General features: G+C 41.6%; 56 protein-coding genes, 1 tRNA gene and 1 riboswitch (1 of these 58 running past the window's edge). Of the genes, 21 read left to right on the forward strand and 36 right to left on the reverse strand.

The features are described from left to right. The first annotated feature begins 160 nt into the window (after positions 1-160). Entirely contained in the window at positions 161-745 is a 585-nt protein-coding gene (locus tag LI162_RS11180) for a pseudouridine synthase (protein WP_227156628.1), read from the forward strand. A 34-nt stretch (positions 746-779) separates the two neighbouring features. Here LI162_RS11180 and LI162_RS11185 read toward each other — a convergent pair whose 3' ends face one another. Then, complete coding sequence (locus LI162_RS11185) at positions 780-1,049, reverse strand: hypothetical protein (protein ID WP_015529369.1); 270 nt, start codon at positions 1,047-1,049, stop codon at positions 780-782. Between the two features lie 197 nt (positions 1,050-1,246). Continuing rightward, positions 1,247-1,332: riboswitch (NiCo riboswitch) on the forward strand. A 117-nt stretch (positions 1,333-1,449) separates the two neighbouring features. On the opposite strand from LI162_RS11185, the gene LI162_RS11190 reads away from it, so the two are divergent. Then, positions 1,450-2,370 (forward strand): cation diffusion facilitator family transporter, encoded by a 921-nt coding sequence (locus LI162_RS11190; RefSeq protein ID WP_117499334.1) that lies wholly within the window; start codon positions 1,450-1,452, stop codon positions 2,368-2,370. Between the two features lie 85 nt (positions 2,371-2,455). Here the strand turns inward: LI162_RS11190 and LI162_RS11195 are convergent, their stop codons facing one another. Then, complete coding sequence (locus LI162_RS11195) at positions 2,456-2,689, reverse strand: hypothetical protein (protein WP_227156642.1); 234 nt, start codon at positions 2,687-2,689, stop codon at positions 2,456-2,458. A gap of 91 nt (positions 2,690-2,780) precedes the next feature. On the opposite strand from LI162_RS11195, the gene LI162_RS11200 reads away from it, so the two are divergent. Both LI162_RS11200 and LI162_RS11205 read left to right on the forward strand, forming a co-directional pair. After that, positions 2,781-3,338, forward strand: coding sequence for an RNA polymerase sigma factor (locus tag LI162_RS11200; protein WP_227156645.1), 558 nt, complete (start codon positions 2,781-2,783; stop codon positions 3,336-3,338). A 53-nt stretch (positions 3,339-3,391) separates the two neighbouring features. Next, the gene (locus LI162_RS11205; protein ID WP_227156647.1) at positions 3,392-4,477 is read left to right on the forward strand and encodes a DUF4179 domain-containing protein; all 1,086 of its coding nucleotides are present in this window, start codon (positions 3,392-3,394) and stop codon (positions 4,475-4,477) included. A gap of 199 nt (positions 4,478-4,676) precedes the next feature. Here the strand turns inward: LI162_RS11205 and LI162_RS11210 are convergent. Further along, positions 4,677-4,749 (reverse strand) — tRNA-Lys (locus LI162_RS11210). A 495-nt stretch (positions 4,750-5,244) separates the two neighbouring features. Further along, positions 5,245-5,895, reverse strand: coding sequence for a tRNA (guanosine(46)-N7)-methyltransferase TrmB (trmB, locus tag LI162_RS11215; RefSeq protein WP_227156649.1), 651 nt, complete (start codon positions 5,893-5,895; stop codon positions 5,245-5,247). A 309-nt stretch (positions 5,896-6,204) separates the two neighbouring features. On the opposite strand from trmB, the gene LI162_RS11220 reads away from it, so the two are divergent. From LI162_RS11220 to LI162_RS11260, 9 genes are read left to right on the forward strand one after another with little or no spacing between them, the layout of a single operon-like run. Then, on the forward strand, positions 6,205-6,516 hold the full coding sequence (locus LI162_RS11220; protein ID WP_015529372.1) for a hypothetical protein: 312 nt from the start codon (positions 6,205-6,207) through the stop codon (positions 6,514-6,516). A gap of 3 nt (positions 6,517-6,519) precedes the next feature. Next, complete coding sequence (locus LI162_RS11225; RefSeq protein ID WP_015529373.1) at positions 6,520-7,566, forward strand: V0D/AC39 family V-type ATPase subunit; 1,047 nt, start codon at positions 6,520-6,522, stop codon at positions 7,564-7,566. Next, complete coding sequence (locus tag LI162_RS11230) at positions 7,563-9,497, forward strand: V-type ATP synthase subunit I (RefSeq protein ID WP_227156651.1); 1,935 nt, start codon at positions 7,563-7,565, stop codon at positions 9,495-9,497. The genes LI162_RS11225 and LI162_RS11230 overlap by 4 nt, the downstream gene beginning before the upstream one ends. A gap of 58 nt (positions 9,498-9,555) precedes the next feature. Next, positions 9,556-9,996 carry an ATP synthase subunit C gene (locus LI162_RS11235; RefSeq protein ID WP_015529375.1) on the forward strand — a complete coding sequence of 147 codons (441 nt, stop codon included), beginning with the start codon at positions 9,556-9,558 and terminating at the stop codon, positions 9,994-9,996. Between the two features lie 30 nt (positions 9,997-10,026). After that, complete coding sequence (locus tag LI162_RS11240) at positions 10,027-10,335, forward strand: V-type ATP synthase subunit F (protein WP_020436810.1); 309 nt, start codon at positions 10,027-10,029, stop codon at positions 10,333-10,335. A gap of 36 nt (positions 10,336-10,371) precedes the next feature. Then, positions 10,372-10,959, forward strand: a complete 588-nt coding sequence (locus LI162_RS11245; protein ID WP_243284778.1) for a V-type ATP synthase subunit E — start codon at positions 10,372-10,374, stop codon at positions 10,957-10,959. Further along, complete coding sequence (locus LI162_RS11250; RefSeq protein WP_196021655.1) at positions 10,952-12,721, forward strand: V-type ATP synthase subunit A; 1,770 nt, start codon at positions 10,952-10,954, stop codon at positions 12,719-12,721. Before LI162_RS11245 ends, LI162_RS11250 begins: the two co-directional genes overlap by 8 nt. A 15-nt stretch (positions 12,722-12,736) precedes the next feature. Further along, positions 12,737-14,122, forward strand: coding sequence for a V-type ATP synthase subunit B (locus tag LI162_RS11255; RefSeq protein WP_117499326.1), 1,386 nt, complete (start codon positions 12,737-12,739; stop codon positions 14,120-14,122). Between the two features lie 17 nt (positions 14,123-14,139). Beyond that, entirely contained in the window at positions 14,140-14,769 is a 630-nt protein-coding gene (locus tag LI162_RS11260) for a V-type ATP synthase subunit D (protein WP_055166441.1), read from the forward strand. A 49-nt stretch (positions 14,770-14,818) separates the two neighbouring features. Here the strand turns inward: LI162_RS11260 and LI162_RS11265 are convergent, their stop codons facing one another. Genes LI162_RS11265 through cls form a run of 3 tightly spaced genes read right to left on the reverse strand, consistent with a single transcriptional unit; the run spans position 14,819 to position 18,326 of the window. Next, positions 14,819-15,691 (reverse strand): aldose 1-epimerase family protein, encoded by an 873-nt coding sequence (locus LI162_RS11265; protein ID WP_208913472.1) that lies wholly within the window; start codon positions 15,689-15,691, stop codon positions 14,819-14,821. A gap of 29 nt (positions 15,692-15,720) precedes the next feature. Next, on the reverse strand, positions 15,721-16,791 hold the full coding sequence (tig, locus tag LI162_RS11270) for a trigger factor (RefSeq protein WP_227156660.1): 1,071 nt from the start codon (positions 16,789-16,791) through the stop codon (positions 15,721-15,723). Positions 16,792-16,850: 59 nt separating this feature from the next. Beyond that, entirely contained in the window at positions 16,851-18,326 is a 1,476-nt protein-coding gene (gene cls, locus LI162_RS11275) for a cardiolipin synthase (protein WP_227156662.1), read from the reverse strand. A 289-nt stretch (positions 18,327-18,615) separates the two neighbouring features. On the opposite strand from cls, the gene LI162_RS11280 reads away from it, so the two are divergent. Then, on the forward strand, positions 18,616-19,059 hold the full coding sequence (locus LI162_RS11280; RefSeq protein WP_117825962.1) for a hypothetical protein: 444 nt from the start codon (positions 18,616-18,618) through the stop codon (positions 19,057-19,059). A 50-nt stretch (positions 19,060-19,109) separates the two neighbouring features. Here LI162_RS11280 and LI162_RS11285 read toward each other — a convergent pair whose 3' ends face one another. The 7 genes from LI162_RS11285 to LI162_RS11315 form a co-directional block, all read right to left on the reverse strand. Further along, positions 19,110-20,513 carry an alanine/glycine:cation symporter family protein gene (locus LI162_RS11285; RefSeq protein WP_227156666.1) on the reverse strand — a complete coding sequence of 468 codons (1,404 nt, stop codon included), beginning with the start codon at positions 20,511-20,513 and terminating at the stop codon, positions 19,110-19,112. A gap of 74 nt (positions 20,514-20,587) precedes the next feature. Then, complete coding sequence (locus LI162_RS11290; protein WP_015529383.1) at positions 20,588-21,061, reverse strand: DUF1934 domain-containing protein; 474 nt, start codon at positions 21,059-21,061, stop codon at positions 20,588-20,590. A gap of 103 nt (positions 21,062-21,164) precedes the next feature. Beyond that, complete coding sequence (gene murI / locus LI162_RS11295; RefSeq protein ID WP_015529384.1) at positions 21,165-21,986, reverse strand: glutamate racemase; 822 nt, start codon at positions 21,984-21,986, stop codon at positions 21,165-21,167. A 192-nt stretch (positions 21,987-22,178) separates the two neighbouring features. Beyond that, positions 22,179-23,198, reverse strand: a complete 1,020-nt coding sequence (gene pfkA / locus LI162_RS11300) for a 6-phosphofructokinase (RefSeq protein ID WP_015529385.1) — start codon at positions 23,196-23,198, stop codon at positions 22,179-22,181. 91 nt (positions 23,199-23,289) lie between these two features. After that, the gene (locus LI162_RS11305) at positions 23,290-26,763 is read right to left on the reverse strand and encodes a DNA polymerase III subunit alpha (RefSeq protein WP_015529386.1); all 3,474 of its coding nucleotides are present in this window, start codon (positions 26,761-26,763) and stop codon (positions 23,290-23,292) included. Positions 26,764-26,880: 117 nt separating this feature from the next. Continuing rightward, a complete protein-coding gene (locus LI162_RS11310; RefSeq protein WP_015529387.1) occupies positions 26,881-27,123 on the reverse strand; it encodes a hypothetical protein in 243 nt (80 codons plus the stop codon). Between the two features lie 252 nt (positions 27,124-27,375). After that, a complete protein-coding gene (locus LI162_RS11315; protein WP_020436798.1) occupies positions 27,376-28,197 on the reverse strand; it encodes a CvfB family protein in 822 nt (273 codons plus the stop codon). 248 nt (positions 28,198-28,445) lie between these two features. Between LI162_RS11315 and LI162_RS11320 the strand changes: the two genes are divergently transcribed. Beyond that, positions 28,446-29,897 carry a nicotinate phosphoribosyltransferase gene (locus LI162_RS11320; protein WP_020436797.1) on the forward strand — a complete coding sequence of 484 codons (1,452 nt, stop codon included), beginning with the start codon at positions 28,446-28,448 and terminating at the stop codon, positions 29,895-29,897. A 38-nt stretch (positions 29,898-29,935) separates the two neighbouring features. Further along, positions 29,936-30,748: a Cof-type HAD-IIB family hydrolase gene (locus LI162_RS11325; RefSeq protein ID WP_226866313.1), complete on the forward strand. Its 813-nt coding sequence runs from the start codon at positions 29,936-29,938 to the stop codon at positions 30,746-30,748. Here LI162_RS11325 and LI162_RS11330 read toward each other — a convergent pair. The 3 genes from LI162_RS11330 to LI162_RS11340 all read right to left on the reverse strand — a co-directional run bounded on the left by LI162_RS11330 (position 30,687) and on the right by LI162_RS11340 (position 34,165). Further along, positions 30,687-31,637 (reverse strand): DMT family transporter, encoded by a 951-nt coding sequence (locus LI162_RS11330; RefSeq protein WP_117499313.1) that lies wholly within the window; start codon positions 31,635-31,637, stop codon positions 30,687-30,689. The two genes, LI162_RS11325 and LI162_RS11330, sit on opposite strands and share 62 nt — an antisense overlap. Before the next feature lie 94 nt (positions 31,638-31,731). Further along, positions 31,732-33,144, reverse strand: a complete 1,413-nt coding sequence (locus LI162_RS11335) for a L,D-transpeptidase family protein (RefSeq protein WP_226866312.1) — start codon at positions 33,142-33,144, stop codon at positions 31,732-31,734. Positions 33,145-33,175: 31 nt separating this feature from the next. Beyond that, a complete protein-coding gene (locus tag LI162_RS11340) occupies positions 33,176-34,165 on the reverse strand; it encodes a guanosine polyphosphate pyrophosphohydrolase (protein ID WP_226866311.1) in 990 nt (329 codons plus the stop codon). 261 nt (positions 34,166-34,426) lie between these two features. Between LI162_RS11340 and LI162_RS11345 the strand changes: the two genes are divergently transcribed. Continuing rightward, positions 34,427-35,872, forward strand: a complete 1,446-nt coding sequence (locus tag LI162_RS11345; protein ID WP_155204968.1) for a carbon starvation CstA family protein — start codon at positions 34,427-34,429, stop codon at positions 35,870-35,872. A gap of 77 nt (positions 35,873-35,949) precedes the next feature. Next, positions 35,950-36,957 (forward strand): ATPase P, encoded by a 1,008-nt coding sequence (locus LI162_RS11350; RefSeq protein ID WP_226866310.1) that lies wholly within the window; start codon positions 35,950-35,952, stop codon positions 36,955-36,957. 118 nt (positions 36,958-37,075) lie between these two features. Here the strand turns inward: LI162_RS11350 and LI162_RS11355 are convergent, their stop codons facing one another. The 6 genes from LI162_RS11355 to udp all read right to left on the reverse strand — a co-directional run bounded on the left by LI162_RS11355 (position 37,076) and on the right by udp (position 42,192). Then, positions 37,076-37,663 (reverse strand): HD domain-containing protein, encoded by a 588-nt coding sequence (locus tag LI162_RS11355; RefSeq protein WP_015529411.1) that lies wholly within the window; start codon positions 37,661-37,663, stop codon positions 37,076-37,078. A 174-nt stretch (positions 37,664-37,837) separates the two neighbouring features. Beyond that, positions 37,838-39,028 (reverse strand): phosphopentomutase, encoded by a 1,191-nt coding sequence (locus tag LI162_RS11360; RefSeq protein WP_020436789.1) that lies wholly within the window; start codon positions 39,026-39,028, stop codon positions 37,838-37,840. A 15-nt stretch (positions 39,029-39,043) separates the two neighbouring features. Next, the gene (locus tag LI162_RS11365; protein WP_020436788.1) at positions 39,044-39,856 is read right to left on the reverse strand and encodes a purine-nucleoside phosphorylase; all 813 of its coding nucleotides are present in this window, start codon (positions 39,854-39,856) and stop codon (positions 39,044-39,046) included. Between the two features lie 63 nt (positions 39,857-39,919). After that, on the reverse strand, positions 39,920-40,906 hold the full coding sequence (gene add, locus LI162_RS11370; protein WP_226866309.1) for an adenosine deaminase: 987 nt from the start codon (positions 40,904-40,906) through the stop codon (positions 39,920-39,922). A 42-nt stretch (positions 40,907-40,948) separates the two neighbouring features. Next, positions 40,949-41,413 carry a cytidine deaminase gene (locus LI162_RS11375; RefSeq protein WP_226862442.1) on the reverse strand — a complete coding sequence of 155 codons (465 nt, stop codon included), beginning with the start codon at positions 41,411-41,413 and terminating at the stop codon, positions 40,949-40,951. Further along, positions 41,410-42,192: a uridine phosphorylase gene (gene udp / locus LI162_RS11380; protein ID WP_020436785.1), complete on the reverse strand. Its 783-nt coding sequence runs from the start codon at positions 42,190-42,192 to the stop codon at positions 41,410-41,412. The genes LI162_RS11375 and udp overlap by 4 nt, the downstream gene beginning before the upstream one ends. A gap of 266 nt (positions 42,193-42,458) precedes the next feature. Here udp and upp point away from each other — a divergent pair, with 266 nt between their 5' ends. Further along, entirely contained in the window at positions 42,459-43,088 is a 630-nt protein-coding gene (gene upp / locus LI162_RS11385; protein ID WP_020436784.1) for a uracil phosphoribosyltransferase, read from the forward strand. 226 nt (positions 43,089-43,314) lie between these two features. Here the strand turns inward: upp and ttdB are convergent, their stop codons facing one another. From ttdB to LI162_RS11400, 3 genes are all read right to left on the reverse strand, one after another. Further along, on the reverse strand, positions 43,315-43,941 hold the full coding sequence (ttdB, locus tag LI162_RS11390) for a L(+)-tartrate dehydratase subunit beta (protein WP_015529418.1): 627 nt from the start codon (positions 43,939-43,941) through the stop codon (positions 43,315-43,317). Continuing rightward, positions 43,941-44,840, reverse strand: coding sequence for a L(+)-tartrate dehydratase subunit alpha (gene ttdA / locus LI162_RS11395; protein WP_020436783.1), 900 nt, complete (start codon positions 44,838-44,840; stop codon positions 43,941-43,943). The genes ttdB and ttdA overlap by 1 nt, the downstream gene beginning before the upstream one ends. A 106-nt stretch (positions 44,841-44,946) precedes the next feature. Further along, positions 44,947-46,212 (reverse strand): SLC13 family permease, encoded by a 1,266-nt coding sequence (locus LI162_RS11400; protein WP_020436782.1) that lies wholly within the window; start codon positions 46,210-46,212, stop codon positions 44,947-44,949. 317 nt (positions 46,213-46,529) lie between these two features. Here LI162_RS11400 and LI162_RS11405 point away from each other — a divergent pair, with 317 nt between their 5' ends. Beyond that, positions 46,530-47,396, forward strand: coding sequence for a LysR family transcriptional regulator (locus LI162_RS11405; RefSeq protein WP_020436781.1), 867 nt, complete (start codon positions 46,530-46,532; stop codon positions 47,394-47,396). A 169-nt stretch (positions 47,397-47,565) separates the two neighbouring features. On the opposite strand, the gene LI162_RS11410 is transcribed toward LI162_RS11405, so the two are convergent. The 6 genes from LI162_RS11410 to LI162_RS11435 all read right to left on the reverse strand — a co-directional run bounded on the left by LI162_RS11410 (position 47,566) and on the right by LI162_RS11435 (position 53,885). Then, positions 47,566-48,243: a 2Fe-2S iron-sulfur cluster-binding protein gene (locus LI162_RS11410; protein ID WP_055166479.1), complete on the reverse strand. Its 678-nt coding sequence runs from the start codon at positions 48,241-48,243 to the stop codon at positions 47,566-47,568. Beyond that, on the reverse strand, positions 48,240-49,811 hold the full coding sequence (locus tag LI162_RS11415; protein WP_195937567.1) for an FAD-binding protein: 1,572 nt from the start codon (positions 49,809-49,811) through the stop codon (positions 48,240-48,242). Before LI162_RS11415 ends, LI162_RS11410 begins: the two co-directional genes overlap by 4 nt. Positions 49,812-49,847: 36 nt before the next feature. Next, the gene (locus tag LI162_RS11420) at positions 49,848-50,381 is read right to left on the reverse strand and encodes a hypothetical protein (protein WP_055166487.1); all 534 of its coding nucleotides are present in this window, start codon (positions 50,379-50,381) and stop codon (positions 49,848-49,850) included. Positions 50,382-50,419: 38 nt separating this feature from the next. After that, positions 50,420-51,439, reverse strand: a complete 1,020-nt coding sequence (locus LI162_RS11425) for an NYN domain-containing protein (RefSeq protein ID WP_055166489.1) — start codon at positions 51,437-51,439, stop codon at positions 50,420-50,422. Beyond that, positions 51,415-52,008 (reverse strand): phosphodiesterase, encoded by a 594-nt coding sequence (yfcE, locus tag LI162_RS11430; RefSeq protein WP_055166492.1) that lies wholly within the window; start codon positions 52,006-52,008, stop codon positions 51,415-51,417. The genes LI162_RS11425 and yfcE overlap by 25 nt, the downstream gene beginning before the upstream one ends. Positions 52,009-52,130: 122 nt before the next feature. After that, positions 52,131-53,885 carry a DUF885 domain-containing protein gene (locus LI162_RS11435; protein WP_055166495.1) on the reverse strand — a complete coding sequence of 585 codons (1,755 nt, stop codon included), beginning with the start codon at positions 53,883-53,885 and terminating at the stop codon, positions 52,131-52,133. A 142-nt stretch (positions 53,886-54,027) separates the two neighbouring features. Between LI162_RS11435 and LI162_RS11440 the strand changes: the two genes are divergently transcribed. Further along, positions 54,028-54,684: an ABC transporter ATP-binding protein gene (locus LI162_RS11440; RefSeq protein ID WP_020436774.1), complete on the forward strand. Its 657-nt coding sequence runs from the start codon at positions 54,028-54,030 to the stop codon at positions 54,682-54,684. A 45-nt stretch (positions 54,685-54,729) separates the two neighbouring features. Here the strand turns inward: LI162_RS11440 and rsmI are convergent, their stop codons facing one another. The 4 genes in view from rsmI to holB are tightly spaced (at most 31 nt apart) and all read right to left on the reverse strand, a layout consistent with a single transcriptional unit that may run on beyond the window. After that, positions 54,730-55,578 carry a 16S rRNA (cytidine(1402)-2'-O)-methyltransferase gene (rsmI, locus tag LI162_RS11445; protein WP_015529429.1) on the reverse strand — a complete coding sequence of 283 codons (849 nt, stop codon included), beginning with the start codon at positions 55,576-55,578 and terminating at the stop codon, positions 54,730-54,732. A 31-nt stretch (positions 55,579-55,609) separates the two neighbouring features. After that, positions 55,610-56,353 carry a tRNA1(Val) (adenine(37)-N6)-methyltransferase gene (locus tag LI162_RS11450; RefSeq protein WP_015529430.1) on the reverse strand — a complete coding sequence of 248 codons (744 nt, stop codon included), beginning with the start codon at positions 56,351-56,353 and terminating at the stop codon, positions 55,610-55,612. Continuing rightward, the gene (locus tag LI162_RS11455) at positions 56,343-57,257 is read right to left on the reverse strand and encodes a PSP1 domain-containing protein (protein WP_015529431.1); all 915 of its coding nucleotides are present in this window, start codon (positions 57,255-57,257) and stop codon (positions 56,343-56,345) included. Before LI162_RS11455 ends, LI162_RS11450 begins: the two co-directional genes overlap by 11 nt. A gap of 4 nt (positions 57,258-57,261) precedes the next feature. Further along, positions 57,262-57,671, reverse strand: the end of a protein-coding gene (gene holB / locus LI162_RS11460) for a DNA polymerase III subunit delta' (RefSeq protein WP_055148339.1). It continues 586 nt past the right edge of the window; only the last 410 of its 996 coding nucleotides appear in the window; its start codon lies beyond the right edge, outside the window; the stop codon is at positions 57,262-57,264.

The following is a 57,671-nucleotide window of genomic DNA, read 5'->3' on the forward strand; positions in this document are numbered from 1 at the left end:
TAACCGAAAGGACGTCAGTTCTTTCGGTTGTTGCAGATGCGTAAACTGCGTTCCCACAACCAATGGCAGGTATAAGCGGCACACCTTGTGAAATCTATTATTTTTCTGTATAATCAATCTCATCTTTTTATTTCACTTATAAAGACACAGGAGACACGATATGTTTCATTATTATATGTTCAACAAACCTTTCGGCTGCGTCACTGCCCGACGTGATAGCCTTTACCCAACCGTTATGGACTATTTTTCAAAGTTAAACAATGATAATTTAAATCCGGTTGGGCGATTAGACCGAGAAACCACAGGACTCCTCCTCATTACAGATGACGGAGTTTTCAACCAGAAACTTACGCACCCTTCTTATCATAAAGAGAAAACCTATCATTTTACAGTTCTCGGTGATTTAACCGAGAATCGGTGCCAACAATTAGAAAAAGGAATCCTCTTAAAAGGATCCCCTGTTCTTACTTCTCCTGCGAAACTAAAAGTATTTCGTCAGGATATTCTTTCTAATATAATAGATACTTTGCATCCGGAAGTACAGAGTGCTGTGTGTAATAATCTTCCTACTCATCCAGTCACTTACGGAGAGATCACAATCAGTGAAGGGCGTAAGCGTCAGATTCGCCGCATGATGAAAGCGGTTCACTGCTGCGTAATTGAATTGAAACGCATTTCTATAGAAGATATTATTCTCGATGAGACACTTTCTCCCGGAGAATGGAAAGAGATTTTTCCACTATAACAGGAAAAATCTCTTTTTTATCTTCGTATATCATTTAAATCCAATTATAATCTCCACCGGTAATTGCCAGACTCAGAAGTGAATCCATCTTCTCAACTTCCTCTTCTCCTGTAATCTTCTCCACCAACACAGCTGTATCCTCCGCTGCTTCCAAAGTTTCATCCGGTCCAATTTCATAGTCAATATCCATCCCACAATCCGGACAAGGAATTGTATTCATTGTCTGCAGTGATAAAAATCGACTTCCACATTTTTTACATTCATAATATCCGCACTCTTTTGTGCCATCTGGTACATAATACATAATTTTCTACCTCACTCTCTTCATCTTACAAGTACTTTTTATCTTATCACTCACAAAAGAAGACCGCAAGCAACTTATTTCGTTGCGCAACCTTATCTCTTCCTAAGATTTGTAATCAAAAACCGATTGGTTTTTCTTGACAAACTCAACTTTTTTATGCTATATCTACTATAACTCTTTGCACTGCATATAAATCTACAGTACAAACTGAGCAGACCGTGATATCATATCATGGAGTCGGGTCGCAGATGCGACAGTGGAATCTTTCATCCGCGGGACAGTAGTTGCTAATACTGATTCGTGGGTGTTTTTATTTTAAAACAATTCTTTTATTTTCCCACATATATTTAGTGCCATAGAGCTATCTTTTAATTGTTTTATTAAATTGGAGGTAACACATATGGAAAACAGCACAATGAAAACCGGAAATCCCGTCGCAAATGAAGAAGATTTCCAAAAAGTAGCCAACAAAGTCTCTACTATTACGATTATCGGAAACATCGCACTATCTCTGCTCAAACTTTTTGCCGGAATTGTTGCGCATTCCAATGCGATGATCAGCGATGCTATTCATTCCGCATCAGATGTATTCAGTACATTTATAGTTATTATCGGAATCAGACTCGCATCAAAAAAACCGGACAAAGAACATCCCTATGGACATGAACGCCTAGAGTGTGTAGCTGCAATTGTCCTTGCAATCGTTCTTCTTATCACAGGCCTTGGAATCGGAATCGAAGCATTCAAAACGATATTGCAGGGAAATTCTGACAACATACAAACACCAGGTGTCTTAGCACTGATTGCCGCCATAATTTCAATTGCAAGTAAAGAGGCAATGTACTGGTACACCAGATATCATGCCAAGAGAATCGATTCCAGTGCACTAATGGCAGATGCCTGGCACCATCGTTCCGATGCATTTTCTTCCATCGGCGCATTGGTCGGAATCGCCGGTTCAAGACTTGGATTTCCAATCATGGACTCCATTGCCAGCTTAGTGATTTTTGTATTTATCGTAAAGGCTGCTTCCGATATTTTCAAAGATGCAATCGACAAAATGGTTGACCACTCCTGTGACGAAGAAATGGAGACTCAACTTCGCAACTGCGTAATGCGCAATCCAAATGTTCATAAGATTGACGTACTTCGAACTCGAATTTTTGGAAATAAAATCTATGTTGATGTTGAAATTGCTCTGGATGGCTCCATCACACTTCAGGATGCACATGATGTGGCCGAAAAAGTGCATAACGATATCGAAAAGACTTTTCCTAAAGTAAAACATATCATGGTTCATGTAAATCCTGCAAAATTATAAGTAACAAGCTTTCTCTTTCCATGAAGGAATCCTCGTCAATGACGAGGATTCCTTCAACGACTGGCAGTTCCTGCCTAAAATTCATTTAATCATGTTCTTTAATATATTGAAATACCTTTTTGTCACTCTTTGATTTTTTATACCATCCAATACATACCATTATAATTCCAACAATAATAACCGTAGTTCTTACCGATGAATTCGGTGAAAATGAGCAGGATACAATAATTCCGGTTCCAGCACCTGTAAAAAAATCTACAACAGATTTTTCGTGCTTTATTGTTCCCATCGCTCTTTCTTTATCTATAGATTGTACCATTTTTGAAACTTTTTATGCCATAAATTCATCTAATAAGTATCAATCGGTTGAGATGAAGCTTGAAAACAATTGAAAGAAGGTGGCGTATAAAATGAAATCTCTTGTAAAGCGGGCGCAAAGGGGAGATGATCAGGCGTTCGTGGAATTGATAGAAGAAAATAAGCAGGCCATGTATAAAGTAGCGGTCGGTATTTTAAAAAACGATTTTGATGCAGCAGATGCAATTCAGCAAAGCATCCTTACTTGCTATGAAAAGCTGAGAGAATTAAAAAAAGCACAGTATTTTAAGACATGGCTGCTCAGAATATTAATCAATAATTGTAATCAGATGCTTAGGGAACAGAAAAAAGTAGTCGGAATTGAGGACTATTATGGGGCAGAAGATATAAAAGGAAAGAAAGCAGAAGAAAAGATTGCAGCACCACCGGGAGCAGCAACAATCAACGAAGACTTTCTAGAGCTGTTAGACCAGATGGAACAGCAATATCGGGTTGTATTGATTTTATATTATGTAGAAGAGATGAGCATCCGAGAAATCAGTCAAATACTGCAGATGAATGAAAATACAGTGAAGACAAGACTTTCCAGAGGTCGAGGAGTATATAAAAAACTCTATCTGAAAGAACACCCGGAATTTCAGTTTGAGTAAAGCAAAAATTCAGACAAAGATAGAAAATGTGAGCAGAAAAGGAGGGCTTGAGAATGTCATTTGAAGAGAAAATGAAACAGGATTTGAAAAAAGATTTAGAAATTCCAGAGATTGTAGAGCAAAAGATTCAAGATGCATATAAAGAAATCGGACAAGGAAAGCTTAGAATGAAGAAGCCAGATAACAGGAATCAGAAGAGAAAGAAAGTGTGGACAACAGCGGCGGCAGCTGTGGCGGTGATCGCTGTATCAGGAACGGTTCTTTATTCCAATCCGGTACTGGCGAAGAATATCCCGGTGATCGGAGATGTCTTTGCAAAAATGCAGGAAAACAGGGCGAAGGATCCGTATGCAGGGAAAGATAAGACCGCCTATGAAAAGATTGAAGATTATTCTGCAAATGTGCAGACTCCGGGATCAGAAGCAGAAGATAACGGCGTGACAGTAACGGTATCCGATGCATACTGTGATGGATATGAAATGTATTTTACGATGACAGCTACTACAGACAATGAGCAGATCAATCAGAAGAAATATCTGCTGCCGGAGAAAAGTCAGAGAGTGCAGGTTAACGGAGAGGAATGCGCTGCAGAACTTTGTCTGGAAAAAGCGGAGGACGGAAGCTTTGTAGGTCTTGGACATATCAGTGCAGATTTTCTGAAGAAAAAGGAATTTTCAGATCAGTCAACGGTAAACATACAGTTTACCCAGCTCTATGGAACGGGAGAAAATGAGCTGAGCACAACCAAGTATGTGGAGGGCGAGAATCTGATCAGCGGAGAGTGGAATCTCAAATTCACAGTGAATACGGATGCCAGCAACAACCAGACATATGAAGTAAATGCGGAGAATAATGGATTCAAAGTAAGTAAGGTTGTAAAAGTGCCAGCATCCACCTACCTTTATCTTGAGGTGCCGGAAACATATGAAAATGTACAGATGATTATTACGGATGCAGATGGAAATGCACTCGAGAAATTCGGAGGTACTTTTACAGATCCGGAACATGGAGTGTACCAGATCAAGCTGCAGTTTGAGCAGACGGATACAGATCAGATTCATGTGCAGGTTGTAGATATGGATCAGAGCACGAACGATAATCTGGTCATGGTTGCAGAAATGACAGCCGATCTGAATTAAACAATAGTCATTCTCCGTAATAACATAATGTCTTTTCGGGGAATGACAGGATGGTCACAACAGAGTTCGTTCGGTTGTGACCTCTTAATGTGCGCATCCTAAGCGGAGCGTTTTTTATATATTAGGAAAGGACTTTCCTAATATATAAAAAAATCACCGTCCCCACAGCTCCAATGTCTGTAAAAACAGTGATTGTTAGTGCGCGATCAGGGGTTCGAACCCTGGACACCCTGATTAAGAGTCAGGTGCTCTACCAACTGAGCTAATCGCGCATTCTTTTGTTTTTGTGTCTCGTGTTCCTCAACACAAATAGTATTATATATCAGTTGTTGCCAGAATGCAACCCCTTTTTTCAAATTTTTTCATTTTTTTCAAAATTATTAATTTCATATACAATTCAGACGATATCAGCAACGTTTCTTCTTTCCCGTGTCTTTGTTGCAATATCCCCTATTTAAAATTCGATACACCTCCTCGAAGGATCTGCAAATGCAGACAATCCTTCGATTCAGTCTCTGATGACAATAACACAACTCACGGACCCCAGCTTTCCAACATTTCCCCCGTCTCATCCTGTTCTCCTGTGAATCCCACTCTTTCTATATAATATATGAAACTTATTTGTTACTGTTCACTCCCGTGTCAATCACTCTGCTGATTGACACGGAGGATGTGTGTTTTGACTTGAATGCATCTCGCCCCATCGCCAAAGGCGATTTAAAATGGCGAGATGCGTTGCTGGTCGCACATCGTGTGAACAGTAACACTTATTTTCTCTGTGCGATCAGCTTATTGATTGGATTTCCCTTCTCTGAGAATTTCTGCTCATATTCTGTCATAATATTCCCCTTATTCATCTCTTCCTGATGATGTAGGTCGTAAGTATAAGCAAGCAGTTCCCATCCAGCTTCTTTCACCTGCTCCAGAGAAAAGTTGAAAAGTTCAGTATTATCTGTCTTAAATTCTACTCTTCCATTTTCCACAAGAACCTTCTCATATCTTGCAAGGAATTCTGTTGATGTCAATCTACGTTTCGCATGTCTAGCCTTTGGCCACGGATCTGAGAAGTTCAAGAAGATCTTATCCACCTCTGCCGGTACAAACACTGCTTCAATCTCTCTTGCATCCATGCAAATAAAACGGATATTCTCAAGATTTTCAAATTCCTCTGTATCATATTTTTCAAGTGCACGAAGCAGGACGCTGGAATAACGTTCAATTCCAATAAAATTGATCTCCGGGTGAGCCTTAGCCATATTCAAAATAAACTGGCCCTTTCCCATTCCGATTTCAATCTGAATTGGTTTCTCATTTCCAAAGACCTGAGCCCACTGTCCTCTCTGCTCCTCTGGTTTCTTGATCACAGCACGATGTGCATCGATCACGCCATCTGCTCTTGGTATATTTCTTAATCTCATCTGCTATTTTTCTCCTGTTCTTCACCACAGCATTACTGCGTACTTTCTATATATAAGGTAAAACCTTCTTTGATATCTGCGGATTATTTCAGGTCTTATCATAACATGATTTTTCTCATCTCACAACTAATTACTGTCCACACAAGAAAGCCATTTTGAAGAATACTAATGACATTCTCAGACTCACAGTCTCTATCTCCAATACCTCTGGATATTTAACATAAATTATCTTTTCATATTGCTTGTAATTTTCTCCAAAAGGTGTATTATAAAAGATATTATGAATTTCTAACAAAAAGGAGGCTGGTTATGGACTCTATTATAAACAAATTGACAGAGATTGAATCTGCCGCATCTGCAATCGTGCAACATGCAGAAGCCGAAAAGTCCGCATTAGATGAAAAATTTGACAAAAAGCGGATGGATTTCGACAAAGAGCTTGAAGCCGATACGCAGCGGCAGATTCAAGAAATTCGTGACAAACTGGAAGCGGAGACCTCACGGATCTTATCCGGGCAAAGTCAGGAAAGTCAGGATGAACTCGACGCCTTGCAGAAGGAATATAATGAAAAGCATTCTGATTATGCTCATGAGATTCTCCGACGGATCACTGAGGTGTAGCCTATGGGAAATCTACTGGAATACAGTGGTATCGTAACGAAAACCCGGGCAATGGAAGCTAAGCTTCTCACCCCGGCTCAGTTTGAGGAAATCGCTTCCCTGCACAATGTTCCCGAGGTAGTTGAATATCTGAAGAAGGAGACAGCTTATGCAGATATTTTAGAAGAGCTGGCCCCCGAACAGCTTCACAGAGGAAGCATTGAGAAGATTCTGACTCGTTCACTTTACCGCGACTACGCAAAGCTTTATCGCTTTTGCGGACAGAAACAGCGTAAGCTTATGAAGCTACGTCTGAAATCTTATGAAATCGAGCTGATCAATTATTGTTTAAGGATTGTGATCAACCATTATCAGAAACCTTTTGATCTTGATTATAAACGTCCTTTTTTTGATCGATATTCGCAGATATCGATCGAGAAACTGATCACCTCACGCACCACAGATGAACTGATCGAGACATTAAAGGAGACAGAATATTATGAACCTTTAAAGAAATTAAAGGATTCCCCTTCGGTCACTCTTTATGACTACGATCTGGCATTAAATCTTTATTATTTTACAACTCTTTGGAAAGCACGGAAAAAGGTCCTGAAAAAGGAAGACAAGGAATTATACCAGCGGGATTGCGGCACTCAGATTGATCTGCTCAATATGCAGTGGATCTACAGAGCCAAGAAATATTTTAATATGAAACCTGCTGACATTTATCAGCTGATTCTTCCAATCCACTATCGTCTGTCTACTGACCTGATCAAAGGAATGGTCGAGGCAACGACATTGGAAGAACTGCAGACACTCTGCAATCAGACTCCTTATGCCCGCCGCTATGAATCCACTGAGCAGCTTACCATGGAGCAGATGTATTCAGAATGTCTCCATCATCTGTACACCATTGACAGAAGACGGAATCCTTACTCCATCGCCGCTGTCAACACTTACCTCTTCTTAAAAGAAGAAGAAATCAAAAAGCTGACTACCGCTCTGGAATGCATCCGTTACGGACTTACACCAGGCGAAACGTTAGCGTACGTTGGAGGTAGAACCCAATGATTGTTAAAATGAAATTTATCAACATTTCCGGTCCGCGGGATGATATCGACCGTGTCACAGACTTGTATCTCTCACGTTATGAGATCCAGCTGGAGTCCGCACTGTCCGAGCTTAAGACAGTCGATAATCTTCGCCCGTTCGTAGAGCTTAATCCGTACCGGGATGTACTTGCCCAGGCAACCCAGTTCGTCGGCTATCTTCCGAATGTAGATGATGTTACACCGGATGAATCTTTAGGTCTCGACGACATGTTTGAAGTTGTTCGCAAAGCCTGTGAAGATTACGAAGGTCTGCAGGCAAAGAAAGAGAAAAAGAAAGCGAAGATTGAGGAACTCCGCACCAAACAGCAGATACTCTCTCCGTTCCGTCCGCTCGACTGCGATCTTCACAAGGTTCTTGGATATCGCTATATCACTTATCGTTTCGGAAAGATCGCACTGGAATCTTATCACAAGATGAATAAATATCTGATGGATGATTTGAGTGCAATCTTCGTTGAAGGTGAACGCGATGAAAGCTTCGTATACGGCGCTTACTTCGTTTCTCCGGGAGAAGCACAAAAGGTAGATGCTGTTTTCCGTTCTCTTCATTTTGAACGCATCGAGCTGAAAGATGAATTTGAAGGAACTCCGTCTTTCGCTTACCAGTCACTGGAACGGGACATTGCTCGGATCAATCTGGAGATCCAGGATCTAGATAAAGAAGCCGGTGAGATGCTTTCTGACCGGGCACCACAGCTTATTGCAGCGAAAAACCGTCTGGAGGAACTCTCCAAGAACTTTGACATCCGTAAGATGGCTGCCCGGATGAAAGACAGCCAGGATGATTCTTATATCCTCTGCGGTTGGATGGCAGAAGATGATGTAGAGAAATTCTTAGAAGAGATCAAAGATGATGATAAAGTCTTTGTCGTTGTCGAAGACGATCATGATGCATACTTCGGAGAACCGCCGACAAAGCTGGAAAATCCGAAGCTATTCAAACCATTTGAGATGTACATTCAGATGTATGGTCTTCCAGCTCACAATGAGATGGATCCAACCATTTTCGTAGCGATCACATACTCCTTTATTTTCGGAGTTATGTTCGGAGATGTCGGACAGGGGCTTTTGCTTTTAATCGGTGGAGCCTTGATCTATCACTTTAAGAAAGCTCCACTTGCCGGAATTATCGCAACTGCCGGTGTATTTTCCACAATCTTCGGATTTATGTTCGGAAGTATTTTCGGATTTGAAGACATCATTGAACCATTGTGGATACGACCAATCAACCATATGACTACACTGCCGTTCCTCGGCAAACTGAACACAGTGTTTATCGTTGCTGTCGCATTTGGTATGTTCCTGATCATCGTAGCGATGATCCTACATATTATCAATGCCGCAAAAAGCAAAGATATCGAAAGTACCTGGTTTGATCCAAACGGTGTGGCAGGACTTATTTTCTACATTGCCGTTGTAGTAACCATCGTTCTATTTATGACAGGCAATCCGCTTCCGGGTGGTATTGTCATGGGTATCATGTTTGGTGTCCCGCTGCTTCTCATTTTCCTGAAAGAGCCTCTGACCCGCATGATTGAGAAACGTGCCGACAAGATGGAAACAGGCCCTGGAATGTACATCGTACAAGGCTTTTTCGAGATGTTTGAGACATTGCTCAGTTATTTCTCAAACACTATTTCCTTTATCCGTATCGGTGCATTTGCTGTCAGCCATGCCGCTATCATGGAAGTAGTACTTCAGCTGGCCGGCGCTGAAAGCGGAAATCCGAACTGGTTCGGAGTAATCTTCGGCAACCTGTTCGTATGCGGATTCGAAGGACTGATCGTAGGTATTCAGGTACTTCGTCTGGAATATTATGAGATGTTCAGCCGTTTCTACAAAGGAAGCGGACGTGCATTCGACCCATATACAAAAAAGAAAACGAAATAACTGTCTGGCTTAAATCTATGACAGCCATAAAATGTATAGAAATCAGGAGGATTCCACTATGAGTTTAGCAACAAAAATCATCTTTATCGCAGCACTTGTTTTAAGTATCATCATCCCATTCGGATATTATCTGATCGGTGAAAAGAACAAAAAACGCTACAAACGTACAATCGGTGTCAACGCATTTTTCTTCTTCGGCGCATTTGCCATTGCATCTATCATGATGCTTGCAGGTCCGGCAAATGTACAGGCTGCTGAAGCTGCCGCATCTTCCGGTGCTACAATCGCAACAGGAATGGGATATCTTGCAGCCGCACTTGTTACAGGTCTTTCCTGTATCGGCGGTGGTATCGCTGTTGCAAGTGCAGCCAGCGCAGCACTTGGAGCGATCAGCGAGGATTCCAGCGTTCTTGGTAAATCCTTGATCTTCGTAGGACTTGCCGAAGGTGTTTGTCTGTACGGACTGATCATCTCTTTCATGATCTTAGGAAATCTCTAATTTCTGATTTTCAACAGAAAGGAGCCGCCTATGAAAATGTATCTGATCAGTGACAATGTCGACACTTACACCGGAATGCGTCTTGCCGGTGTAGACGGAGTTGTCGTCCACGAACGGGATGAGCTGAAACAAGCTTTGGAAAAAGTGCTTTCCGATCCGACTGTCGGCATTGTTCTTCTGACTGAAAAGTTCGGTCAGGAATTTCCTGACATTATCGACACTTTCCGACTGGAGCGAAAGATGCCGTTATTAATTGAAATTCCTGACCGCCACGGAACCGGTCGTCAGAAAGACTTTATCACCTCATATATCACTGAGGCGATCGGACTGAAATTATAAACGCAATTATATTACGAACTAAAGGAGGGATTCCTCTTGACTCTGGAAGAAAAAATCGCACACCTGCAAACCACATCCATGGAGCAGGCCCGCTTAGAGGGAAATGTCATCATTGACACCCATCAGGCTGCCCTGGAGAAGGTTTTCGAAGATCATAAGGCAGAAGCCACAAGACAGTCAGAGACTCGCATCAAGGCGGAAGTTGCCAATGCGAAGCTCTCACTGAATCAGGCGCTCGCCAAGTCCCAGCTGGAGATCAAACGTCGTCAAAGCAAGGTTCAGCAGGAATTGAAAGACAAGATCTTCGAGGAAGCAGACGCATTAATCGATGAATTTATGAAGACGGAAGCTTATAATAATTTTCTTATCAAATGCATCCGCAAAGCGGTGGCTTTTGCCGGAAATGATGAGCTTACGATCTATATTAACCCAACTGATGAAAAAAGACGTTCTGATCTGGAAGATGCTACAAGAGTTCATCTAACGATCAGCGCCGAAGATTTCCGGGGCGGTGTCCGTGCTGTCATCCGTTCCCGCAACATTTTGATCGATAATTCCTTCAGCACACAGCTAAAAGAACAGTATGACAAATTTGTATTTTTAGGAGGTGACGGCATTGCTTAAGACAGCGAAAATTTACGGCATCAATGGTCCCGTCATTTATCTGAAAGGCAACACAGGATTCCGTATGTCCGAGATGGTCTATGTCGGAGAACAGAAGTTAGTCGGAGAAGTCATTGCACTGGATAAAGATATGACAACCGTTCAGGTTTATGAGGAAACAACGGGGCTTCGCCCGGGCGAAGAAGTCATTGCCAGCGGAAGTCCGGTATCCGTAACACTTGCACCCGGTATCCTGAACAACATTTTTGATGGTATCGAACGTCCACTGGAAGATATCGCAGAATCCTCCGGCGGCGCATTTATCACACGCGGTGTCAGTGTCGATTCTCTGGACCGTACAAAGAAATGGAAAACACGCATCACTGTAAAGCAGGGAGATTATCTCCATGCAGGTGATATTATCGCAGAAGTTCCTGAAACACATGCGATCACTCATAAATGTATGGTTCCTCCTGAAGTAGAGGGAACTGTTCTTGTGACTGTTGCAGACGGTGAATACACAATTGACGAACCTCTGGTTCGCCTGGAACTTCCTAACGGACAGGAGAAAGAACTGACAATGACTCAGCACTGGCCGATTCGTACTCCGCGACCGACTCATCACCGTTTCCCGGCATCTGTTCCGCTTGTTACCGGACAGCGTATCATCGATACCATGTTCCCGATTGCAAAGGGCGGTACCGCTGCCATCCCAGGCGGATTCGGAACCGGAAAGACCATGACACAGCATCAGATTGCCAAATGGGCCGATGCAGATATCATCATCTATATCGGATGCGGTGAGCGTGGAAATGAGATGACTCAGGTTCTGGAAGAGTTCAGTGAACTGACTGACCCTCGTACCGGCAAACCTCTGATGGACCGTACTACACTGATCGCCAATACTTCCAACATGCCTGTTGCCGCCCGTGAAGCCAGCATTTACACCGGACTTACTCTGGCAGAATATTACCGTGATATGGGCTACGATGTAGCGATCATGGCCGACTCCACTTCCCGTTGGGCCGAGGCTCTTCGAGAACTTTCCGGACGTCTGGAAGAGATGCCTGCCGAGGAAGGTTTCCCGGCTTATCTTGCGTCCCGTCTGTCTGCGTTCTACGAACGCGCCGGAATGATGCATAACTTAAACGGAACAGACGGTTCTGTCACGATCATCGGTGCTGTCTCCCCACAAGGTGGTGACTTCTCCGAACCGGTCACACAGAACACCAAGCGTTTCGTCCGCTGCTTCTGGGGACTGGATAAGAGCCTTGCCTACTCAAGACATTTCCCGGCGATCCACTGGCTGACCAGTTACAGTGAGTATCTGAATGACTTAAGCCATTGGTATCAGGACAATGTGTCTCCAAAATTTGTTGACTACCGTAACCGTCTGATGGCACTGTTGAATCAGGAAAGCAGTCTTCTTGAGATCGTAAAACTGATCGGAAGTGATGTACTCCCAGATGATCAGAAACTTGTCCTTGAGATTGCCCGTGTGATTCGTCTTGGTTTCCTGCAGCAAAATGCATTCCACCCGGATGACACCTGCGTTTCTATGGAAAAACAGTTCTTGATGATGGATACGATCCTGTACCTTTACAAGCAGGCACGTACCCTTGTCACAATGGGACATCCGATGTCCGTATTAAAATCTGAGAATATTTTCGATCGTGTCATTGCGATCAAATATGATGTTCCAAATAACCGCCCGGAAATGTTTGCACAGTATCACAGAGATATTGACGCTTTCTATCAGCACGTACTTGAGAAAAATGCATAAGGAGGGACCACTATCATGTCAATTGAATATCTTGGCTTAAGCAGTATCAACGGCCCTCTGATCGTGTTAGAGGGCGTACAGGACGCCTTTTACGATGAGATTGTAGAATTTGTCGTAGACGGCACAGAACGCAAAATAGGACGTATTGTAGAGATTTACGAAGACAAGGCAGTAATCCAGGTCTTCGAAGGTTCTGAAAATATGTCCCTGAAAAATACACATACGAAACTGACCGGACACCCGATGGAGATTGCACTCTCCCCGGATATCCTTGGCCGTACCTTCAACGGTATCGGACAGCCGATCGATGACCTCGGGCCACTTGTCTCCACTTTAAAAAGAGATGTGAACGGACTTCCGCTCAACCCGGTCCGCAGAGAATACCCAAGAAACTATATCCACACCGGAATTTCCGCGATCGACGGACTGACAACTCTGATTCGTGGACAGAAGCTTCCGATTTTCTCCGGAAATGGACTTCCGCACGATCAGCTTGCTGCACAGATTGTAAAACAGGCTTCTCTTGGAAGCGATTCTGATGAAAAATTTGCAATCGTATTCGCTGCTATGGGTGTCAAACATGACGTTGCTGATTTCTTCCGTAACACATTTGAAGAAAGCGGTGTTGCCGATCATGTAGCAATGTTTTTGAATCTGGCAAATGACCCGGTTGTAGAACGTCTGATCACGCCAAAGGTTGCACTGACAGCTGCGGAGTATCTGGCATTTGAACAAAATATGCATATCCTCGTTATCCTTACCGATATGACTTCTTTCGCAGAAGCCATGCGTGAGGTCTCTTCCTCAAAAGGAGAAATTCCCAGCCGTAAAGGATTCCCGGGATATCTGTATAGTGAACTGGCAACCATCTACGAACGTGCCGGTATTGTACAAGGCGTAAACGGATCTGTAACACAGCTTCCGATCTTGACTATGCCAAACGACGATATCACGCATCCGATTCCTGACCTGACGGGATATATCACCGAGGGACAGATTGTACTTGACCGCCCGCTCCATGGGCAGTCAATCTATCCTCCGATCAATATCCTGCCATCCCTTTCCCGTCTGATGAAGGACGGTATCGGAGAAGGTTTTACACGTGAAGATCATCAGGATCTTGCCAATCAGTTATTCTCCGCTTATGCAAAAGTTGGAGATGCAAGAAATCTGGCTTCTGTTATCGGTGAAGATGAGCTTTCACCACTGGATAAGAAATATCTGGAATTCGGAATCGACTTTGAACAGCACTACATCGGACAGGGTGTTAATGAGAACCGTACGATGGAAGAGACTTTGGATCTGGGATGGAAACTTTTAGGAAAACTTCCTAGAGAAGAACTCGACCGTGTTGATACAAAGATTCTTGATAAATACTATAAACCTGCTGTAGAAGACTAGGGAAAGGAGGGAGCTTCATGGATCCACGTACATTTCCAACAAAGGGTAATCTGATGCTGGCCAAGAACTCTCTTGCACTTGCCCGGCAGGGTTATGATCTGATGGATAAGAAGCGTAACATCCTGATTCGTGAACTGATGGATCTGATTGAAGAAGCACGCACCATACAGGAAGAGATTGATTCAACATTTACTTATGCGTATCAATGTCTGCAGCGTGCTAATATCGAAAACGGTATCAGCATGGTAGAACAGCTCGCCTACACTGTACCGATTGAAAATTCCATAACGATCCAGACGCGAAGTATCATGGGAACCGAGATTCCTCATGTGAAATATATCCCGGACGCAGGTCAGCCGACCTATGCCTTCAGTACCACAAAGGAATCGATCGATATTGCCCGTGAGGCCTTCCGCAAGGTAAAAGACCTTACGATCAAACTTTCCATGGTTGAAAACGCTGCTTACCGTCTTGCAAGTAATATCAAGAAGACGCAGAAACGAGCAAATGCTCTCCAAAACATTACAATTCCAATGTATTCAAATCTGGTCTATTCGATCACCAATGCACTGGAAGAAAAAGAGCGTGAAGAGTTCACGCGTCTGAAAGTGATCAAGAGAATGAAAGAGAAAAAAGCCTCCGGTTAACGGGGGCTTTTCCTTTCCACAGGATACTATTCTCAGTATGCCTGAATTCTCATATTGCAACAACGATCTGATATTCTTTTTCAAAAGTCTCTCCGCTCTCCACCTTGTTAATTCCAGGCTTCTCAGAGATTTCTTTATCAAATCCAATATTATCGCATCTTCCCATCCATGGTTCCAGGCAGACAAACGGTGCGTCTTTTACAGACCAGATTCCATAGCTTGGGAATCCTTCTGACTTAACTCCCACATACGGAGTTCCGTCTTTATGACAGATCCATGCTTCTTCAATCTGCGTATTATCAAAGATCAACGCATCGTTCTCAAAAAGTTCTTCCGTCAATGGGTAAGTCTCCTCTTCCAGTTTCATCTCATGCAGTTCTTCCGGATCAGGAGCCATTTCTTTCATATTGATCAGACAATATTTTAATTCTTCTTTTCCAGGGAACTTTAGAATATAATCTGTCTTTCCTTCCTCGTTCTTTGCAAAGCGGAAGGCCGGATGCGCTCCGATTGTGAAATAAATTGTCTCATCAGACGGATTCTTTACTTCCCATTTTACATGAAGTACATTTTTTTCCAGTGTATAAGTAATGAAAAGTTCAAAATCAAATGGATAAACTTCCTTCATCTCTTCTGTTGATGTCAGAAGAAAGGTTGATGTTTCTTTGCCTGCATGAATACATTTGAACTCACTGTCTCTTGCAAATCCATGCTGTGATGTCGGATACTGTGTGCCGTTGATCTTCACTGTGTTCTTATAGGTTTTTCCCACATTTGGAAATAGCACCGGTGAATGACGTTTCCAAAATTTGGGTTCTGCATCCCAGAGAAGATCTGTACCTGTTTTTTTGTTATACAGTTTGGTCAGCTCTGCACCGTGCTCAGCAATCTCTACGCTAAGCACATCATTCTCCATTTTAATCATGCTTTTTGTTCCTCCTTTATTCCCCTTTAATTTTTATCGGACTGCTCTACCTGTACGCAATTGTCTACCAGATAATCCAGTACTTTATCACGAAGGATTGCATCTTTCAGAACATCTTCTCCCACCTGCTCTTTGTAGGTATCCAGATCTGCTCCGGCTTTGTCCGCATACTCCTGCATTCCTTCTTTATATTCCTTATCAGACGGTTCCAGTTTCTCTTTCTTGGCGATCAGTTTTACAGCTTCTTCAAGCTGAACAGCCTGCTTTGCTGAGTCTTCAATTTTTTCGTTAAATTGATCTTCTGTCATCTTCAGATAAGTTGTAATAAAATCACTCAGCTCTACTCCGTACATCTGTGCAATCTGTGTATAGTAATCATTTGCCTGTTTCACCTGCTCATCTACTGCACCGTCAGGATATTTATTTACCTCTATCTGATCCAGTAAAGCAGTCTGTACTTCTTGTTTCAACTGTGAATTACCTGAATCGTCCTGCTGCTCCTGAAGAGAATTTTTTACCTCTTCCTTGTATTCATCAACCGTCTTGCTGCTTTCACTATTATTTGCAACCCACTCGTCTGTAAGCTCCGGTGTTACTTTCTGATAAATCTTATTCAATACAATGTGGAAATTCGCCGGTTTTCCTGCAAGATCAGAGCTCTGATAATTCTCAGGAAACTGTACAGTGATATCAAACTCTTCGCCGGTATTATGTCCCACGATCTGGTCTTCAAATCCCTGATAATCGCCTGAAGCTCCGATAAACGATCCTGATCCAAGTTCCAGATCATATCCTGTAGCTGTGCCACCGTCAAATGCAACTCCATCCAGAGTTCCTGTATAGTCAATATTTACCCAGTCTCCGCTCTGTGCCGCGCGGTCTGTTACATCCTGCTCTGTCGCAGCAGCTTCCAGTCTGGACTGCATCTCCTGCTCTACAGAATCATCAGACACCTTGTTTTTGGCAACCTCTGTTACTTCAAGTCCTTTATATTTGTTCACTGTCACATAATCATTAGACAACTTACCACTTCCACATCCTGCTAAAGATGCTGTCATCAGAACCGCTGTAAGAACCGCAATCACTCTTTTTTTCATTTTCCTGTTTCTCCTCTTTTATCTTTTATAATCTCTTATTTATTTTTTTGTCTTATCCACTATAAAAGTGGTGACAGTAATCTGGAAAACTGTTCCTTGAACCGGATCAGTAAATTCCTCTCCTCATATATCTTTCGTGTCACTTGCGTACTCATTGTCATATCATTCTCAAAAGCTCTTTCCAACCTCTGCACTGTACGCTCACTATAGATTGTTGCATTCACTTCAAAATTCAGGCCAAAACTTCGGATGTCCATATTCGCTGTACCTACACAGGCAACCATGCCATCTACTGATAATGTCTTTGCGTGAAGGAATCCATTATTATAGACATAACATTTTGCGCCTGCTGCAACCATCTCCCCAATATAAGAATACGTTGCCCAGTAAACGAATGGATGATCTGGTTTGCATGGGATCATAATTCTGACATCTACCCCGGATCTGCTTGCAATCTTCAACGCATCCAGAATGGACGCATCCGGTATGAAATACGGTGTCTGTATATAGACATGATTTCTTGCACTGTGGATCAGATGAAGATAATTGTCATGGATTGTCTTCGTCTGTGAATCCGGTCCACTTGAGATAATCTGTACCGGATCAAATCCATGCCTGTCATACTGCGGAATCTCAAACAAATGATCTTCCAAAAACAAGTTCTCATGAGCTGCATAATTCCAATCCAGGACAAACCTCACTGCAAGAGATGTGACCGCTGCACCTTCAATACACAAATGTGTATCTCTCCAATAACCAAACTTTTCGTCTTTTCCAATATATTCCCTGCCTACATTGAAACCACCAACAAAGCCAACCTTTCCATCAATCACGACAATCTTTCTGTGATTTCGATAATTCACACGCATCTGAAGCTGTCCCAGAATCGCCGGGAAGAATTCTGCGACCCGAATCCCTTCGCGTTTCAGCCTGTCCCAATCTCTTTTGTGCATGGTACGACATCCCATACTGTCAAACAAAACTCTGACTTCTACACCTTCATGTGCTTTCTCGATCAATACCTTCTCTATATCCTGCCACACTTCATCATTCCTGATAATATAATACTGTACATGGATATATTTCTTCGCACGTTTCATTTCCTCGATCAGTGCATGAAACTTCTCTTTACCATCTGTATAAATACGGATATCATTATTATCTGTCAGAACTGCCTGTCCGGCCTCCAGATTATAAAGCACAAGATCCCGGAACCGGTTAAGTGCCGGACTCGTCATCTTCAGCTGCCTGTGATAAATGGTTTCCTCCTGCCTTCGCACAGCGTATTTCAGTTCACCTTCAATCTCCTTTGCCTTAAACATCTTATTCTTGTGATAATCCTGACCTATGATCAGATACAGGATAAATCCGACAATCGGAATAAAATAAAGCAAAAGCAACCAGGTCCATACTGCCTGCGGTGATCTTCTTTCAAAGAATACAATAATCAGAGATAAAAGAATATTAATGATAACGATATTCTTCATAATAAAATGAAAAACCATCATCACTGTGTTCCATATTGTCTCTGCCATTCAACTCTCCCTTTCTCTTAATCAACGTGAAAATATTATTGCTCACTATACCCCATCACATTCTTCGGACAGCGCGTTACTGTTCACACGATGTGCGACCAGCAACGCCAGCGCTGCTATCTTTCTGCAAACAATAATAAACCATCATAATACATAGTATACTCGGTTTACGTCTTAAAAGTAACCCCAAATTGTAAAATTGTCCCCTGTCTGCTTGCACTTTGTAATAAAGAATGTTACAATATTAAATGCGAATTAAGCGGAAAATAGTATATAGGAGGGTTTTATCGTGAGTACACCTATGATAATCATGCTCATCGTCCTCGTAGTTCTCATCGGGGTTTGCGTAGCACTCTATTTCTTCGGAAAGAAAGCGCAGAAGAAGCAGGCTGAACAGCAGCAGCAGATGGACGCAGTTGCGCAGACCGTCAGCATGCTCATTATTGATAAAAAGAAGATGAAGCTAAAAGATGCAGGACTCCCGGCCGTTGTTCTTGAGAATACACCAAAGTATTTAAGACGTTCTAAAGTACCGGTTGTAAAAGCAAAGGTTGGACCAAAGGTTATGACTCTGATGTGTGATGCAAAGGTTTTCGAAGTTCTTCCGGTGAAGAAAGAAGCGAAAGTCGTTGTAAGTGGTATCTATATCACAGGCATTAAGAGTGTCCGCGGTGGTCTTGATATTCCAGAGAAAAAGAAGAAAAAAGGATTTTTCTCAAAGAAAGAAAAATAAAAACACCATTAAAATAAGTTCAGTCAAACAATTCGACTGAACTTATTTTTTTAATTCTTTTTCTTTTGTTCTTTTCTCACTGCCTCATATTTCTTCAGCTCACCCAAAGCCTGACCACCCATCAGATACAGGATCACTGTATTGAATACCGTCATCAGCCCAATCCCGACATCGCCCAGATCCCATACAAATGTGTACGCTGCGATTCCTCCGATGAATAACATCACAAGTGCGAGCACTTTATATGCTGTCTGGGATGCCCAGTTGTCTCCAAACAGATAAGCCACATTACTTCTTGCATAAAACAGAATTCCAAGAAATGTAGAAAAACTGAACAGGAACAGCATCACTGCGATAAAAATCACCCCTGCTTCTCCAAGATGATATCTCATCGCTGTCTGAAGCAGTTCCATTCCTGCAAGTCCCTCAATCTGATCCTGTGGAACAAGCAACATGATCATCGCTGTACAGCTGCAGATTACAATTGTGTCGATAAATACGCCCAATGCCTGAACAAGTCCTGCCTTTACCGGGAGATCACACTCTGCCGCAGCCGCTGCACATGGAGCAGATCCTGAACCAGCTTCATTTGAGAACAATCCTCTCTTCACTCCATTCATCAAAACAGCTCCAAAACCACCTGCTGCCACCTGACGGACTCCAAATGCTTCCTCAAAAATACGTGAGAACACACCCGGTATGCTAGACAGATTCGTAAGGATCAAAAATACTGTGATCAGGAAATAACACACTGCCATAATCGGAACAACAACATCCAGAACCTTTACTGTTGCATTCTTTCGAAGCACGATCACTGCTGCCAGAACCACCAAAATCACAGTTGTATAAATCGGTGGGATAGAAAATGCATTTTCAAACGAAGACGTCACTGAATTACTGATCACCTGGCTAATACCACACCAACAGATTAATCCTGAAATTGCAAATAATACCGCGATCACTGAATATCTCTTTTTCTTTCCTTGATGTTCTTCCATGTAGTGATGGATATAATATGCCGGACCTCCGCGATATCCTCCATACAACGGATCTTTTTCTTTATGAAGCTGTGCAAGTGTTGCCTCAACAAATGCTGTGGAAGAACCGATCAGTGCCGTAATCCACATCCAGAACACTGCTCCAGCTCCACCGGCCGAAATAGCTGCAACAACACCTACCAGATTCCCCATTCCCACACGGGTTGCTGTTGATACAATCAGTGTCTGAAAATTAGACAACCCATCCTCTTTCCCTTTTTTACTATTCAACGATCTTACCATCTCCGGGAAAAGACGGATTGGAAGAAATCTTGTACGGATTGTGAAATAAATTCCTGTTGGAATCAACAGAATAATCAGAAGTGATATTCCCACACTTCCGCCGCCTGGAAGCGGTATCTGAAACAGATCGCCCCATAAAAACGAATATACTTTCTCGATCAGTGTTATTACCATCATCTTATCCTCTCATTCTTATCTTTTTCATTTTTCCGCCTGCTTATCCAAAAATGCCCCGGCGTTCTTGTATCTTAACTAAGCACTGAAAACTTTCCACTGTCCTTGGAAACAATATTCATCCGTATCTTACAGTCTGCCATCGGTTCATGATTTACGTCCAATTCATAATCAATCTGGACCGCTATCTTATCTTCTTCAAAATCAACCTGAAGATGTCTCGTATTCACTCCGATCAGCATCTGTCCATAAGGCGTCTTATAAAATGTCTGATTCTTTTTATTTTTCTCAAAGATCATATGAGAGTTTGAAAGACCGCTTTTCACGATCTCTACACATTCATCTCCGTTAATCTTAATTCTGTTCTTGATCACTCCGGAAGTTCCTTCTACAACTTCCTCGTAGACAATATAATGTTTTCCGTTCTTCAAATAATATGTTGCTGGTGTCACAACTTCGATTGCTTCGTTCTCATCTTCTACCTCCGGAGTGACCGCCACAATCTCCTCATGCATTCCGGAAATACTTACCAATACATCTTTTGTCATAAATGAATTCTCCATAGAAAAGAATCAGGAAAATTTCGTTCCGTCAGTCTTTCCGCAACCAACGTACAAGCACGAAATAACTTTCCTGATTCAAAATTACTAATTAATACTCTTCAATATTTACTACATTCGTTGTCGGAACATCAAATGGCATCACTGTATTCGCAAACTTCCTGAACTTCTCAGCCGCATCGCTGACATAGAAGGAATACTCACTATGATGTTCTGTCGTCTCATCATTCGCCATCTCTTCCTCTTCCAACAGACGTTTCAGATCCATCGCTGTCTCATATGCAGGATTCACAATCTGAATCTTATCCCCCATGTATTCTCTGATCTTAGATCTGAGAAGCGGATAATGCGTACATCCAAGGATCATCGCATCAATATCTGTATTGCGCATGGATTCGAGATAATACTCAATAATCTCTCTTGTCACAATATGTTCTTTGAATCCCTCTTCCACTAACGGTACGAAAAGAGGACAGGCTTTCTCGATCACTTCAATCTTAGGATTCATTCCCTGAATCACTTTCGTATACATTCCACTCTGAACCGTTGCTTCAGTACCTACCACACCGACTTTTCCATTCGTTGTAGCTTCTACTGCTGCTCTCGCTCCCGGAATGACTACTCCAATGATCGGAAGGTCAAACTCATCCTTCACTGCATCCAATGCAAGCGCACTCGCCGTATTACATGCGATCACAATTGCTTTCACCTGTTTCGTCCTCAGGAAACGGATAATCTGTTCTGAAAAACGAATGATCGTGTTTTGTGATTTACTACCGTATGGAACACGCGCCGTATCCCCAAAATAAACAATGTTCTCATACGGCAATTGTCTTGATATCTCTCTCGCTACAGTCAGTCCTCCGACTCCTGAATCAAACACCCCGATCGGTGCCATCTTTTTATTCTTCATGTCCGTCAAAGTTCTCCCCTTAATCTATCCTTATCAGTTATTTTTATCTTATCGCAGATACACAATTCAGCCATGTAACCTTCTTACAAAGGCTGCATGGCTGAATGTTATATTTCATTACCAGTCATCTGGTAACCATTGCTATTCTATTATAATAACTCAAAGTGATATTTGCAATGCTATTTCACATTTTTACAGAGCAAGAGTCTTCGCTACATCGTACTGATATGCCGGAATTGTCTTCTTCATAGCAAGTGCTTCTTCAATGTCAAAATCAATAAACTGTCCGTTCTTGTATCCTACGACACGGTTTGTCTTTCCCTGGCAAAGAAGGTCAACTGCCATAGCTCCCATTGTAGAAGCATATACTCTGTCTTTACATGTCGGGCTTCCACCACGCTGCATGTGTCCGAGGATTGTTGCTCTTGTCTCAATTCCTGTAGCAGCCTCGATTCTCTTTGCCATATTGATAGAATCTCCAACACCCTCTGCATTGATGATAATGTAGTTCTTCTTACCACGTTTCTTGTTCGCAAGAATATCTTCGATCAGTGCTTTCTCATCATAGTCCTTTTCCTCCGGCATGAGAATCTTCTCTGCTCCATTGGCGATACCACACCACAGTGCAAGATATCCTGCATCACGTCCCATAACCTCGATCACACTGCATCTCTCATGAGATGTAGATGTATCACGAACCTTATCGATTGCTTCCATTGCTGTATTAACAGCTGTATCAAATCCGATTGTGTAGTCTGTACATGCGATATCAAGGTCGATTGTTCCTGGAATACCAATTGTATTTACACCAAGGTTTGCCAGTTTCTGAGCTCCTGCGAAAGAACCGTCTCCACCGATTACTACCAGTCCGTCGATTCCGTACTTCTTACAGATCGCAGCTGCCTTCTGCTGACCTTCTTCTGTACGCATTGTCTTACAACGGGCTGTCTGGAGAACTGTACCACCACGCTCAATGATATCAGACACATCACGTGCTGACATATCAATGATTTCTTCTTTCAGAAGTCCATGATAACCTCTGCGGATTCCGCGAACCTTAAGTCCTTTTGCAAGTGCACGTCTTACTACCGCACGGATTGCTGCGTTCATTCCCGGAGCATCTCCTCCACTTGTCAGAACACCGATTGTACGGATACTGTCTTCGATTTCATCAAGATATTTTTCTTTGTCGACTGTTTTATTTTCTGCCATGTTTTAGTCCACCCTTTCTCTGAAATGTCTGATTACTGCCAAAACCAATCATTGTCAATTTTTTATCAACTCCGCCAATATTCTACCTTATTTAGAATATGTTTTCAATAGGTTTTTCCACTACTTTTACTCTCTTCTCGCCGAAATGATTCATCAATCTGCTTAAAATTTGTTCATTTATACCGATATTCCTATTTTTCGGCAGTTTTTTCACCGCACGTTCCTTCGCACAGTAGATCATAACTTCATCATCTCCGTCTGAATCTGCCAGATATCCATAGACAATCTGTTCCTCATCCAGAAATGTCGCCTTATCAGGAAACTGAATCCACAATTCCTTTTTCGTCCGTTCAAATGGGATAATTTTCTCACAGATCATCTTACTCGGCTTATCATCTTCTTCCGAAACTCTTCCGCGAACAAATACCTTACTATCTACTTCCAGATAATCTCTGTTCTTCTCATAATCTCGCGGGAACACAACAACCTCTACCGTTCCCAAAAGATCTTCTACCGTAATAAATGCCATCATCTGATTCGTCTTTGTGTGCTTTATGGTCTTCTCTGTGATCATTCCACCAATAATTTCTTTCGCCCCATCATGCACTTTTGTATGACCGGTCTCTTCATCCAGCTGAAAGTCCGCCGTTGTCGCAGAAATGGATTTCTTCCACTTCTCCTCATACGCCTCAAGCGGATGTCCGCTGACATAGATTCCAAGTACTTCTTTTTCAAATGCGAGAAGTGTTTCTTTGGAGTATTCTCCCACATCAGGCATCCTGATCTGAAATTCTTCTTTCTGATCTTCACTCACCAGATCAAACAATGTCATCTGTCCAACCATAGAGTTCTTTTTCTCCTGGGTTACATGATCTACGATCTGTACATAGATACTCATGAACTGTTTTCTTGTTCCGCCAAGCGTATCCAATGCCCCCGCCTTGATCAGATTTTCTATCGTACGTTTATTTAATATGTTCTTTGCTGAAAGACGGGTAATGAAATCTTCCAGGTTCTGGAACAACCCAAGCTCTTCTCTGTCTTCCACGATTGCTTTGATCACCGGTCTTCCGATACTTTTGATTGCAGCAAGTCCATAACGGATATCCCCGCCATCTACAGAGAAGTTTGCTTCACCTTTATTAATATCCGGCGGCAGGATCTTAATATTCATCTGACGACATGCATAAATATACTCAGATACCTTAGACGGATTATCAATGACTGATGTCATAAGCGCTGCCATATATTCTACCGGGAAATAATATTTCAGCCATGCAGTCTGATAAGAAACCACTGCATATGCAGCCGCATGAGACTTATTGAACGCATATTTTGCAAAATCGATCATTTCATCATAAATCTTATTTGCAGTCTGTTCATCAATTCCATTCTTTATACATCCTGGTACGCCTGTCTCCTCATCACCATAAATAAAGATCTTACGTTCTTTCTCCATGACTGCCGCCTTTTTCTTTGACATCGCACGACGCAGAAGGTCGCTTCGTCCAAGTGAGTATCCTGCAAGATCTCGTACAATCTGCATAACCTGCTCCTGATAGACAATACATCCATAAGTAGGGGCAAGGATCGGCTCCAGTTGTGGGCAATCATATGTAATAGAAGAACTGTCATTCTTTCCTCGGATATACTGCGGAATGAAATCCATCGGACCAGGACGATACAGCGAAATTCCGGCAATAACATCTTCCAGGTTATGCGGCTTCAGTTCCTTCATGAACCCTTTCATTCCGGCACTCTCAAGCTGGAACACACCATCTGTCTTACCTGTTCCGATATAATCCAGCACCTTTTGATCATTGTAATCTATCTGATTGATATTCAGTTCCGGCTGCTTTCTTCTTGCAAGCAGCACTGCATTCTGTATCACAGTCAATGTACGAAGGCCCAGGAAATCCATTTTCAGAAGTCCAAGTTCTTCAAGTGTTGTCATGATAAACTGCGTTGTGATTGTTCCGTCTGCTGCCCTCGAAAGAGGTACATACTCATCAACCGGCTTCTGACAGATAACAACACCGGCGGCATGCATGGAGCAGTGTCTCGGTAGTCCTTCCAAACGCTTCGCCATATCGATCAGATTTGTCACCGTCTCATCTGTATCATATAACTTTTTCAGATCCGGATTCATTTTCAGAGCTTTATCAATTGTGATTCCAAGCTCCTGCGGAATCATTTTGGAAATAGAATCAACATAAGCATATGGCAGATCCATTACACGTCCAACATCACGGATCACACCTCGTGCTGCCAGGGTACCGAATGTAACGATCTGAGCCACACAGTCTTTTCCATATTTTCTTGTAACGTAATCAATAACCTCCTGACGTCTCTCATAACAGAAGTCAACGTCGATATCGGGCATAGACACACGTTCCGGATTCAGGAAACGTTCAAACAGCAACTGATAACGGATTGGATCGATTGTCGTGATCTCAAGGCAATAGGACACGATACTTCCTGCAGCGGATCCACGTCCCGGCCCAACTGAGATTCCGTGATCTTTTGCGTATTTAATAAAATCCCACACGATCAGGAAATAGTCTACATAGCCCATCTGATGGATTGTTTCCAATTCATAAGACAAACGCTCTTTCAATTCTTCCGAAGGATCACCGTAACGCTTTTCCAATCCTTCATAGCAAAGCTTCTGCAGATATTCCCAGGAAGTATAACCATCCGGCACATCATATTTCGGAAGTTTTGTTACACCAAATTCAATCTCGACATGACATCGATCCGCAATCTTCTGTGTATTCTCCAACGCCTGTTTCGCATAAGGGAACAGACGTAGCATCTCTTCTTCTGACTTCACATAATACTGCCCGCCGTCATACCGCATACGATTCTCATCTGAAAGCTTCTTTCCGGTCTGAATACAAAGTAGAATATCATGTGGCTTCGCATCTTCTGCATATGTATAATGAATATCATTCGTAGCAACCAGCTCAATTCCTGTCTCTTCAGACATTTTGAATAGCTGTTGATTGACAAGTCCCTGCTCCGGTATTCCATGATCCTGCAACTCCAGGAAGAAATTCCCTTCGCCGAAAATTTCCTGATACTCTAAGGCTGTCTTCTTCGCCTCTTCATATAATCCCTTCGTCAGGAATCTTGCCACCTCACCTGCCAGGCAGGCACTTAAAGCAATGATACCTTTATGGTACTTGCGCAGAAGTTCCTTATCCACTCGCGGTTTATAGTAATAACCTTCCACAAATCCCTTCGAAACAATCTTCGTCAGATTCGCATATCCTTCCTCATTTTCTGCCAGAAGCACAAGATGATAATATCTGTCATCTCCTCCTGTGATCTCGCGATCAAAACGAGAATTCGGAGCCACATACACTTCACATCCAAGGATTGGATTGATTCCCTGCTTCTTGGCTTCCCGATAGAAATCGATCACACCATACATAACACCGTGATCTGTAATTGCCGCACTGTTCATCCCAAGTTCTTTGACCCTGGACACGTATTCTTTTATCTTATTCGATCCATCCAGCAGACTAAATTCTGTATGGACATGCAAATGTGCAAAACTCATAGTTCACCTCAATGATCAAATTTTAACTAAGAAAAGGGAAGGCTCTGACTTGATACACAGGTCAGAATCCCTTCCCTTCATTTTACACTCTTTATGGAAATTTTAAAATGTTAAATCTTATTTATTTCCACCATCTATCATAAACTGGATCAGCTTATCTGTATCTTCTTTCTCGTAAGCGATAACTTCCAGCTCCGGAATCTCTCCGTTAGAGAAAATGTTAGCCATAGATACATACTGGGAAAGTTTAGACTTCAGGTTCAGTCTGTCTCCCTCACCTGTTACTAACTCTACTCTTCCTTTACAAGAATCTACTACCTTAAAAAATCCTTCAACATCTGTAATATTCTGAACTTTCATTCTAAATACCCCTTTCTTTTAACAATTTAATTATAACTTTACTTCCTAAATTCATCTGGGAATGATATTACCTATCATTTTCTCATTCCTAATGTTATTATAACGCATTTAAAGCATATTACAAGTAGGAAGAATCACTATTTTTCTCATTTTCAGCATATAAAATCTCACACTTTTTTCTATTTGAAACAACACTTCCTACAAGTCATAGTCACTTTCTCTAACACATAACGGTTCGTTTGCAGATTGCTTTTACAAACTATAAATACCGTCCTCTTTGATTACGATTTTCTTCTGTTTCAAGAGTCTTCCAACTGCACGTTTGAACGCAGCTTTACTCATTCCCATCTCTGCTTTGATGCGCTCCGGATCTGCTTTATCTGTGAATGGAAGTTTACCCCCACAAGTCTCAATGCATTCCAGGATCAATTCTGCATCTTTGTCCATCTGCTCCGGGATCTTGCCACGGACACTCAGATCCAGTTTTCCATCCTCTTTAACTGCTGCCACACGTGCTTCAATCTCCTGTCCCGGATACATTCTTCCATACATCTCTCTCTTCGGAATCAATGCAGAATACAGATTATCTACTGCCACGAAAGCTCCCAGATCACGATTCACCTCATAAACTGTTCCGGTTACAATATCATCCTTTTTATAAGGAGAGTCTGTCTGCAGAAGATGATAGATCTTCATTGTCGCACAAAGTCTCTCGCTCTTATCTACATAAAGACTTACCAGACAGCGGTCGCCCTTCTCTACCTTCTCTGTCTGTTCCTTAAATGGAAGGAACAGGTCCTTCTCAAGTCCCCAGTCAAGAAAAGCACCCATTCTGCCCACATCTGCTACTGTCAGGACAGCCAGCTGTCCAAGAGTGATCTTTGGCTCATTCGTTGTTGCGATCATACGATCGGAAGAATCTTTATAGAGGAATACCTCGATCGGATCTCCCAGTTCGATTCCGTCCGGAACCTGTTTCTTTGGAAGAAGAACACGCTCCTCGTCACTTCCAAGATATACTCCAAAATCTACCAGCTTTACTACCGTAAGTACCTGTTTTACTCCTAATCTCATCTTTTCTCCATTCTGCCGCTGGCTTACGCGGCCCATTTTTTAATATGTTTTCTATACCTTAAGGTATTTTCTATGCTGTTGTCAATCGAATCTCATCAATTTCTTTGATTCTTTATTTGATATTTTTTTAACATATTCTTTCTATGAATTGATTTACCTTTCTGAATTATGTATAATTACTTCAATGTGAGAGCAATCTTTCTGCCTACAGCCTGTCTGAGGCAGTATTTTTAAGAGAGGATATTAGTATGAGTGCACAAAATCTTACTTTATTGACAGACCTGTATGAGCTTACTATGATGCAGGGATATTTTGAAACACAGGAAAATCAGACTGTTGTATTCGATGTTTTCTTCCGTGACAATCCGAACAAAGGCGGATATTCCGTCATGGCAGGACTGGATCAGGTCATTGACTATATTAAAAATCTGAATTTTTCTTATGAAGATGTTGATTATTTAAGAGGGCTCGGATTGTTCAGTGAGGATTTTCTTCATTATCTGAGCGGATTTCATTTTAGCGGAGACATTTATGCGATCCCTGAGGGAAGCGTCATCTTCCCAAGAGAACCGCTTCTGAAAGTCGTAGCTCCGATTATGGAGGCTCAGCTTGTTGAGACAGCAATTCTTACAATTCTGAATCATCAGTGTCTGATCGCTACGAAAGCTTCCCGTGTTGTTTATGCGGCACAAGGAGACGGTATCATGGAGTTCGGACTTCGACGCGCCCAGGGACCGGATGCGGGACTGTACGGAGCAAGAGCTGCTGTGATCGGTGGATGCGTCGGAACTTCCAATGTACTCGCCGGCGAAATGTTTGATGTACCGGTTATGGGAACGCATGCACACAGTTGGATCATGACTTTCAAAGATGAATATACTGCATTTAAAGAATATGCAAGATTGTATCCTGATGCATGTACACTGCTTGTCGATACTTATGACACATTGAAATCCGGTGTTCCGAATGCGATCCGTGTTTTTACCGAGATGCGCGAAGCAGGCATCAAACCGAAGAGCTACGGTATCCGCCTTGACTCCGGTGATCTCGCTTATCTTTCTAAAAAGGCGCGTAAGATGCTGGATGACGCCGGATTCCAGGATGCTGTCATTGCCGCTTCCAACGACCTGGATGAATTTCTGATCCACGATCTCAAGATGCAGGGCGCTGCAATTTCTTCCTGGGGCGTCGGAACAAACCTTATTACATCAAAAGACTGCCCGTCCTTTGGCGGTGTTTATAAACTGGCCGCTATTCAAAACGCAGATGGAGAATTCCAGCCGAAGATCAAGATTTCTGAGAATATTGAGAAGATCACTAATCCGGGAAATAAAACCATTTATCGTATTTACGATAAAGAAACCGGTATGCTGCGCGCTGATCTGATCTGCTTCGCTGATGAAACATTTAACACAGAGGAAGAAGATCTGCTTCTCTTTGACCCGAATGCAACATGGAAGAAAACACTTCTTCCGGGTGGAACCTACACAATGCGTGAACTGCTTGTCCCAATCTTCCAGCATGGAGAATGTAAGTATGAGTCCCCATCTGTAAAGGAGATTGCAGAATTCTGTCGTCAGGAAAAAAAGACGCTTTGGGATGAGACAAAACGTCTCTTCAATCCACATAAGGTATATGTGGATCTTTCCCAAAAACTGTACGATACAAAAACCAAGCTGCTGAATGAAGCACATCATTAATTACTGTCACTATATAACGAAATGGAGTTTTAATTATTATGAAATACCAAGTGATTGTACTTGATCTAGACGGTACACTGACCAATTCAAAAAAAGAAATAACGCCCCCTACAAGGGACGCTCTGATTGAAATTCAACAGAATGGAAAAAAAGTAGTCCTCGCCAGCGGTCGCCCGATCAACGGTGTCGCACCTCTGGCAGAGGAATTATATCTAAAAGAATACGGTGGATTCATGCTCTCCTTTAACGGTGCGAGAATCACCCGCTGTTCTGACAATGCAATTATTTATAATAAGGTTATCCCACAGGAAGCCATCCGTCCGATTTACGAGGCGGTAAAAGAATATCCTGGATTGGACCTTATCTCTTATACGGATAAAGTAATCCTCTCCGGTATTAAAAGTAATGAATACACTGAGAAAGAAGCCGCCATCAACAGCATGGAGATCTGTCCGGTTGAGGACTTCCCTGCCGCACTTGATTGCCCGGTCAATAAAATGCTTATCCCAGGTGAACCTTCCATCCTGGAAGACCTGATGCCGAAGCTGCAGAAACAATACCACGGACTGCTCAACATCTACCGTTCTGAGCCATTCTTCTTAGAGATCATGCCTCAGAATATCGATAAAGCACACTCTCTGCAGAAGCTTCTGAACAGTATCGGTCTCACTGCCGATTCCATGATCTGCTGCGGCGACGGCTTCAATGATCTGTCCATGATCGAATATGCCGGTCTTGGTGTAGCAATGGGGAATGCCCAGCCGGTCGTCAAAGAATCTGCTGACTTTATCACAAAGTCGAATGATGAGGACGGGATTCTTCACGTTGTAAATCTTTACATGAGAGATTAGGCCTTCTCTCCGGAAGCTGCGCAAGAATCACAGCCGCAAATACAAGGGCACATCCAAAAAGTTCCCTTGGAGACAAGGTTTCTCCAAGAATCACCCAGCCTGCAAGTACTGAAAATACAGACTCAAGACTTAACAGCAGAGATGCAACTGTCGGGTCTGTATTTTTTTGTGCAACAATCTGCAAAGTATATCCTACCCCACAAGACATGATTCCTGCATAAGCAATTGGCTTCCATGCCTGCAATATAGAATAAATTTCCGGGTGCTCAAATAAAATTGTCGGTATCATACATAAGATTCCACAAACAAAAAACTGAATACAGGACATCTTCACTCCGTCTGCCTTTGGTGAAAAATGATCGATCACAAGAATATGGAATGAAAAAGCAACAGAACCCAGTAAAATATAAAAATCTCCTTTTGCAATGGATAATCCTGATGTCATACACAGAAAATACATTCCGATCACTGCAAGTACCACACCAATCCATACTTTAATTCCGGCCTTTTTGCCAACGGCCAGCCCCAGGATTGGAACAATCAGAATATATAATGCCGTGATAAATCCTGCTTTTCCCGCCGTTGTATATTGTATCCCGATCTGTTGCAAGGAACTTCCCAGCATAAGGAAAAATCCACAACAAATACCACCGATGATAAGTGTTTTCTTATTTTGTATAACTTCTTTTCCTTGTGATATCTCCTCCTTTCTCTTCTTATCCAATACATAAATCACCGGAATCAATACGATTCCACCAAGTATACTTCTGGCACTGTTAAATGTGAATGGACCGATGTAGTCCATCCCAGCACTTTGTGCAACAAATGCTGCGCCCCAAATAAGCGCGATTATCAGAAGTATTAAATTGTTTACATACCTCTTTTTCAATTTTTTTACCTCTTTTTCAATTTTTAGCCACTCTTTAGTATACAAAAAAATCTGCCGATTGGCAGATTTTTTTGATTTTTTCTTATTATTTTTCTTAATAGTGCATAATTACCGGATCTCCAACCTGGATTAACTCATACAATTTCCCGGCATCCGAATAGCTCATATTGATACATCCATGAGAACCTCTGTAGGTATATACATTTCCTCCAAAACTGCTCTGCCATGTTGCATCATGAAAACCAACACCGGAATACGTTACACGCATCCAATATTTTACAAGAGTTTCATACTCTCTTGTTCCATCCGGTCTTAAATTACCGCGCAGTACTTTATTCTGCATTCGTTCCAAAATCGTATAAACTCCTGCCGGAGTACTTCTTCCGCCTTTCGGAAGTCCGGTCACTACATCTGCTGACATTAAAACTTCTCCGTCTTTGACATACCACATTTTCTGATTCGTCAGATCGACTTCTGCATAAGTGGAGCCCCAATCCTGCGCACCATGCGATGCCGCAGTCTTTCCTTCCACATAAACCGGCTCTCGACTTATTGTTTCTCCGCTTTCAACATTCGCGAGAAGTGTCTCATACTCTGCCTTTTCATTAATCTCCCAACCGTAAGTTCCACCGGAAACTTCGGTTGCTCTTCCATCCGGTGTAGTGAATTGTCTGGTCTTTCCTGCAGTATCATACTGCTGTGCAAACTGCGTCACCCATTCCTGTATAAGTTCCGGGTGAAATGTCACCACATAATTCTCATCTGCTGTCACCCACTGTGAAATAATTGTTTTATCAACCACAACCGGTGTATCAAGTCCCATCTCATAAGTTACACTCGCATTCAGGTATGCATTCATCGCATCGCACGCCTGCTGAACTTCCAATGACTCCTTTGTATATGGCGGCTGTACATAACATCCTGCTTCATCAAGATTCAACTGCTCTTGCAGTCCCTCTATCGCTTGGACTACCGCTTTCTTCAATGCATCTGCATCGATTGCCGTCCCTTCCGTAATGTCTCCCGGAACAAACTTTTCTCCGTTAAACACCGGCATAGAAGATATCGGCTGTACCTGTTCTGTTGTCATAGCTGTCAGACTTGCAATCTTCGCATCTAATGCTTTCTCATCATAATCTGCACTTGCCGTGATGGACAATCCTTTTCCCTCTCCCGACCATGCTGCCGGCCACAGAAAAACGGACTGCTCCTTTAATAGTTTATCTATCACTCCATTCTCTTTATATTCAACAGAGATCTCTTTTCCTGTAATCATATCAGAAAGTCCCGCATGTTCTGTAATCTTCAATTCATACTTCTTAACTTCTGATTTCAGATAATCTGCCACATCTTCTTCCTTAGCATATGAAAAATCTTTCCCGTTAACCTTTGTATTCGGAAGAAAATGACTCATAAAATACAAAGCGGTTCCTATGTACCCTAAAACCAAGATTCCTGCAACTATTCCGAGGCTGATCCATAGCCATTTTTTCTTGTTGTCCCCCATCAAACACTTTCTCCTTTGTAATTCCTTCTTTCTAATCAATCAGATCATTCTGAAATCTCGACAAATGCTCATACGGCAAGATCAGTCTTCCTCGAAACAATCCACACCCGTCATTGATCAAACTGTTATTCATCGCTGCAAACATATTTACATCCAGCTTCGCCAGATCCAGTCCCAACAGCTTCATTCCGCGCTCATACGCCTCATCAAAATAAATGCACTTACCTCTTGGAATCGCATTTCTTCTGGCGCGCTCTTTCTCTTGTTTTTTCTCATATCCCAGATGGTTTGCCGGCCCAATCTCTGCAATATCATCCATTTGCTTTGTACGGATCTGAACCTCAATATAACTTCTTGAACAGTTATCATAGAATGTAATGTGCAGTGACTGGTATTCATCCGGCCGGCTGTCTGAAATATAGTCTCTGTAATATGGTCTGACATTGTCATCCATGAGTGGAGAATGACTTTCCATCACACCATTTGCCGGCTCCGCTGTAAACCCTCTTTCCTCAAGAAAACCCGGTAGTACATTTGCTATTTCATACAAACACTCCAGCTCTGCAATCTGACGCTCTTCTTCATTTTCATAATGACATTTTGGCATAGAAATCACAATTCGATATGCGATCAGATCACGAAAGCAGCTAAGACTGCGCTTTAACTCTGCCGTTGTCGGATACTTTCCATATTCTTCGTAATAATCTGAAATATACTTGACAATATAACCATTAAATTTCTCTTCCGCACGGATCAACGACTTGATTCTTCCCTTTACTGTAAATGCAAGATATGGATATTCTTTTGTCATATATTTATAGAATTCCCGAACCTGCTGTGACTGGGTCGTAAGGAATTCATTATGTTCCAAAAGTTCTCTGATCTGAATCAGGAAATTACAATGTATCAGATCAATTTCATTTTTTGTCTTTCGTGCATCTTCCCTTAGATCTGTAATGTAATTCTGCAGCACCCTAAAAATGGTATCGCCCGAATACAGATAATCATTTAAAGTTATCATAACGTACCCTCCACGAAAATGTATCTCTGTGTTTTTCATTGCATATTTCTTATCAGCACGCCAAACATGATGGCCTTATTTCATCTATTATAACAATCCGATGCGACAATCGCCAGTCATGGAGCTACAAATGATACTTTTCTTGATTTTTTTAGAGAAATTATATAAATTTTCTCTAAAAACCTTGAAATTTTTATAAACAATCCTATAATATAAGTGGGTTGAAAAACGCTAACATTTATGTTTTCTGGAGGTGTTTGTATGATTAGTTTTATTATTTGTTTAGCGTTACTTATTGGCGGATATTTTGTTTATGGAAAGGTAGTTGAGAACACATTCGCACCTGACGACAGAGAAACTCCTGCTGTCAGAATCAATGACGGAGTAGATTATGTCGTTATGCCGCAATGGAAGTTATTCCTTGTGCAACTACTTAACATTGCCGGTCTTGGACCTATTTTTGGTGCCATGCAGGGTGCTTTATGGGGACCGGTCGTATTCCTCTGGATTACATTCGGTACAATTTTTGCCGGAGGTGTGCATGATTATTTCTCCGGTATGCTTTCTGAACGAAATGATGGAGCATCGATTTCTGAGGTATGTGGAATCTATCTTGGAAATGTTATGAAAAATGTTATGCGTGTATTCAGTGTGGTACTTCTTGTCATGGTTGGTACTGTATTTGCAGTAGGTCCTGCCGGCTTGATCGTCACTTTGCTTGGAAACAAAGGTATCACCGGACTTCTTGCAAATCCTGAATTCTGGCTTTGGATTATTTTGTTATATTATTTTATCGCGACCTTTATTTCTATTGATAAGATTATCGGACGCATCTACCCGCTTTTTGGTATCTGTCTGATCATCATGGCTCTTGGTGTTATCATCGGTATCTTCACAAATCCGAATTATACAATTCCGGAAATCTGGAGCCACTTTACAAATATGCATCCTGACGGAAAACCAATCTGGAGCTTCATGTTTATCACTGTAGCATGTGGAGCTATTTCTGGTTTCCATTCTACACAGTCCCCTCTGATGGCTCGTTGTATGAAATCTGAGAAACAGGGACATTTCGTATTCTACGGCGCAATGGTAGCAGAAGGTGTGATTGCACTGATCTGGGCAGCCGCAGGATGTGCACTTTACAAAGTAACAGGTGGTCTCAACACAGGTTTAAGCGAAGTTCTTGCTAATGGTCAGTCAGCCGCTATTTATGATGTGTGTATTAAGACAATGGGAAGCATCGGTGTAGCATTAGCAATGATCGGTGTTATCGTATGCCCGATCACTTCCGGAGACACTGCATTCAGAAGTGCCCGTCTTGTACTTGCAGACTGGTTCAAGATCGATCAGAATAAATTGCAGAAACGATTGATTCTCTGTGTACCGCTTCTGGCAGTCGGTGCTTTTGTAGGACATCTTGATTATGCCATTGTATGGAGATATTTCAGTTGGACAAACCAGACTTTAGCAATGATCGTTTTGTGGACAGCAAGTATGTATCTGTTCCGCGAGAAGAAGAATTACTGGATCACAGCAGTTCCTGCAACATTTATGAGTGCCGTTTCCATGACCTATTTCTTCTGTGCAGATGAATGTCTGGGATTCTCTACAGCAGTTGCTTATCCTGTAGGAATTATCCTGGCAGCATTGTTCCTTGGAATCTTTATCTGGGCAACAAGAAAACCTGCGAAAAAACAGGCTTAAGACTATAGGACTGTGAAAAACAGACATCATGTTTTTCACAGTTCTTTTAAAATATGCAAATGAAATGAGATGATATTATGTTTAAACCACAACGACTTGGAACTGTAACAATCCCGGATGCTGAATTAACCACTGACAAAAAAAACTGCAAAAAAATAGGCCCTTGCGGTGTTGGGGAAAAAGCAATTTATTTAAACAGTTTTTATTTTGACAGACGTTATTACATACCAATTTCTTCCATAGAAAGAATATTTAAAAGAATTGCCATGAGCAAAGGTGGTTTTACAGGAAAAGGAGCATTTGGAACGTTATCCTATCTCGTAGTTGTATATGAAAATGGAAAAGAAAAACAATGTAACTTCAAACATGAAGAAGATGTGGATCGTCTTTTGGCTTATATTGAAGAAAGATTTCCTCAGATTCCGCTGCACAGCATAGAAGCCGAGCGAAAACTGGAAGAAAAAAGAAAATGGCTGGAAGAAAAGCAGCGCGAACGCATTCTTCCGGAAGAAATCAAAAAGCGGCTTACCAAGCTTGAACGCGCAGAAAATTATCTTAAAAAGCAATCCGATTACTACATGGATCTGAGCCTGTCGGCGAAGAAAAAGAGAACCTATGACAGAAGCAATCCCGCTTATAAATGGGTCGCTCTTGCTGTTGTAATATTGGGCATCGGAGCATTCCTTTATGGAATCTACTCCCTTCTGACTCATGCCGGATTCGGTATGTATTTCCTGTTATTTGGATTGGCAGCAATTTTTCTGTTCGCAGGAGCGAATGTATTGCCAACCTCCAAAAACAATAAAAAATATATCGAAAATCAGCTGGAACGATCCATCCAGCAAATGGAAGCCTATATCCAGAAATATCCTGACTTTCCGGTTCCAGCACATTACGCACATCCGGTCGTATTAAAGAGAATGCAGGATATCATGAAGGATGGCCGTGCACAAACGATTCCTGAAGCACTCACGGTTTTAAAAGATGATTTGAAAGCTCTGAATTCTAATGTAACAGTTGAAAAAGAAGAGTATGATGAAATCGTTGCAATCAAGCCAATGTTTCTGGTAATGGATTATAAATAGTTTTTCACCTGATTTTTGCCCTCTCAAAAAGAATAGCAGCTGTTCTTACAACACACTTGTTAGACAGCTGCTATTCTTTTCCACATTCCTCTCATTTTATAAGAAAGTTATTCACATTTTACTCTTTAATTGTTCCCTTTTTTACATTTTCCTGGATAATCTGATCTACAACTTCAAATATTTTTTCCGATCCAAGTCTCGTCTTTCTCTGACGGCCATAAACCTGCTCAGCATACACTCCATGCTCTTTCCAATCATTTCCACCATTGCTGTTATTCAGCATCAGCGGCTGTAGATTATCCATTGCATGTGCGAACTTAGATTCCGCTGTTTCAAATGCCTCGAACTCATCAAAAAGAGAAATCAGCTCTTGTTTCTGATCTTCCGGAAGGATTGAAAAAATTCTTTCCTTCGCCGCATCTTCTCTTGCTTTCTGAGTTTTCAAACCTTCTGTATCATATGCATACGTATCACCCGCATCGATCTCCACAATATCATGGATCAGACACATCAGCATTACCTTTGCAATATCCACCGATTCGTTTGAATGCTCTCTGAAAAGATATGCCATGATCGCCATATGCCATGCATGTTCTGCATCGTTTTCCCGTCTGCCATGCTCTGAGAGATGTGTCTGTCTCAGAATATTTTTTTCCTTATCTATTTCCAATGCAAAATCAAGCTGTCGTTTCAATCTTTCATCCATTTTTCTCTGTCTCCTTGTTCTAAACTTCATTACCTTAAGGTGGAAATTATCAACCTCCGCATTTTGCCGTACCGCTCAATTCAAATTTACTATACTACATTTTTTCACTTCCGTAAAATGCAAAAAGCAAACTCCGAAGAATTTGCTTTTTGTATTATTTCGTTCTCAGCTATTCTATTTCAGTTCATCTAAGATAGATGCTCCGATCGTTCCCTCCGGCATCTTTACGTCGAAATTATCTGCAATCGTTGCACCGATCACTGCAAATGTATCTGAATCCGGCAGTTTTCCGTATCCTTCCATAGATGGAGAATATGCAAAAAACGGAACCATTTCTCTTGTATGGTCTGTTCCTGTGTGCGTCGGGTCATTTCCGTGATCTGCAGTAATGATCAGAAGATCATCCTCTCTCAATCCACCAAGAAATTCTCCTAATTTCACATCAAATCGTTCAAGTTCCTCTGCGTATCCTTTCACATTTCTGCGGTGTCCCCACAATGCATCAAAATCCACAAGATTTACAAAGCACAAGCCTTTGAAATCTCTTTTTGAAATTTCGATTGTCTGCTCCATTCCGTGAACAGAACTTTTGGACTTATTTGATTCTGTCAGACCTTCTCCATCGAAAATATCAAAAATCTTACCGACTGAGATCACATCATATCCTGCATCTTTGAGTGCATTAAGTGCTGTTCTTCCGTATGGTTTCAGCGCATAATCATGTCTGTTACTTGTACGCTTGAACTCACCTTTTTTCTTTCCAACATAAGGTCTTGCAATAACACGTCCGACTTTCCACTCATCTTTCATCGTAATATCACGTGCAATCTCACAGCAGCGGTAAAGCTCATCCAGTCCGAATGTCTCCTCATTTCCACAGATCTGCAATACAGAATCTGCAGATGTATAGACGATCATATGACCTGTTGCAATCTCTTCTTCTGCAAGTTCATCAAGAATCTCCGTGCCACTGGCACTCTTGTTTCCGATTACCTTATGTCCTGTTCTCTTTTCCAGTTCGTCAATCAATTCCTTCGGAAATCCCGTCTCTGTAAATGTCTTAAATGGCTTCGTGATATGAAGTCCCATCATCTCCCAATGTCCGGTCATCGTATCCTTTCCGGTACTTGCTTCTTTCAGGAAAGAATAGTATCCCATCGGTCTTTCTATCGGTGCCACCTGTTTCAGTGGATGCAAATTGGCGATTCCAAGTTTCTGAAGATTCGGAATATGAAATTCATCCACAGACTCAGAAATATGTCCCATTGTATCTGTTCCTGCATCCCCATACTCTGCAGCATCCGGCATTGCTCCTGCTCCGAATGAATCGATCACAATTGTAAAAATTCGATTATATTTTTTCATAAAAATCACACCCCATTACATGTTTACAACGACCTTTGTAACAAGTTCCTTAAATGATTTTGCTACACGGTCTGCTGTCTCCTGTACTTCCTTATGGTTCAATTCAACTTTTGAAATTCCTGCTGCCATATTTGTGATACAGGAAATTCCGCAGATTTCCATACCCATATGACGTGCTGCCATAGCTTCACATGCGGTACTCATTCCGACTGCATCTCCGCCCCAGCTCTGTGCAAGTCTTATTTCTGCCGGTGTCTCATAGTTCGGTCCTGTAAACTGAACGTAAACGCCTTCCTGAATCTCAATGCCACACTCCGCTGCACATTTACGAATCACATCCTGAAGACGCTTGCTGTACACTTCACTCATATCCGGGAATCTTGTTCCAAGTTCATCAATATTCGGTCCGATCAGTGGACTTGGAACTCCTGTTGTAATATGATCTGTGATCATCATGAAATCTCCGGCTTTATAAGATGGATTGCATCCACCTGCCGCATTTGTAAGAAGAATCTTCTTCGCCCCAAGCATTCCCATCAAACGTGTCGGAAGAACAACATCAGACATCTTATATCCCTCATAATAATGAACACGTCCCTGCATGATCACAACCGGTGTATCCTCTACATAACCAAATACAAAGCGTCCTTTATGTCCCTTTACTGTAGAAACCGGAAATCCTTCAATCTCTGTATAATCGATGGTCTGCTCAATCTTGATCCCATCTGCGAAGTCTCCAAGTCCGGATCCGAGAATCAGTGCCACTTCTGGTTTAAAATCGATCTTCTTTCTTACACTTTCAAGACATGTAACTAATTTCTTATACATAATTTCCACACTCCTTTTCTTTGTTTTCTGAACTTGAAAACCGGTAACATTTCGTGTAAATACTTATGCGCCATAAACTTCCCTCATTATCCGATACAATTTATCTTTTACATAATCTTCCGCAAAAGCCACATCTGCTGCATTCTTCATTAAAAGATAGATTTCATCATCTTGAATTCCGTATGTGTTTTGAATAAATTCCAGTTCCTTTGTCATTGTTGTATCACTGACCGTACGATTGTCCGTATTGACCGTTACTTTTAAACCGCCATTCAAGAACTCTCTGATCGGGTATTCCTCCGGTCCTGCTACTGCTTTTGTCTGCAGATTACTGATTGGGCACATCTCGATCCCGATTCCTTTTTCGGCAAGTTCTTTGATCAGATCACTATGTCCTCTCATTGCAATTCCATGACCGATTCTTCTTGCCCCAGCTTCCACGGAATCTATGATGTTCTGAGCACTTCCACACTCCCCTGCATGGATTGTGAACGGCATCCCAATCTTTTGGGTGTTCTGGAACAGATTTTTAAACTCTGACATAGGGTAGATGGCTTCTGCTCCTGCAAGATCTGCTGCACACAATCCTGAGCCAAGATATTCTCTCGCTGTACGTATCATGCGCCAGTTCATTTCTTCGCTGTGATGCCGCATCGCACATACAATCAGGCCGAAGTCAATTCCGAACTCTTTCTTGCCTCTTTCAAGACCTCTTAGGACTGCTTCTATCACTTTGTTACAATTCATATCATCTGTCTCTGAAAGAAGGGGGGCGAAACGGATCTCAGAATAAATCACATTCTCCTGTTTCATACTTCTAAGCACATCATAACCGGCTTCTTCAAGACCTTCTTCATCTTGTAAGCATTGCCCCGGCAGATCAAACTTTTCCAGGTATTCTGCAAGACTGGTACAGTCATTTGACACACTCAGTTCTTCTCTTCCTACCGGTCTTCCCAGTCTCTTTCCAACAAATTCCCGACTCAGTGATCCGTCCAGATGACAGTGCAATTCCACCTTTGGCAATTTTATAATCTCTTCCCTTGTCATTGTTAAATCCCCCTTCCTTTGTCAGCTTTTAATTCGTATATATTATACCAAATTTAATGGTCCAAACCCAAGAGGCATCAGCTCTTCTAAAGTATAAATTTCATATCGTTCTTTATCCACTGCAAGAATGATCTGGAATGTCTTCGGATTACAGAATTCCATCATGACCTGACGGCATACACCACATGGCGCAGTGTATTCCGTCAATTTTCCATCTTTGCCACCGACAATGCAGATTGCCTGAAAATCACGAACACCTTCGCTTACCGCCTTAAAAAATGCAGTTCTCTCCGCACAGTTTGTTGGTGTATAAGATGCATTTTCTATATTACATCCTGTATAGATCTTTCCGCTCTTTGTTAAAAGCGCTGCCCCAACTTTAAAATTCGAATAAGGTGTATAGGAAAACTTAAGTTGCTCAATCGCTGTATCGATCAATTTCTCAACCATAACCTGTTCCATCACAGCCTCCTCTTTTCTTTCATATGCTACTACCTGTTTTCTTATTTGTTTTCCTGGTCTGCTTTGATCAATTTGCGAATTGCTTCAACGGCTACCTGGATTGCCATATCTGTATCATGAGCAACTGGATTCTCAAGACCAAGTTTCTCTCTTTCCTGATTTGCAACAACAAGAAAACAAGAACCTGCTCTTGCTCTTAATTTAGATGCACAGATAAACATTGCTGCTGATTCCATCTCAGATGCAAGGCATCCCATCATCTTCCATGCTTCCCATTTATTGATAAGTTCATATCCTACCGGCATTTTTTCTGGCTCATGCTGTCCGTAAAATGCGTCTTTGGACTGAACAACACCTGTATAATGTGTGAAGTTTTTCTCTTTTGCTGCTGCAACCAGTGCATTTGTGACATCAAGATCTGCTACTGCCGGATACTCGATCGGTGCATATTCTTTGGATGTTCCTTCCATACGGATCGCACCAGTTGCGATTACAACATCACCACTCTTAATCTCCGTCTGCATTCCTCCGCATGTTCCAATTCTTACGAAAGTATCTGCTCCACATTTGTACAGCTCTTCCATAGCGATTGATGCAGACGGGCCACCGATACCTGTAGATGTAACGCTTACCTTTACTCCGTCCAGTGTTCCTGTATAAGTAATATACTCTCTGTTATCTGCTACCAAAACCGGATCATCAAAATACTGTGCGATCTTAACGCAACGTTTTGGATCTCCCGGCATGATCACATAACGTCCAACTTCTCCTTTTGCTACCTGAATATGGTATTGTCTGCTCGGATCTTCTGAATAATTTTTCATAATTTTTTCACCTCTCTACCACTTCATATCTTATGCCATTGAGGGCACAACTACCTTGAACAGTACCTGTAGAAATTCTTGACTTCTTTTAATATTACTTTACTCTAATATCTTGTAAAACTCAAGCTACCTATTCATTGCATGAAATAAAACTCGACAAACTTTCAATAATCTTGTTCGAAAGTCCCTTTTATTAAAAAAAGGGGTAGTCTCAAAACAAGAAACTCGTTATAATAGGGGGCAGAAAATGAATGGAGGAATTCAAAATGAATAATGTAATTGAGATGAAGCACCCACTGATTCAGCATAAGATTTCCCGATTAAGAGACAAAAATACAGGAACTGCTGAATTCCGTGCGCTGGTAGAAGAAATTGCTATGTTAATGGGATATGAGGCTTTAAAAGACCTTCCATTAGAAGATGTGGAAGTCGAAACACCGATTGAAAAATGTATGACCCCACAGATTGCAGGCAAGAACTTTGCTATTGTACCAATCTTACGTGCCGGTCTTGGAATGGTAAGCGGTCTTCAGGCTTTAGTCCCGACTGCAAAGATTGGTCATATTGGTCTGTATCGTGATGAGGAGACACATGAGCCACACGAATACTACTGCAAACTGCCAAGCCCAATCTCTGAACGTCTGATCGTTGTTACAGATCCTATGCTTGCTACAGGTGGTTCTGCTGTTGCTGCTGTTGATTTTATCAAACAACATGGCGGAAAGAAGATCAAATTCATGGCTATCATTGCTGCTCCGGAGGGCGTAGAACGTCTGATGGAAGCACATCCGGATATTCAGCTGTACGTAGGACATATTGACAGAGAACTGAACAAAGATGCTTACATCTGTCCGGGACTTGGGGATGCCGGGGATCGCATTTTCGGAACAAAATAAATAGATTTTGCAAAACAAAAAAGATATCGAAGCACACTTACATTTTTCGTGTGCTCCGATATCTTTTTCATCTGTCCCTGGCCGAACAGATCATTTGGCTTATATTTTATGGTATATTTTTACATGGCAGTAAAATTGGTTTAATTTCTGATTTCATAAATCTGAGTCGCTTTTCAGGCATGAGCGGCTCAGATTTTTCGAGTAAACTTTAATGTCCTGACACAACTTATTTAATAAAACTTACATGTTTGCAGATCTCTTCGATCGCTTTTTCTTTTCTCTCATTAAAGACTACTTTGTTCTCTTCAAACAGGTTGCGTCCCTCTGTGTCAATAGATACGATCAGTGGTCCGAACTCTTTTACGCGGCAGTGCCACAGTGTCTCAGGCATTCCGAGGTCTCTCCACTGAGCATCAACGATTTCCTCAACTTCTGTTGCTGCAACAACAGCATTTCCTGCTGGGAATACGCAGTGGATTGCTCCGAATTCTTTACATGCACGCTCTGTGTTTTCTTTCATTCCACCTTTTCCGATGATCACACGAACTCCGGACTCTTTTACAAATTCATACTCAAATTTTTCCATACGCATACTTGTTGTCGGTCCTACAGAAACCATTTCAAATTTGTCATTCTCAAGTGGTCTGATGATCGGGCCTGCGTGGAAGATTGCTGCATCTTTTACATCAACCGGAAGCTCACGTCCTTCTTCAACGAGTCTTCTGTGTGCAACGTCACGACAAGTTGTCATACTTCCGTTCAGATAAATGATGTCTCCTGCATGAATATCTTTGAGATCCTCAGCTGAGACTGGTGTTGTTAAAATCTTTTTTCCATCTTTTATTTCCAGCATTATAATGTCACCCCCGAATGTGTTGTGATTGTGTAGTTAAGGTCCTTATCAAAAACAATGTGTCCACGTCTGTGTGACCAGCATCCAACATTAACAGCAACTCCGATGGTGGATGGATGTCTTGCTGTATTCTCAATATGAACTCCCATAACAGAATACTTTCCGCCCATTCCCTGAGGTCCAAGTCCAATTGCGTTAATTCCATCCTCAAGCAGTTTCTCCATAGACGCTGCACGTTCATTTTCATTGTGGCTTCCAAGCGGTCTCATAAGAGCTTTCTTGGAAAGTAATGCTGCTGTCTCAACAGATGTAGCAACACCGACTCCGACAAGCAGCGGAGGACATGCATTCAGTCCGTAAGATGTCATAACATCAAGGACAAATTTTGTAACTCCTTCGTATCCTTCGCCTGGCATAAGAACCATAGCTTTTCCTGGCAGTGTACATCCGCCACCTGCCATGTATGTATAGATTTCGCACTGATCACTGTCCGGTACGATATCCCAGAATACTGTCGGTGTTCCTTTTCCTACATTCTTTCCTGTGTTGTACTCATCAAATGTCTCAACACTATTATGACGAAGCGGAGCTTCAAATGTCGCTTTCACAACTGCTTCTTTTAAAAGTCCTTCCAGTTCTCCAATAAGCGGGAAGTTTGTTCCACATTTTACCCAGAACTGTAATACTCCTGTGTCCTGACAGCTTGGTCTGTTCAGCTCTTTTGCAAGAACCTGGTTCTTCTGCATTGTCTGATAAATAACCTTTGAAAGCGGGCTGTCTTCTTTTTCTGCAAGCTCGTCAATCTTTGCTTTGATGTCATCCGGCAGTACTTTACCAATATAGGAAACAAAGTTCGCCATATAAGTAGTAAGCTGCTCTACCTGTGCTTTTTTATCCATTTTTAGGTCTCCTTTCATTACTGCTGCAATTTCCAGTAACTTTGATGATTAGGTTAGTTCATTGTTTTATAGTTTCTTTTATATCTCACTCCAACAACATGTCTTCTTACGGGAAGAATGGAAATGCGATTGGAAGGATAATCATACTTACAACTGTTGCAATGATGATCAATGGGAATCCTGCTTTTACATAGTCCATAAACTTATATCCACCGGCTCCGACTACCATTGTGTTCGCAGGCATTCCGATTGGTGTTGCATATGCGCAGGAACCACCGATTACACATGCCATCAGTACCGCTCTTGGATCCGCTCCCATCCCCTGTGCAATTGAGAGACAGATTGGAACCATCAGTGCTGTTGTTGCTGTATTTGACATGAAGTTTGTCATGATACAACACAGCAGGAATACAACAAGTGTCAGGATATATGGAGATGGGTTCGCACCCAACGCTCCGATTACTTTATTAGCGATCACTTCTCCGGCTCCTGTCTCCTGAAGAGCAGATGCGAGGGAAAGTGTACCACCGAACAGGAAGATTGTCTTAAGATCGATTGACTTAAGCGCATCCTTCTCTGAGATAACTCCTGTGAGGATCAGAAGCAGTGCTCCGATTCCACCGGAAATACAAAGCTTGATACCGATTTTATCTTCGAAAATCATTGCCAGCAATGTAAATACCAGGATAATCAGTGATAACCACTGTTTCCATTTCGGCACATTATCGAAATTCTTTGTTGTATCAAAAGCTCCGTCATCCTTCACATCATGACTTGGAAGCAGTTTGTAACCAATTGTTGCGTAGAAAATAATTCCTACGATCAGAATCGGCATACCGACAACTGCATACTCAAAAAATCCAAATTTTAGTCCGATTTCACTGAGTGCACTCTGTGCGATCAGGTTTCCCGGTGCACCGATCAGGGAAAGATTTCCTCCCATTGCTGCTGCAAATACTAGCGGCATCAGAAGTCTGGATCTTTTGTATCCTGATTTTGCTGCAATTCCGATAACTACCGGAATCAGGACTGCTGCAGTTCCTGTGTTTGACAGGATTCCGCTCATCAATCCTACGATCACCATAATCGCAATGATCAGCATTCTTTCTGTCTTGGCGAACTTCGTAACAATTCCTCCGATTTTATTCGCCATTCCTGTTTCAAATAACGCACCTCCTACGATAAACATTGCTACAAAAAGGATTACGTTACTGTCAATGAACCCTGCAAAGGCTGTTTTCACGTCTAAAACCCCAGTCACTACAAGACCGATACAGACAATCATTGATGTTACTCCAAGCGGTATCTTTTCTAATACAAACATGATTACCGCAAACAGGAGAAACAGAAGAGTTATTGTTGATGGACTCATATGTTTTCCTCCATTCCTTTGTTTCTGTTTTTCTTTTACTTCTTAACTTTTTCAAATCTTTTTCAGCTATTATTTTTAGCTTCGCTTTAAGTAATTTCCGGCCGTTTCGATTACCTCTCTGCTATGGTTGTATTATAGAAAATACAATCGAAAATGTACATTCTGAAAAAAATATGGTACTATAAGAAAAAACTATGGAAACCTTTATCACACAACGTTTTAAATATGGTCTTTGAGAATTGTTCTCATTCTCCTTTGAATGGAAAAATACTTTACAATAGTGATTCTTTACAGATAAGAAATGGAGATTTTTACAAATGAAACTGACACAACTCGAATATTTCTGTGTTGCTGCAAGATACCACAATATCACACGCGCATCCAAAGAGCTTTTTGTTACCCAGCCTTCGGTATCTAACGCGATCAAAGCTTTGGAAGAAGAATTCGGCGTGAATCTTTTCTATAGAAACAATAATAAACTGACTCTGACACCGGAAGGTGAAAAGTTCTATCAAAATGCCGAAGAACTTTTGGCTCATGCGGATGCTGTCAGATCTGAACTGCACGAACTCCGTAAGCAGATTACACCTGTCCGCATCGGAATCCCGCCAATGCTTGGAACCATTTACCTGCCGGATATGTATCTTTCTTTGAAGGAAAAATTCCCTGACGTAGATTTCCGCCTATATGAATATGGATCGATCAAAGCCTGTGAACTTGTTCTAGAGGAGAAGCTTGATCTTGCGATCGTCAATGCAGAACAGTCTGCGATTAATAAATGCAACCTTCATATTATTGATAATGAAGATCTGCTCTTCTGCGTATCAAAGGATCATCCACTTGCAGAACAATCCACGCTTCTTTTAAACATGCTGACTGATGAGCCATTGGTTCTGTTTAACACTGATTCTGTCCAGGTTATGACACTGACTCGTCAGTTCAAGGCCGCAGGAGTAAACCCACACATTGTTCTGAACACCAGCCAGATCACAACACTGATCAACATGGTAAAGGCAGATAAGATTGGCTGCTTTTTATATAAATCTATGGTGGATATGTACCCTGATCTTGTCGGGATACCTGCCTTTCCTGCAATTGAACAGCGCATTGGTGTTATCTGGAGAAAAGGAAAGTATCAGAACGCTGTGACCGAAAAAGTTATTAGATATTTGAAGAATTATTAATCGTTATGCCAATCAATTTATTTAACAACTCATTAATTTTTAAAGGCGGATACATTGTACTGTACCCGCCCCTTATAGATTTTAATTCTCTTTTTCTGCCATTTTCTTTAAGTTCTCCTTGCATTTCCCACTGAGAAACCGCATCCAGCGAATAATACCTGACTCATTTCTATCTTCTATTCATATAAGAAATCGACGACAACGTCTGCAGGTGCGCCGGACAGATATCTCTGCATGCCAGTGATTTCGAACATTGCTTCGCAAAATGTTCTTCATACTGTTTCTCCAATGCCCGCTTTCGATTCAGACTGGAAGAATGCAGAAGATACGCATTATTTGCAAACTCTGCGCCATAGAAATCATCTTTTGCCCCAAGATAATTCGGACATACTTCCAGACAAAGTCCACATTTCAGACACTTTGCTGCCGAATACTGATGATCATGCTCTTTCGGATCTGGATGTTTCCGAATTCCAAGGTACATCAGTGCTTCCTTCTGGCGTTCCCATATTACAGATCTGTCAACAATCAGATCTTCCACAACCGGAAATTTTGTAAGTGGTTCCAGCCTTAAAATCTCTGTATCATCTGTATTAATGAACACTCCACATGCCAATGCCGGATGCCCGTTGATCACCATTGCACAACCTCCGCACATTTTCTGCATACAACCACATTCCCAACGGATTTTTCTACATTGTTTTCCTTTGATATCTTCCAGCTGGTCACGTTCATTTAACTTCTCGAGAATCGCGGCTACTGTAATTCTTCCCTCTCCTCTGAAATGAAAAACTTGCCAATACGGCGCTGATCTTCGGTCATCCTGTCTTTTGATTCTTACTTTCATCTCACAGCGCCTCCCTTTTCTCCTGACTCCTGTTCAAAATAAATCCTGATTTTTTCATCTTTAAACTCTGCAACGGAACATTTCATGAATTCTGATTTTTCACCTGGAAAATCTTTTCGGAAATGAGCTCCTCTTGATTCACGTCTTTCCACAGCACTCATAAGTGTCGCTTTTCCAAGAACAGCCATCGGATATAATCTGTAATTTTCATAAACAGATACCATTGGATCAATCGGAAATGTCCTCAGCTCATTCAAGCTGGAATCCAATGCGTAAATACTATCCTGAAGAACTTCTCCATCACGGATCAAATCCATGCCATAACTCATGATCTTCATTAATTTACGCAGTGTTGCTGTCGCTGAATACTTGCCCCGATACTCTGACATCTGTTCCATACGCTCAATTTTCTCCTGCTCATGCTCAATATAAGGAACAAACAATTCTTCACACATCGGCTGACCCTGTCCCTCATGCACCGCATGCGCTGCTGTTCTTCCCGAATGAACTGCTGTCATCAATGAATTTCCACCAAGGCAATTTGCACCATGATATTTTGACGCAGCTTCTCCCACAGCATACAATCCTGCAATATTCGTCTGATGCATTCCGTCCACTTTAATACCACCCATAAAGAAATGGATTGCCGGCGTTACAGGGATCGATTCTTTTGCATTCTCCAGATAAACCTGTCCGGGACACATTGCAATTTCTCTTGCGACAAGATCTCTTGACATCAGATTGCCTTCCGTACCATACTTTTCTTCCATGAAATAAACACTGTGACTTCTATTCTTATAATAAAGTCTCCAACCTTCACTTCTGACAGATTCCGAGATTATAACCCTCTTATTTCCTCTCTGAACCGTGGTCGGATAATACTGGATAAATTCGAGATTTCTCAGCTGCACTCCCTGTAAAAAAAGCTTTCCTGTCACATAACCATCATTTAATTCAGATCCAGTGGTTTTTCCATATAGCTTGTTCATTCCACCGGTAGCACAGATTACTGCATCCGCATAAACCGGAATCAACATTTTAGATTCTGGATTATAAAATAACGCTCCATAACACTTTTCATCCCGAATAAGAGCGGAATAAAAATACAATCCGATTTTCTTTTCTATTTTACCTTTAATCTCATACTCCAGGCATTTCTGTGTCATTGCCGTAACAATCTGTTTTCCAATGGAATTACCTGAATAAACAGTCCTTTTTCTACTCTGTCCTCCGGAAGCTTTCACTTTCCATGTATCATCTTCATTTCGATCAAAAAGAACTCCCATCTCATCCAGCCATTTCAGATGTTCCGGTGCTTTCTCACAGAGATTTCTCACATCCTCTTCTTTTTCAAGAAAACACCCACTCTCCAGCGTATCATTCGCATGCCACACTACAGAATCCTCCTCTGCGGTATCAACTACTGCATTGATTCCTTCTGCTGCCATAACTGACTGTGTACGTTCTGACTGAACCGGTGATACAAGAATTACCTCATCATCAAGTTCTGCTGCTTCTATTGCAGCAGACATCCCGGCAATTCCATTTCCTATAATCAATACCTTCATTTGTCATCTTCTCTTTCCTAAAAATCTCACCTATTCCTACAATCTTATCCGCGCAGCCACCGTAAGAACCATTAATAATCCACAGATGATCCATGTTACATAATCCACAAGCTTCTCCATCCTATCGTTCTTCAACAAACCAAGCGTCAGCATAGAACGGCTGAACGATACACTCAGATGCAGAAATGCCGCACCTGCAAAGAGAATCTCCGTCACTAATACAAGAAACTTTGCTCCACCAGAAAATGATGCTCCACTTATTATAAGATGAAGTACTCTCATGTGTGGATACAATAAAATCAGTATAACAATTCCACTGATTCTCTGCGTAATTAATCTCCAATTCTCTTTCCTGTATCTGTGAAAATTAAGTACTCCACGTCTTGGATAATAACTTACAATACAAAAAACTACATGAATCAAAACTGTCGCCACAATCCCTCCTGCAAGTATCTGACAATCAGAATAATCCTGTCCACCTGTCAACACAGGAATGGACATGGTAAGCATATGTCCAAGTAAGAATAACGTAAGCATCCAGGAACATACTGCGTTCCATTTCTTTATCATTAATCAGCACCCCCTTCTGTATCTTATTCTCTCTACTTTTAATCTTCCACATAAACAGCGCGGGTACGCTCTCCATCTTCGATCAATTCTACCTTTGGAAAACTTTGTATATACTGCTTAAATTGTGAGTATCCATAATCCCGTACTTTAAAATCACCAAACTGAATACGAATTCGATTCCCCAGTGTTCCAAGAGAGATCCCCTGATCCCCTGTCATCTGGATCTGTCGGATAATATACTCTTCAAGCATATCTTTCTTACTCTTATCTTCATACAGAGTAACCGAAACTTTCGTTCCTTCCTGGATCAGCTTTAATTTCGGTAAAGTTTCAAGGAACTTGGATAACAAACTGTAACCATAACGTCGAACATCAAAGTCCGGATATACTTTGACCAGCCGGCTTCCAACTTCACCAAGCCCGGTTTCCCTGTCGTTATTCTGGTTTTCCGTAATGATCTTAACCACGATTTCTTCTATTTTTTCCTTTGATACCTTTTCAATCTTTTCTTTTGAACCTCTTCCCTTCGACGATGATAATGAAGCACCGGAAATTTTCTTCTGTCCCCTTCCAAACACATGCGGATGATAAAACTTTCCTTCACTCTCTTCCTTCTCTATCGTGTTGTCTTCCAGAAGCACCTCTAATACGGTGAAGATATCACAGGCTTTACGGAACGGAAGCGGTGTCTTGTCCTCGCCCATTCCGATTACCATCTTTCCACTTTCACGAAGCCGGCTTGCAAGCTTTGTAAAATCACTGTCACTCGATACCAGACAGAACCCCTCCAATTCACTTGTATAGAGCATGTCCATTGCATCAATGATCATGGCAGAATCTGTAGAATTCTTTCCCTGTGTATAACTGAACTGCTGAATCGGCGTAATAGAATTTTGAAGAAGTTCTTCCTTCCAACTCGCACTGTTTGACTTTGTCCAGTCTCCGTAAATTCGTTTGTAAGTCACGTTTCCATATTTAGATAATTCATCCAGGATTGGCTTAATATATTTTGCAGATACATTATCCGCATCGATTAAGAGTGCGAAACGGTCTTCCATGTCTGATACTCCTCTCCTGCAAGATTCTTCCATGTAAATACACCGTTTTCATAAATCATATAACTGTGCTCGGATCCTTCCTTCGGAATCGAGACAGAACCTGGATTTAAGTACTGATATTTTCCACCGTTCATATCAAGGATTTCCTCACATGCCGGAATATGCGTATGTCCGTTCAACAAAATATCTCCGTCTTTCAGCATCGGAAGCTTATGTGGATTATACACATGTCCGTGTGTTGCAAATATTGTAACATCACTGTTCTTTTCTTCCGGATCTCCTGACAGATTCAGATAACAATAATCTGCCAGAATTGGGAACTCCAATACCATCTGATCCACTTCTGTATCACAATTTCCTCTCACACAGAGAAGTTCTTTCTTCATTGGATTAAGCATTGCGATCACTTCCTTCGGTGCATATCCTTCCGGCAGATCATTTCTCGGTCCATGATAAAGAATATCTCCTAACAATAATAATTTGTCTGCGCCTTCTCTTTTATAAGCCTCAATCATCTGTTCACAATAAAATGCTGAGCCATGGATGTCAGATGCAATCATTAATTTCATTTTTCACGTCCTCCTGTCTTTCTAAATAGTTTCTCTATAATAAATGAAAAAAGCAGTGACTCTTTTCTTGAGACACCGCCTCTTATTATTTTGTGCCTGTGGATATTATAACACAGAATGAATCACAGAGAAAAATATTTTCCTACAATTTCAAAAGGCGCCGGACCCACACTCAGCACAGCTTTATGGAATTCTTTCTGGGATTGATTTCCAGATTTTATCCATTCCTTTTTCAACTCCAGAAATTTTATATATCCGATATAATATTTCAAATAATTTCCCGGCGATCCCAGAATCAGATTATAGATTTTATCAACCGTTTCAGCATCTTTAATCCCATATTTTGCATAAAATTCTACTGTATCCATTCTGCTCCATCCTTCGTAATGGATTCCCATATCTGCCAATGCATAAAGTGCAAGAATCACTGAACTATTCTTCTGAAGAATTGCTGCCTGAGTCTTAGATAACGGCATCAGATAATAGCTGCACATTTCCGCATAAGTTGCCCAGCCTTCTACATATCCGCCAAAATTTAAAATACTCCTGATGGGATCAGGATTCGTGCTTTCAAAAAATATTGTCTGGTACAGATGTCCCGGATACCCCTCATGTGCCAACGTTGTAAACAGTGCCAAATCATCTCGCATCTGTGTTTGGTTTACATAAATTACATTTTCTTCTGTATAGTCAATTGCCGGTATCATATAAAATGCGGGACTTAAATGTTCCTGCATTTCCTCCGGTACATATTTTATCCGCAGAGAAGTTTTTGGAATCTCAGGAAATGCAGTCCCTATCCCTTTTTTTAACTTTTCTAAAATTCTTTCTGCTTTCCCATCTTCCAATATTGTTGCTGCCTGCTTCGCTTCGTTGACTGCTTCTTCCATACCGGTAATATCTTCTGAAATTTGTCTGCGTGTTAGTTGCTCAAGCTCTTGAATTGTGTCTGTCACTCCTACACTCTGCTGTATATACCATTCGTAGTATTTTCTCCCTTCCGGAAAATAACACAATCCCTTTTCATTCGTTCCCTTCCCTTTCAATTCCTTAACCGCCTGTATCAAATTCTCATACGCCGGATAAACCTGCTCTTCCATCTGCCTGGCGTTCTGCTGAATATAATCACTCTTTTCTTTTTCAGACAGTTCCTGTAATTCACCAATTCTGGACACAAATGTCGAGTACAGATAATTTCCATTTCCCATTGCAAGAAATGCATTACATTGTTCTAACACCTGATCCGCCATTTCATCTGACAAAAACAATCCTTTGTCTGCTTTTTCTCTTTCAAATGCAATGATCTGTTGAAAATAATCCCTTGTCTCACTTAAAACATCCAGATACTCTTCCACATCTGTCCTGTCATAAAACTGATATTCAGATAATACAATTGGAATCTGCGTCTGTACTCCATTGACTGTATTTAACGGTTCTTCATAATACAGATAATCCGCTTCTTCTCTCAAACTTCTCAGATATTGCTTTAACAGATCGTATGTAATTTTATTCTTTACATTCAGTTTTTCATAAGAAAATGTATACAATGCCTGCTGTATATTCTCCGCTGCTGTCTTAATCTGAGTACTGTCTGTCTGTATCGTTCCATATGCTGTATCCGCTTTATCAATTCCATACGCTTCTGGCTCTTTTAATGTATAGTGCAGACTGATCTGGCTTGCAGCCACCTCTTTGCAAAACAATTTTTCTGTAAACGATGTAAATCTTTCATTCTCCACCTCTTTACTGCTCTTTTTTTCTTCTAAAAATGTTGCTTCACAACCGTTTAAAAAGAAAATAGAACTGAAAAGAATACTGATACTACATACAATACTTACACACTGCTTCTTCCGCCTTTTCCAAAATTGAATCAACATAGCAGACTCCGACAGTTATTTCTCTAATTTTATGCATTGGCTTCCTTATTTATACATCGCTGAAATTTGTTTCCAAACAGTAATGCATCCCCTCTTTATTTGTGATAAAATACAACTATATAAGATACAGGAGGCGTTGTGTATGGCCAGCTTAATATTTGAACATTTGAAAAAAGTATATCCGAACGGATTCGTATCTGTAGACGATGTCAGCCTCTCGATCGAGGACGGTGAATTTGTTGTATTCCACGGGCCAAGCGGATGCGGAAAATCTACAATTTTACGGATGATTGGAGGCCTGGAAGATATTACTTCCGGAAAGATCTATCTTGATAATACCTTTTTAAATGACATTCTTCCACGCGACCGGAAGCTTGCCATGGCATTTCAGAATTACGCTCTCTACAAGTACATGAATGTATATGATAATATGGCACTTGGACTGAAGCTTCGTGATCTTCCGCGTACAGTTATCAATACCCGCGTAAAGACTGCTGCCGCTTTTCTTGGAATTTCAGACATTCTTACGAAAAAGATCCGTTCTATTTCCGATTCTGAACGTCAGCGTGTCGCACTTGGACGTGCTATTGTCTGCCACCCAAAAGTTCTGCTTGTAGATGAAGATTTTGCCCATCAGAATGATGATCTTCGGAAAGATATGATCCATGATATTCTCAAGATTAACAAAGAGCTTGGAATCACGGTTCTTTATGTCACAAATAACTACGAAGAAGCCGTTTCCCTGAATTCTCGTATCATCTTTATGAAAGACGGAAAAGTAATTGAGGACAGCATTTAAGCTGTCCTCTCCTTTTTTACCCTGGCAACTCTCAAAACATACTTCTTATGATTTTTGCTTCTCCAGGTAATTATAAATTTCTCGCTTCTGAACGCCGCGGTCTTTCGCGACCTTTTTCATTGCTTCTTTGCGATCGAGCCCCTGAGAAATATAATGCTCCATATGATCTTCGATGCTCATATCTTCCCAGCGCGCTTTTTCTTCCTGACGGATTTCTTCCCGGCTTCTCCCTGCAATTACAATCACGCACTCTCCCTTCGGATCATTCGCCTCATAATAAGCTACTGCTCCTTCAAGTGTTGATTGAAATGCTGTCTCATGCCTTTTGGTCAGTTCTCTGCAAACCGTTACTTTTCGATCTCCCAGACGCTCTGAAAGAAGTTTCAAAGTCTTTACCAGACGATGCGGTGCTTCATACATTACGATCGTTCTTGTCTCAGCAGCCATCTCTTTTAAAACTTCTTCCCGCTCTTTCTTATCTGTCGGAAGAAATGCCTCAAATGCAAATCTTCTTGTCGGAAGTCCTGACATTGTAAGCGCTGTAACACATGCCGCCGGTCCCGGAACAGAAGTTACTCGAATCCCTGTTTCATAACACATTTTCACCAGTTCTTCTCCCGGATCAGAGATCCCAGGTGTACCTGCATCTGTAATTACCGCAATATCCAGTCCTTCTTCCAGCTTCTCCACCAGTTTACGACCTTTATCAAACTTGTTATATTCATGATAACTTGTCATTGGTGTCTGTATTTCGAAATGATTTAACAGCTTAATACTGTTTCTTGTATCTTCTGCTGCGATCAGATCCACCTCTTTCAATGTTCTGATCGCACGAAATGTCATATCTTCCAGATTTCCAATCGGTGTTGCTACCAAATATAATGTTCCTGCCATCTTCATCTCCCATGACTTTGTAACTGTTCAGTTACCTTTGTTTTTCAGAATTATTTCCGTTCTTCTGCAGTAAAGTCCCATCCTTCGTATACATAATGATTGGTGGCTCTATTGTCACTCTGGGTTTTGCCCCACGCATTCCTTCCACCAAAACCATTGTCGGTTCTTTATCTATATACGGATGAATAAACTGAATCCGTTTCGGTTCAATCTTATATTCATGCATCTTCGTCAAAATCTCTGTCAGCCGGAATGGTCTGTGGATCATATAAAATCTGCCTTTATCCTGAAGAAGCCGCATACTTTCTCTTAAAATATCATCTAGTGTACACAACACCTCATGCCGTGCAATTGCCTTACTGTCATCTGGATTCCGAAGTCCATGATCCGCTAACATATAAGGCGGATTCGTTGTGATCACATCAAAAAAGGCCGGCTTAAATCGTTCTGCCGCCTCTTTAATATCTCCGGTTACAATGCTAATTCTGTCTTCCAGATGGTTATGTGCAACACTGCGTCTTGCCATTTCTGCAGTCTCAGCCTGTATCTCAAGCCCTGTAAAATGCTTTCCTTTCGTCTTTCCTGCAAGTAGAACCGGGATGATTCCATTCCCGGTTCCCATATCAAGCACGGTCTCTCCCGGCTTTACTTTTGCAAAATCAGAGAGAAATACTGCATCCACTCCAAAACAGAATTTTGAAGGATTCTGGATCAATTCTAATCCTCCAAGCTGCAGATCATCCAGACGTTCGCCTGGTCTCAGATTATTTGTCATCTAACTTCGAAGCTCCCTCTTTCTTCTCCATCCGCTCAAGTGCAGCAAGTTTCTTCTGCTCTTCTTTCGATACTTTCTGTTTCTTTCTTCTCGGACGGAATTTCAGATCATCCGCTTTATACTCGCGAATCTCTTTCTCGTCATTCTCCAGATTAACAATAACTTTCACAAGTCTGCGAAGTACACTCAAAGAATGTACTGTTCCGGTCAATCCATCACTTGTTGTCACATTATCTCCAACAGAAGGTAACTGACTGTTAAGCACTTCATAAGTCTCTTCCTCATTCGTCAGGCAACACATCAATCTTCCGCAGACCCCTGAAATCTTTGTCGGATTCAGAGACAGGTTCTGTTCCTTTGCCATCTTGATTGATACCGCTGCAAACTCTGTCAGATACGTACTGCAGCATAATGGACGTCCACAGATACCAATTCCTCCGCGGATCTTCGTCTCATCTCTGACCCCAATCTGACGAAGCTCAATTCTTGTTCTGAACACAGCTGCCAGATCCTTTACAAGTTCACGAAAATCAATACGTCCGTCCGCTGTAAAATAAAACAGGACTTTATTATTATCAAAAGTATATTCTGCTTCAATCAGTTTCATATCCAGTCCATGCTTGCGGATCTTCTCCTGACAAATCTTAAAAGCCTCTTTCTCTTTCTGACGATTCTTCTCTACCGTCTTCTCGTCCTGCTCTGTTGCAATACGAATCACAGACTTCAAAGGCTGAACCACTGAATCATCGTCCACCTCTTTTGGTGCACTGACAACACGTCCGTACTCGATTCCCCGTGCTGTCTCCACGATTACGTGATCCCCCTGTTTGATTTCAAACTCTCCCGGGGAAAAGAAATAAATCTTTCCCGCTGTTCGGAATCTTACTCCTATTACTTTTGTCATGTATCTAGTTCTCCTTTATTGTAAGCAAGAGCAGTTCCATTGTCAGTTCAAAATTAACATTTGCTTTCAGTCTGGCTTTCGCCTTTTCAATTGCGTCCAAAATATTCTCAATTCCTTCATAAGAGCTCTTACTTGCACGCGCCTTGATATATCTCAGCTGATCAGAAAATACTACTCTGTCTACATTCTTAGTTGCCTTATAAATTAATACATCTCTGTACCAGATTGCGATCATATCCAGATAGTCGTTAATCTCCATCTTATATGTCATACATTTTTTCACTGCATCCATCAGTTCTGAAACATTCATCTCATCAATATTTCTAAGTAAATGTACAACTTCTTCCTTAATCTCATTGAAATATTCTGATGTCGCAAGCATAATCGCTTTTCCCATATTTCCCTGAGCAAATG

The sequence above is a fragment of the Mediterraneibacter sp. 210702-DFI.3.120 genome (genome assembly GCF_020561005.1).
GTDB classification, from domain to species: Bacteria; Bacillota; Clostridia; order Lachnospirales; family Lachnospiraceae; genus Mediterraneibacter; species Mediterraneibacter faecis.

Bases quoted from the DNA above. Each gene is read 5' to 3' on its own strand.
- LI162_RS11180 (WP_227156628.1), top strand. From the start codon at position 161: ATGTTTCATTATTATATGTTCAACAAACCTTTCGGCTGCGTCACTGCC.
- LI162_RS11185 (WP_015529369.1), bottom strand. From the start codon at position 1,049: ATGTATTATGTACCAGATGGCACAAAAGAGTGCGGATATTATGAATGT.
- LI162_RS11190 (WP_117499334.1), top strand. From the start codon at position 1,450: ATGGAAAACAGCACAATGAAAACCGGAAATCCCGTCGCAAATGAAGAA.
- LI162_RS11195 (WP_227156642.1), bottom strand. From the start codon at position 2,689: ATGGTACAATCTATAGATAAAGAAAGAGCGATGGGAACAATAAAGCAC.
- LI162_RS11200 (WP_227156645.1), top strand. From the start codon at position 2,781: ATGAAATCTCTTGTAAAGCGGGCGCAAAGGGGAGATGATCAGGCGTTC.
- LI162_RS11205 (WP_227156647.1), top strand. From the start codon at position 3,392: ATGTCATTTGAAGAGAAAATGAAACAGGATTTGAAAAAAGATTTAGAA.
- trmB (WP_227156649.1), bottom strand. From the start codon at position 5,895: ATGAGATTAAGAAATATACCAAGAGCAGATGGCGTGATCGATGCACAT.
- LI162_RS11220 (WP_015529372.1), top strand. From the start codon at position 6,205: ATGGACTCTATTATAAACAAATTGACAGAGATTGAATCTGCCGCATCT.
- LI162_RS11225 (WP_015529373.1), top strand. From the start codon at position 6,520: ATGGGAAATCTACTGGAATACAGTGGTATCGTAACGAAAACCCGGGCA.
- LI162_RS11230 (WP_227156651.1), top strand. From the start codon at position 7,563: ATGATTGTTAAAATGAAATTTATCAACATTTCCGGTCCGCGGGATGAT.
- LI162_RS11235 (WP_015529375.1), top strand. From the start codon at position 9,556: ATGAGTTTAGCAACAAAAATCATCTTTATCGCAGCACTTGTTTTAAGT.
- LI162_RS11240 (WP_020436810.1), top strand. From the start codon at position 10,027: ATGAAAATGTATCTGATCAGTGACAATGTCGACACTTACACCGGAATG.
- LI162_RS11255 (WP_117499326.1), top strand. From the start codon at position 12,737: ATGTCAATTGAATATCTTGGCTTAAGCAGTATCAACGGCCCTCTGATC.
- LI162_RS11260 (WP_055166441.1), top strand. From the start codon at position 14,140: ATGGATCCACGTACATTTCCAACAAAGGGTAATCTGATGCTGGCCAAG.
- tig (WP_227156660.1), bottom strand. From the start codon at position 16,791: ATGAAAAAAAGAGTGATTGCGGTTCTTACAGCGGTTCTGATGACAGCA.
- cls (WP_227156662.1), bottom strand. From the start codon at position 18,326: ATGGCAGAGACAATATGGAACACAGTGATGATGGTTTTTCATTTTATT.
- LI162_RS11285 (WP_227156666.1), bottom strand. From the start codon at position 20,513: ATGGTAATAACACTGATCGAGAAAGTATATTCGTTTTTATGGGGCGAT.
- LI162_RS11290 (WP_015529383.1), bottom strand. From the start codon at position 21,061: ATGACAAAAGATGTATTGGTAAGTATTTCCGGAATGCATGAGGAGATT.
- murI (WP_015529384.1), bottom strand. From the start codon at position 21,986: ATGAAGAATAAAAAGATGGCACCGATCGGGGTGTTTGATTCAGGAGTC.
- pfkA (WP_015529385.1), bottom strand. From the start codon at position 23,198: ATGGCAGAAAATAAAACAGTCGACAAAGAAAAATATCTTGATGAAATC.
- LI162_RS11305 (WP_015529386.1), bottom strand. From the start codon at position 26,763: ATGAGTTTTGCACATTTGCATGTCCATACAGAATTTAGTCTGCTGGAT.
- LI162_RS11310 (WP_015529387.1), bottom strand. From the start codon at position 27,123: ATGAAAGTTCAGAATATTACAGATGTTGAAGGATTTTTTAAGGTAGTA.
- LI162_RS11315 (WP_020436798.1), bottom strand. From the start codon at position 28,197: ATGAGATTAGGAGTAAAACAGGTACTTACGGTAGTAAAGCTGGTAGAT.
- LI162_RS11320 (WP_020436797.1), top strand. From the start codon at position 28,446: ATGAGTGCACAAAATCTTACTTTATTGACAGACCTGTATGAGCTTACT.
- LI162_RS11325 (WP_226866313.1), top strand. From the start codon at position 29,936: ATGAAATACCAAGTGATTGTACTTGATCTAGACGGTACACTGACCAAT.
- LI162_RS11335 (WP_226866312.1), bottom strand. From the start codon at position 33,144: ATGGGGGACAACAAGAAAAAATGGCTATGGATCAGCCTCGGAATAGTT.
- LI162_RS11340 (WP_226866311.1), bottom strand. From the start codon at position 34,165: ATGATAACTTTAAATGATTATCTGTATTCGGGCGATACCATTTTTAGG.
- LI162_RS11345 (WP_155204968.1), top strand. From the start codon at position 34,427: ATGATTAGTTTTATTATTTGTTTAGCGTTACTTATTGGCGGATATTTT.
- LI162_RS11350 (WP_226866310.1), top strand. From the start codon at position 35,950: ATGTTTAAACCACAACGACTTGGAACTGTAACAATCCCGGATGCTGAA.
- LI162_RS11355 (WP_015529411.1), bottom strand. From the start codon at position 37,663: ATGGATGAAAGATTGAAACGACAGCTTGATTTTGCATTGGAAATAGAT.
- LI162_RS11360 (WP_020436789.1), bottom strand. From the start codon at position 39,028: ATGAAAAAATATAATCGAATTTTTACAATTGTGATCGATTCATTCGGA.
- LI162_RS11365 (WP_020436788.1), bottom strand. From the start codon at position 39,856: ATGTATAAGAAATTAGTTACATGTCTTGAAAGTGTAAGAAAGAAGATC.
- add (WP_226866309.1), bottom strand. From the start codon at position 40,906: ATGACAAGGGAAGAGATTATAAAATTGCCAAAGGTGGAATTGCACTGT.
- udp (WP_020436785.1), bottom strand. From the start codon at position 42,192: ATGAAAAATTATTCAGAAGATCCGAGCAGACAATACCATATTCAGGTA.
- upp (WP_020436784.1), top strand. From the start codon at position 42,459: ATGAATAATGTAATTGAGATGAAGCACCCACTGATTCAGCATAAGATT.
- ttdB (WP_015529418.1), bottom strand. From the start codon at position 43,941: ATGCTGGAAATAAAAGATGGAAAAAAGATTTTAACAACACCAGTCTCA.
- ttdA (WP_020436783.1), bottom strand. From the start codon at position 44,840: ATGGATAAAAAAGCACAGGTAGAGCAGCTTACTACTTATATGGCGAAC.
- LI162_RS11400 (WP_020436782.1), bottom strand. From the start codon at position 46,212: ATGAGTCCATCAACAATAACTCTTCTGTTTCTCCTGTTTGCGGTAATC.
- LI162_RS11405 (WP_020436781.1), top strand. From the start codon at position 46,530: ATGAAACTGACACAACTCGAATATTTCTGTGTTGCTGCAAGATACCAC.
- LI162_RS11410 (WP_055166479.1), bottom strand. From the start codon at position 48,243: ATGAAAGTAAGAATCAAAAGACAGGATGACCGAAGATCAGCGCCGTAT.
- LI162_RS11415 (WP_195937567.1), bottom strand. From the start codon at position 49,811: ATGAAGGTATTGATTATAGGAAATGGAATTGCCGGGATGTCTGCTGCA.
- LI162_RS11420 (WP_055166487.1), bottom strand. From the start codon at position 50,381: ATGATAAAGAAATGGAACGCAGTATGTTCCTGGATGCTTACGTTATTC.
- LI162_RS11425 (WP_055166489.1), bottom strand. From the start codon at position 51,439: ATGGAAGACCGTTTCGCACTCTTAATCGATGCGGATAATGTATCTGCA.
- yfcE (WP_055166492.1), bottom strand. From the start codon at position 52,008: ATGAAATTAATGATTGCATCTGACATCCATGGCTCAGCATTTTATTGT.
- LI162_RS11435 (WP_055166495.1), bottom strand. From the start codon at position 53,885: ATGTTGATTCAATTTTGGAAAAGGCGGAAGAAGCAGTGTGTAAGTATT.
- LI162_RS11440 (WP_020436774.1), top strand. From the start codon at position 54,028: ATGGCCAGCTTAATATTTGAACATTTGAAAAAAGTATATCCGAACGGA.
- rsmI (WP_015529429.1), bottom strand. From the start codon at position 55,578: ATGGCAGGAACATTATATTTGGTAGCAACACCGATTGGAAATCTGGAA.
- LI162_RS11450 (WP_015529430.1), bottom strand. From the start codon at position 56,353: ATGACAAATAATCTGAGACCAGGCGAACGTCTGGATGATCTGCAGCTT.
- LI162_RS11455 (WP_015529431.1), bottom strand. From the start codon at position 57,257: ATGACAAAAGTAATAGGAGTAAGATTCCGAACAGCGGGAAAGATTTAT.